General features: G+C 49.6%; 42 protein-coding genes, 4 tRNA genes, 1 rRNA gene and 1 riboswitch. Of the genes, 27 read left to right on the top strand and 20 right to left on the bottom strand.

Annotated elements, in window-relative coordinates:
- The 5 genes from I8J30_RS29645 to I8J30_RS29625 all read left to right on the top strand — a co-directional run.
- Positions 1-94, top strand: a 23S ribosomal RNA gene (locus tag I8J30_RS29645); the annotation flags it as partial.
- A gap of 159 nt (positions 95-253) precedes the next feature.
- A tRNA-Thr gene (locus tag I8J30_RS29640) sits at positions 254-329 on the top strand.
- 13 nt (positions 330-342) lie between these two features.
- Positions 343-418 (top strand) — tRNA-Lys (locus I8J30_RS29635).
- Positions 419-454: 36 nt separating this feature from the next.
- Positions 455-537 (top strand) — tRNA-Leu (locus I8J30_RS29630).
- A 9-nt stretch (positions 538-546) separates the two neighbouring features.
- Positions 547-621 (top strand) — tRNA-Gly (locus I8J30_RS29625).
- 125 nt (positions 622-746) lie between these two features.
- On the opposite strand, the gene I8J30_RS29620 is transcribed toward I8J30_RS29625, so the two are convergent.
- From I8J30_RS29620 to I8J30_RS29590, 7 genes are all read right to left on the bottom strand, one after another.
- Complete coding sequence (locus I8J30_RS29620) at positions 747-1,400, bottom strand: hypothetical protein (protein WP_210664049.1); 654 nt, start codon at positions 1,398-1,400, stop codon at positions 747-749.
- A complete protein-coding gene (gene pilM, locus I8J30_RS29615; protein ID WP_210664048.1) occupies positions 1,384-2,904 on the bottom strand; it encodes a type IV pilus biogenesis protein PilM in 1,521 nt (506 codons plus the stop codon). Before pilM ends, I8J30_RS29620 begins: the two co-directional genes overlap by 17 nt.
- A 13-nt stretch (positions 2,905-2,917) precedes the next feature.
- On the bottom strand, positions 2,918-3,673 hold the full coding sequence (locus I8J30_RS29610) for a prepilin peptidase (RefSeq protein ID WP_210664047.1): 756 nt from the start codon (positions 3,671-3,673) through the stop codon (positions 2,918-2,920).
- 77 nt (positions 3,674-3,750) lie between these two features.
- A complete protein-coding gene (locus I8J30_RS33820; protein WP_210664046.1) occupies positions 3,751-4,194 on the bottom strand; it encodes a type II secretion system protein in 444 nt (147 codons plus the stop codon).
- Between the two features lie 36 nt (positions 4,195-4,230).
- Positions 4,231-5,439: a type II secretion system F family protein gene (locus tag I8J30_RS29600; protein ID WP_210664045.1), complete on the bottom strand. Its 1,209-nt coding sequence runs from the start codon at positions 5,437-5,439 to the stop codon at positions 4,231-4,233.
- Entirely contained in the window at positions 5,439-6,488 is a 1,050-nt protein-coding gene (locus tag I8J30_RS29595) for a type IV pilus twitching motility protein PilT (protein WP_210664044.1), read from the bottom strand. Before I8J30_RS29595 ends, I8J30_RS29600 begins: the two co-directional genes overlap by 1 nt.
- A gap of 14 nt (positions 6,489-6,502) precedes the next feature.
- A complete protein-coding gene (locus I8J30_RS29590; RefSeq protein ID WP_210664043.1) occupies positions 6,503-8,170 on the bottom strand; it encodes a GspE/PulE family protein in 1,668 nt (555 codons plus the stop codon).
- Between the two features lie 334 nt (positions 8,171-8,504).
- Between I8J30_RS29590 and I8J30_RS29585 the strand changes: the two genes are divergently transcribed.
- Positions 8,505-14,015 carry a DUF5057 domain-containing protein gene (locus I8J30_RS29585; protein WP_210664042.1) on the top strand — a complete coding sequence of 1,837 codons (5,511 nt, stop codon included), beginning with the start codon at positions 8,505-8,507 and terminating at the stop codon, positions 14,013-14,015.
- A 129-nt stretch (positions 14,016-14,144) separates the two neighbouring features.
- Here I8J30_RS29585 and I8J30_RS29580 read toward each other — a convergent pair whose 3' ends face one another.
- The 5 genes from I8J30_RS29580 to I8J30_RS29560 all read right to left on the bottom strand — a co-directional run bounded on the left by I8J30_RS29580 (position 14,145) and on the right by I8J30_RS29560 (position 18,767).
- Entirely contained in the window at positions 14,145-16,022 is a 1,878-nt protein-coding gene (locus I8J30_RS29580) for a hypothetical protein (protein WP_210664041.1), read from the bottom strand.
- Positions 16,023-16,039: 17 nt separating this feature from the next.
- Positions 16,040-16,636 carry a PulJ/GspJ family protein gene (locus I8J30_RS29575; protein WP_210664040.1) on the bottom strand — a complete coding sequence of 199 codons (597 nt, stop codon included), beginning with the start codon at positions 16,634-16,636 and terminating at the stop codon, positions 16,040-16,042.
- The gene (locus I8J30_RS29570) at positions 16,620-17,222 is read right to left on the bottom strand and encodes a type IV pilus modification PilV family protein (RefSeq protein ID WP_210664039.1); all 603 of its coding nucleotides are present in this window, start codon (positions 17,220-17,222) and stop codon (positions 16,620-16,622) included. The genes I8J30_RS29575 and I8J30_RS29570 overlap by 17 nt, the downstream gene beginning before the upstream one ends.
- Before the next feature lie 180 nt (positions 17,223-17,402).
- The gene (gene thpR / locus I8J30_RS29565; RefSeq protein ID WP_210664038.1) at positions 17,403-18,002 is read right to left on the bottom strand and encodes an RNA 2',3'-cyclic phosphodiesterase; all 600 of its coding nucleotides are present in this window, start codon (positions 18,000-18,002) and stop codon (positions 17,403-17,405) included.
- 9 nt (positions 18,003-18,011) lie between these two features.
- The gene (locus I8J30_RS29560) at positions 18,012-18,767 is read right to left on the bottom strand and encodes a spermidine synthase (protein WP_210664037.1); all 756 of its coding nucleotides are present in this window, start codon (positions 18,765-18,767) and stop codon (positions 18,012-18,014) included.
- A 258-nt stretch (positions 18,768-19,025) separates the two neighbouring features.
- Positions 19,026-19,195, top strand: a riboswitch (cyclic di-AMP (ydaO/yuaA leader).
- 123 nt (positions 19,196-19,318) lie between these two features.
- On the opposite strand from I8J30_RS29560, the gene I8J30_RS29555 reads away from it, so the two are divergent.
- From I8J30_RS29555 to I8J30_RS29520, 8 genes are all read left to right on the top strand, one after another.
- Complete coding sequence (locus I8J30_RS29555) at positions 19,319-19,735, top strand: hypothetical protein (protein WP_210664036.1); 417 nt, start codon at positions 19,319-19,321, stop codon at positions 19,733-19,735.
- A 335-nt stretch (positions 19,736-20,070) separates the two neighbouring features.
- Positions 20,071-20,148, top strand: a complete 78-nt coding sequence (locus I8J30_RS34330; protein ID WP_090986693.1) for a potassium-transporting ATPase subunit F — start codon at positions 20,071-20,073, stop codon at positions 20,146-20,148.
- A 31-nt stretch (positions 20,149-20,179) separates the two neighbouring features.
- Entirely contained in the window at positions 20,180-21,856 is a 1,677-nt protein-coding gene (kdpA, locus tag I8J30_RS29545) for a potassium-transporting ATPase subunit KdpA (protein WP_210664050.1), read from the top strand.
- Positions 21,857-21,874: 18 nt separating this feature from the next.
- Positions 21,875-23,917 carry a potassium-transporting ATPase subunit KdpB gene (gene kdpB / locus I8J30_RS29540; RefSeq protein ID WP_210664035.1) on the top strand — a complete coding sequence of 681 codons (2,043 nt, stop codon included), beginning with the start codon at positions 21,875-21,877 and terminating at the stop codon, positions 23,915-23,917.
- 12 nt (positions 23,918-23,929) lie between these two features.
- Entirely contained in the window at positions 23,930-24,493 is a 564-nt protein-coding gene (kdpC, locus tag I8J30_RS29535) for a potassium-transporting ATPase subunit KdpC (protein WP_210664034.1), read from the top strand.
- A 76-nt stretch (positions 24,494-24,569) separates the two neighbouring features.
- On the top strand, positions 24,570-26,891 hold the full coding sequence (locus I8J30_RS29530; RefSeq protein WP_210664033.1) for a histidine kinase: 2,322 nt from the start codon (positions 24,570-24,572) through the stop codon (positions 26,889-26,891).
- Between the two features lie 39 nt (positions 26,892-26,930).
- A complete protein-coding gene (locus I8J30_RS29525) occupies positions 26,931-28,493 on the top strand; it encodes an ATP-binding protein (RefSeq protein ID WP_210664032.1) in 1,563 nt (520 codons plus the stop codon).
- Positions 28,490-29,188 (top strand): response regulator, encoded by a 699-nt coding sequence (locus I8J30_RS29520; RefSeq protein WP_210664031.1) that lies wholly within the window; start codon positions 28,490-28,492, stop codon positions 29,186-29,188. The genes I8J30_RS29525 and I8J30_RS29520 overlap by 4 nt, the downstream gene beginning before the upstream one ends.
- 402 nt (positions 29,189-29,590) lie before the next feature.
- Here the strand turns inward: I8J30_RS29520 and I8J30_RS29515 are convergent, their stop codons facing one another.
- The 3 genes from I8J30_RS29515 to I8J30_RS29505 all read right to left on the bottom strand — a co-directional run bounded on the left by I8J30_RS29515 (position 29,591) and on the right by I8J30_RS29505 (position 33,094).
- Complete coding sequence (locus tag I8J30_RS29515) at positions 29,591-31,192, bottom strand: DUF3502 domain-containing protein (RefSeq protein ID WP_210664030.1); 1,602 nt, start codon at positions 31,190-31,192, stop codon at positions 29,591-29,593.
- A 64-nt stretch (positions 31,193-31,256) separates the two neighbouring features.
- Positions 31,257-32,141 carry a carbohydrate ABC transporter permease gene (locus I8J30_RS29510; RefSeq protein WP_210664029.1) on the bottom strand — a complete coding sequence of 295 codons (885 nt, stop codon included), beginning with the start codon at positions 32,139-32,141 and terminating at the stop codon, positions 31,257-31,259.
- A gap of 26 nt (positions 32,142-32,167) precedes the next feature.
- A complete protein-coding gene (locus I8J30_RS29505) occupies positions 32,168-33,094 on the bottom strand; it encodes an ABC transporter permease subunit (protein ID WP_210664028.1) in 927 nt (308 codons plus the stop codon).
- 244 nt (positions 33,095-33,338) lie between these two features.
- On the opposite strand from I8J30_RS29505, the gene I8J30_RS29500 reads away from it, so the two are divergent.
- The 3 genes from I8J30_RS29500 (at position 33,339) to I8J30_RS29490 (ending at position 36,287) form a co-directional block, all read left to right on the top strand.
- Complete coding sequence (locus I8J30_RS29500) at positions 33,339-35,630, top strand: AraC family transcriptional regulator (RefSeq protein ID WP_210664027.1); 2,292 nt, start codon at positions 33,339-33,341, stop codon at positions 35,628-35,630.
- A gap of 65 nt (positions 35,631-35,695) precedes the next feature.
- Positions 35,696-36,118 (top strand): HEAT repeat domain-containing protein, encoded by a 423-nt coding sequence (locus I8J30_RS29495; RefSeq protein WP_420831263.1) that lies wholly within the window; start codon positions 35,696-35,698, stop codon positions 36,116-36,118.
- Positions 36,119-36,128: 10 nt separating this feature from the next.
- Entirely contained in the window at positions 36,129-36,287 is a 159-nt protein-coding gene (locus tag I8J30_RS29490; protein ID WP_091225646.1) for a DUF3934 family protein, read from the top strand.
- A gap of 1,266 nt (positions 36,288-37,553) precedes the next feature.
- Here the strand turns inward: I8J30_RS29490 and I8J30_RS29485 are convergent.
- Positions 37,554-38,465 carry an AraC family transcriptional regulator gene (locus tag I8J30_RS29485; RefSeq protein WP_210664025.1) on the bottom strand — a complete coding sequence of 304 codons (912 nt, stop codon included), beginning with the start codon at positions 38,463-38,465 and terminating at the stop codon, positions 37,554-37,556.
- A gap of 183 nt (positions 38,466-38,648) precedes the next feature.
- Here I8J30_RS29485 and I8J30_RS29480 point away from each other — a divergent pair, with 183 nt between their 5' ends.
- A complete protein-coding gene (locus I8J30_RS29480; protein WP_210664024.1) occupies positions 38,649-39,497 on the top strand; it encodes a sugar phosphate isomerase/epimerase family protein in 849 nt (282 codons plus the stop codon).
- A 14-nt stretch (positions 39,498-39,511) separates the two neighbouring features.
- Positions 39,512-40,522, top strand: a complete 1,011-nt coding sequence (locus I8J30_RS29475; protein WP_210664023.1) for a Gfo/Idh/MocA family protein — start codon at positions 39,512-39,514, stop codon at positions 40,520-40,522.
- Positions 40,523-40,612: 90 nt separating this feature from the next.
- Here I8J30_RS29475 and I8J30_RS29470 read toward each other — a convergent pair whose 3' ends face one another.
- Positions 40,613-41,059: a GNAT family N-acetyltransferase gene (locus tag I8J30_RS29470; RefSeq protein WP_091225641.1), complete on the bottom strand. Its 447-nt coding sequence runs from the start codon at positions 41,057-41,059 to the stop codon at positions 40,613-40,615.
- 519 nt (positions 41,060-41,578) lie between these two features.
- Here I8J30_RS29470 and I8J30_RS29465 point away from each other — a divergent pair.
- The 3 genes from I8J30_RS29465 (at position 41,579) to I8J30_RS29455 (ending at position 49,202) form a co-directional block, all read left to right on the top strand.
- Complete coding sequence (locus I8J30_RS29465; RefSeq protein ID WP_210664022.1) at positions 41,579-47,536, top strand: alpha-amylase family glycosyl hydrolase; 5,958 nt, start codon at positions 41,579-41,581, stop codon at positions 47,534-47,536.
- Positions 47,537-47,770: 234 nt separating this feature from the next.
- Complete coding sequence (locus tag I8J30_RS29460) at positions 47,771-48,982, top strand: glycosyltransferase family 4 protein (RefSeq protein WP_210664021.1); 1,212 nt, start codon at positions 47,771-47,773, stop codon at positions 48,980-48,982.
- Positions 48,983-49,007: 25 nt separating this feature from the next.
- The gene (locus I8J30_RS29455; protein WP_210664020.1) at positions 49,008-49,202 is read left to right on the top strand and encodes a hypothetical protein; all 195 of its coding nucleotides are present in this window, start codon (positions 49,008-49,010) and stop codon (positions 49,200-49,202) included.
- A 68-nt stretch (positions 49,203-49,270) separates the two neighbouring features.
- Here I8J30_RS29455 and I8J30_RS29450 read toward each other — a convergent pair whose 3' ends face one another.
- A complete protein-coding gene (locus I8J30_RS29450) occupies positions 49,271-49,900 on the bottom strand; it encodes a DUF1796 family putative cysteine peptidase (protein WP_210664019.1) in 630 nt (209 codons plus the stop codon).
- A 183-nt stretch (positions 49,901-50,083) separates the two neighbouring features.
- Between I8J30_RS29450 and I8J30_RS29445 the strand changes: the two genes are divergently transcribed.
- From I8J30_RS29445 to I8J30_RS29435, 3 genes are read left to right on the top strand one after another with little or no spacing between them, the layout of a single operon-like run.
- Positions 50,084-50,419 (top strand): hypothetical protein, encoded by a 336-nt coding sequence (locus tag I8J30_RS29445; RefSeq protein ID WP_210664018.1) that lies wholly within the window; start codon positions 50,084-50,086, stop codon positions 50,417-50,419.
- A gap of 51 nt (positions 50,420-50,470) precedes the next feature.
- Complete coding sequence (locus I8J30_RS29440; RefSeq protein WP_210664017.1) at positions 50,471-51,544, top strand: glycosyltransferase family 4 protein; 1,074 nt, start codon at positions 50,471-50,473, stop codon at positions 51,542-51,544.
- A 21-nt stretch (positions 51,545-51,565) separates the two neighbouring features.
- Positions 51,566-51,955: a hypothetical protein gene (locus tag I8J30_RS29435; protein WP_210664016.1), complete on the top strand. Its 390-nt coding sequence runs from the start codon at positions 51,566-51,568 to the stop codon at positions 51,953-51,955.
- A gap of 91 nt (positions 51,956-52,046) precedes the next feature.
- Here the strand turns inward: I8J30_RS29435 and I8J30_RS29430 are convergent, their stop codons facing one another.
- Entirely contained in the window at positions 52,047-52,961 is a 915-nt protein-coding gene (locus I8J30_RS29430) for an NAD-dependent epimerase/dehydratase family protein (protein ID WP_210664015.1), read from the bottom strand.
- A 193-nt stretch (positions 52,962-53,154) separates the two neighbouring features.
- Here I8J30_RS29430 and I8J30_RS29425 point away from each other — a divergent pair, with 193 nt between their 5' ends.
- Together I8J30_RS29425 and I8J30_RS29420 are read left to right on the top strand one after the other, a co-directional pair.
- On the top strand, positions 53,155-53,481 hold the full coding sequence (locus I8J30_RS29425) for a nucleoside triphosphate pyrophosphohydrolase (protein WP_210664014.1): 327 nt from the start codon (positions 53,155-53,157) through the stop codon (positions 53,479-53,481).
- A 39-nt stretch (positions 53,482-53,520) separates the two neighbouring features.
- Entirely contained in the window at positions 53,521-54,303 is a 783-nt protein-coding gene (locus I8J30_RS29420; RefSeq protein WP_210664013.1) for a phytanoyl-CoA dioxygenase family protein, read from the top strand.
- 61 nt (positions 54,304-54,364) lie between these two features.
- On the opposite strand, the gene I8J30_RS29415 is transcribed toward I8J30_RS29420, so the two are convergent.
- A partial coding sequence (locus I8J30_RS29415; RefSeq protein ID WP_210664012.1) for a hypothetical protein occupies positions 54,365-54,646 on the bottom strand: 282 nt, incomplete at its 5' end.

The following is a 54,646-nucleotide window of genomic DNA, read 5'->3' as shown; positions in this document are numbered from 1 at the left end:
AGACCCCTGAAAGACGATCAGGTTGATAGGTTCGAGGTGGAAGTGCAGCAATGCATGCAGCTGACGAATACTAATCGGTCGAGGGCTTATCCTACGAACATTCGCTCGGATGTTCAACTTCGGACAAGATCAGCTAAAACAAGACCTTCGCAAAGGTTCGTATCCAGTTTTCAAGTTGCAAACCAGCTAATTGAATAACCCACTTGTGGGTTTTATTTCATTGAGTTTGGTTAAACTTGAAAATAATACACATGCCGGTGTAGCTCAGTTGGTAGAGCAACTGACTTGTAATCAGTAGGTCGTGGGTTCGACTCCTATCGCCGGCACCATTTTTTTAAAATTGAGCCATTAGCTCAGTTGGTAGAGCACCTGACTTTTAATCAGGGTGTCGTAGGTTCGAGTCCTACATGGCTCACCATTTTCGTTTAACGACAATGGGGGCACATTACATTATGCGCGTATGGCGGAATTGGCAGACGCACCAGACTTAGGATCTGGCGGGCGACCGTGGGGGTTCAAGTCCCTCTACGCGCACCATATTTACCTGCGGAAGTGGCTCAGCGGTAGAGCATCGCCTTGCCAAGGCGAGGGTCGCGGGTTCGATTCCCGTCTTCCGCTCCATCACACAATCAAATACTTGATATAGAATGACGGTTTCCAGTTCATCTGGGGATCGTCTTTTTTGTGTTGAATAGGCAAAGAAAAGCCGCCCTTGTTGTGATGGATTCACGTAAGGGCGGCTTGTTTTATTTCTCTTCGAAAGGGAGAAGAACATCTTTTGCAAGTGACTTGTAGGATGGATCGAAGTAGGCTGTGAACGCCAGATTGGCTGAGATAGGCTTGGCGTCACCGGATAAACTGCTCGATTTCGCTACGTCAAAAGAATCAACCGTAATTAACCTTGGCAGCTTTTGCAGTTCTTCGATATAACGCAAAATGTCTGCGTATTTACCTTTTATAACTAGGCCTACTTTGAGTTGTTTCACATTAGGACCAAATGAAGTGCTGCTGTTTGTAGTAGAATCAGTATTTTCGCTTGCACTTGTGTCCGCATTCTCTTGATCATCAACACGGTCAGGAGTAAAGGTAGCGGTTAGAGCCTCGCCACCGGTGCTTGATTCAATTTGTTGTAAATCAAGCAACAACTGCTCTGTATTATCCCATAGCGGAAGTGCTTGCTGTACATTTTCCTTGGAATATTCGTTGCTCTCTTCTTTTTTCTCTGCGAGTTTTTTACTCAGCAGATTGTACTCATTGTTTAGACGTTCAATCTCAGCCTGTTGATCGGTAATTTGGTCCGCTGATGGTTTTAGCAAGTAGCTATAAATTGCAAACAAGGCCAGAAACAGTACTGCCACTAAGAGCACGGATAAGGACCGGTTTTTAGTTAGTTGTTCCATTGTTCTCATCCTCCTTCGACCGCTTCATCTTGACGCTAAATGAAGCCGTATATGGATTGGAGACGGAGATCCCACCGCTATCGGTCGATGTGGCCATAGTCTCACCTTTGGACATCGTTTGCAAGCCTGCATCTTCAGCAAAAGATAAGCGGTGTAAATCGAACAGGTAGCGGGACATATCTTTCATCGAATTGAAGCTGGCGGTTAGAGAAATCTGTCCTTGTTCCGTGTAGCCAAGTGTACGGATTTCAGCACTTAGCGGGAGCTTATGTTCAAGCTCATTAACGATCGCAACTACGTCTTTTTGTTTCTTCTTGATTGCTTCTATTTCCGAGAGTGGATTTGACTGGCCATGAGCAGCTCCTGTAAGCAGTTCATTTTGAGCGAGTGCAATTTGATCATTTAAGGTTTGTACCTGATCCTTGTTATCTGATATTTCAGTACGGTTAGTCATGAAGGAATAACCGATCAGTGTCATAATGAGCAGCCAAGCACCTAAAGCGCTAGTGATAACAACAGGGAGTAGTTTGGCTTCACGATTAACTCTGGGAAGCAGATCGATGTTGAAGCTAAGGTCCTTAGGGAGAGCGAGACCGGCAGGAATCAAATAATTAGCCTGCTCATCATCTAGACTTCCGTCTTCAAAGGAAGGGAAATCTGCTTCGTGAATGGCGATTTCCGCCTGTGTTTCACGCAATATGGAAATAAGGACTTGCTGTGCGGATACGGATCCAGCTACGATAGCTTTACTAATGCGCGAGGCGCCTTCATGAAGCCCGAATTGATAGAAATTCAGGATCCGCGAGATCTCCGTACTTAGCTCGGATAACTGGGATTCGTTCAAGTGACCGGGTTGATGATCGCCACTTTCCAAAAGGTTGATCGCCCTCATGAAGATCGGGCTGCCTTCATGGAACATAAAGATCTCGAGCATAGAATCACCGATGTTCAGAACCATCGTTTCACTTGTTTTTTCGGTTTGTTGTGCAAATAATGATTTTGCTAGGGCAGCCGCAGGGAAAGTAATGGCTTTAACGCGTAAGCCGGAATCCTCCATTAATTCCATAGCAGTGCGAATCCACTTAAGTGGAGCTGCAAATATTAAAACCTGTGTGCTAGTCTCATCCTTGCCAATCTGCAGAAAATCGTAGATCGGCTCTTCGAATGGCAGATGGAGCGTTGTCTCAACTTCCAGCTCAATTAAAGCCCGAAGCTCTTTATCATTGGTGGTTGGGATGCGCATTTTACGAACAATAATTTGTGAAGTTGGCACGGCAAGCGAAACGGTTGCACCGGTAAGCTTCTCTTGTTGAATCCATTTCTTAAAAATACCGCGGATTTCTTCTAGTTTGACGAACTGATCATCAACAATGGCACCATCAGGAAGCGGAAGAAATCCGGTCCGATCCAGATCCCATGCTTTTTTCTTGCGAAGCGTAGTGAAACGGATGGCGGTTTGTTCAATAGTCAGACCGATTTGTTTAGAGCCAATGGTTATCAACAAGATCACATCCCGCTTAGGTTATTATAGCTAGATATCCTTTTATCAGATCGTCTCCGAAGCAATATGCGGCAAGCGTACCTATTGCAAGGAAAGGACCAAAAGGAATCGGTTGTTTTCGTTTGACTAGATGAAGTAGCTGCAAGGTGCCGCCTACGATCGAACCGGTCAGACAAGCAAGAAGCATTGCAACTAGAATGTGGGGTAGACCAATAGCCAATCCACATACAAAGAACAGCTTGGCATCTCCTAGCCCCATTTGGCCACGTGAGATAAGATTAATCAGCAGTAGCATACCACCGCCGAGTAAGGCACCTACCGCGTAATGCCATAACGGTTGGTCGTGATGTAGTAGTCGAGAAAGTAGGAGCATTGGGAGAAAAGTCAGAAGTACGTTATTCGGAATTAACATGTATTTGAGATCGGAAACGGTGATGATAACGGATAAACTAACAAGCAGCAGCCCCGTGAAGAGCTCAGTGCCTAGGCCTGAATACAGAAACATACTCATGAACAGTAGTCCGGTGATGAATTCACCAAGTGGATATAAAGGAGAGACAGATGTACCGCAATGACGACAGCGGCCTCGTGCAAATAGATAACTAAATAGGGGGATTAAATCACGTTTCCTTAATTTTGTTTGGCAGCTTGTACAGTGAGAGGACGGATGAATGAGAGATTGTTTTAGAGGTACACGCAAGCCCACGACGTTAAAAAACGAGCCACATACGAGGCCAAGGATGAATAAATAGATTGCTAGGGCAGTCGTCATATTGAATGGCTACTTTCTATCTAAAATGAAGAGAAAGGAACCGGAACGGATCCGGTTCCATTGCGATCTAAAAGGTGTTATTTAAGATCATCAGTATCATATTTTTTATCATCTGTGGTTTTTGTTTTATCTGTACTGATCAATACTTCTGTGAGATTACCACTAGTATTAAAAGTAACTGTCCCATCTGTAATTGCAGTCTTTGTACTTGGAAGAATAATATCGGTAGAAAGATAGCCTTTGGAGATTAGACCTGGAGTAGTTGCATCGCCAACGATTGGAATTGCACCAGCAGTTTTAAAATCACCATTTAACTCAGATGTTACATAAATTCGTGAAGCATCGTAAATTTGACGAGCAGTTGCAATATCCGAATCAGTCTTCGACTTGCTTATAATGCTGGAAATAAGTGGAATTGCAATCGCGGCAATGACCCCTAAGATGACGATAACAGCTAGTAACTCAATTAATGTAAAACCTTTCTCATTCTCTCTCGCACGCTTCAATACTTTCGATACCATTTTTAATTCCTCCCTGAATTGTTTTTACTTGCCTACTTAGCCCATTTGACTATATAGACTGAACATAGGCAGCATGATGGCTGCCACGATGACTCCGACCATACCGGCGAGAAATACGAGCAAGATAGGCTCGATTAATGACTTCATCCGGTCGACTGTGTTCTCGACATCCATTTCATAGAAGTCCGCTACTTTGGAGAGCATCAGGTCAAGAGAGCCTGTCTCTTCCCCAATTGCAATCATCTGAGTAACCAGTGGTGGGAACACCCACGACTTCTTAAGTGGATCCGAAAGCGGTGTACCTTGTCTTAGAGAATCCCCTGCGCTTCGAATGACTTTACCTACGACCCGATTGGCTACAACCTCTTCGACGATGGTAAGAGCTTGAAGCATGGGAACCGAACTGGCATAGAGGGAAGACATGGTGCGCGACATTTGGGCAATTACGCCCTTCTGCGAAAGCTTGCCGAAGATCGGCAGCTTAAGCTTCATGTAATCTATTGCATAGGCTCCGCTTGTGGTGCGTTTGGCTGTGATGAAGCCGACAACGAAAATTACAACAACAAGCAGCCATAGATACCACTGATTTTCAATACTCTTGCTTGCTGCCATAACCATTACAGTGATGGCTGGGAGCTTGGCATCCATGGAATCAAACATGCTTACGAACTGAGGTACAACTGCCTTGAGCAGATAAATGACGGCTGAGATGGCGAGAAAACCTACGACCATCGGGTAAGTTAAGGCGGATTTGATCTTTTCCTTGGTCATATGCTGCTTCTCGAAGAATACAGCTAATCGCTCGAGCGTACCTTCCAGATCGCCTGATTCTTCCCCTGCGCGGATCATGTTGGTGAACATGGAAGGGAAGATTCGCTTATGCTCCTGCACGGCTTGCGAGAAGGCATTACCGCGAAGCAAGCCTGAATGCACATCGACGAGTGCCTTCTTAAGCGGCTTGCTCTCTGTTTGCTGGGCTAGAATGCCCGTGGCATCGAGTATGGTGACGCCTGCGCGAATAAGCGTTGCGAATTGGCGGCAGTAGATGATGAAATGCTGCATTTTGACCGGGTTACCGATGTAGATGTCCATCGATAGAATCGTGTTTCGGTGTTCATTCACCGAAAGAACGACTAGCCCGCGTTTACGCAGCTCTTCAACCGCCGTCGATTTGTCCATTGCGGACATTTTGCCTCTTAGCTGCTTGCCGCCGCCTGTTTTGACATGATAGGCAAATTGAGCCATTAGTAAGCACCTTCAGTCAAGTACACTTTGGCTGCAGCCGGGTCGACACGTCCTGACTGTAGAAGCTCCTTAATCGAAGCGTCTAGCGTATGCATGCCTAGCGCGCGTCCTGTTTGCATGACGCTCTTGATTTGATGGATTTTCTCGGTGCGAATAAGGTTCGCGACAGCAGGGGTGTTGATCATAATTTCCGTAGCACAGGATCTGCCTTGTCCGCCTGGGCGAGGCAGAAGCCTCTGCGAGATAACCCCTAGAAGAACAGCTGCAAGCTGCGTACGGATTTGTCCTTGCTGGTGAGAAGGGAAAGCATCGATGATCCGATCGATCGTTTGCGGAGCATCTGTTGTATGTAAGGTCGCAAACACTAAATGTCCGGTCTCGGCTGCCGTGACGGCTGCCGAAATCGTCTCCAGGTCGCGCATCTCGCCAACCAAAATGACGTCAGGGTCTTGCCTAAGCGCTGCCCGAAGTCCGTTGCTAAAGCTCTTCGTATCATTGCCGACCTCGCGTTGATCGACCACCGATGCGGAATGCGTATGGAGGAATTCGATCGGATCCTCCAAGGTGACGATATGCTTCTTCTGCGTTCGGTTGATGTAATCGATCATCGCCGCTAACGTCGAGGACTTACCGCTGCCTGTCGGACCTGTAACGAGGACAAGTCCTTGATGCTTATTAGCTAGCGTCTCGATGATTGCAGGAAGCTGCAGCTGTTCAAGTGAAGGGATTCGCGTAGGAATCGTCCGGATTGCAATGCTCACTTTGCCACGCTGGCGGTACGCATTGATTCGATATCGAGAGTAACCCTCCAGCTCGTAAGAGAAGTCTACCTCTCCGGCTTGCTCAAAGTGTGCCAGCTGCTCGCTGTTAAGCAGGGACGTAGCCATTGCTCTGGAGCGCTCAATCGTAACTGCTTCCTCACCCAGCCGTTGAAGTGTGCCATGAACCCGCATAACAGGAGGCGAGCCAACGGAAATATGAAGATCGGATGCTTTGCTCTCATGTGCTTGCTGCAGCAAGCTTGTGATCTGTTCCAATACTTGTGTCATAGTGGCCCTCCTATCTAATGGGATACTGTCTCTTGCAGCACTTCCTGCAGGGAAGTAATGCCTTTGACGGCTTTCTCCAAGCCATCGTCCATCAGCTGGATTAACCCGTTCTTCTCAGCAGCCACTCGCAAGTCTTGAATGGAGCTCTCCTGGCTAATCTGCTGCCGAATGGCGTCATTAATGCCGAGCACTTCATGGATTGCGACCCTGCCGCGATAACCGGTTTGGTTGCATGTGCCGCAGCCTGTGCCTTTGTACAGCTTGTCCGCATGAAGTCCGTGATTGTGCAGGAAGATGCTTTCTTGCTCGGATGGCGTATAGGCAGTCGAACAATCCGGACAAACGCGCCTAACGAGCCGCTGGGCAACTACGCCTACTAAAGAAGAGGCAATTAAGTAAGGTGCAATCCCCATATCCCTGAACCTCGTAATGGAGCTGACGGAATCATTCGTATGAAGCGTCGATAATACCAAGTGTCCGGTTAGCGAGGCCCGAATGGCAATCTCTGCCGTCTCCGAGTCGCGAATCTCACCGACCATGATAATATTAGGATCCTGACGGAGAATCGAACGCAGCCCTGTTGCAAAAGTAAGTCCGATCTGTGGATTTACGTGGACTTGGTTGATTCCCTCAAGCTGGTACTCGACCGGATCCTCTACGGTAATGATGTTAGAGTCTTCTTTATTGAGATGCTGAAGGGCGGAGTAGAGCGTCGTTGTTTTACCGCTGCCCGTCGGTCCGGTAATGAGAATGATACCGTAGGGAACTTCAATCATTTCTCTGAAGGTTCTATGGTTATGCTTGCTGAAGCCTAGCTGATCGAGTGCCTTAACACCGACGCTTAGATCGAGAATCCGTAGCACGATCTTCTCTCCATGAATGGTTGGCAGCGAGGAAACCCGGATATCGATCGTCCTGTAGTCTACTTGCATCTTCAACCGGCCATCCTGCGGAAGCCGGCGTTCAGCGATGTTCAGCTTGGCCATGATCTTAAGCCGCGCCGTGATAAAGCCCTGCATTTGCTTAGGAATAACTCTCTCAGTCCGGAGTACACCGTCCAGACGATAACGAATGTTAACGTTCGTTTCGCCCGGATCGACGTGAATGTCGGAGACCTGAAGCTGTACAGCTTGCTGAATCATCTGGTTCACCAGACGAACAACGGGAGAATCCTCGTCCGTAATCTCGGTTTCGCGGATTTCATCGGCCGTAGGCAGCTCGCCCATAAGCTGAGACATGGAATCTTGCAAACCATAGTGACGAGCGATAGCTCTTTGCAGTTCATCTCTCCCGGAGATAGCCGGTTCGATACGAAAGCCGGTGGACATGCGGAGCTCTTCGATCGCAAAATAGTCCAGCGGATCAGCCATTGCGACGAGCAGTTTGCCGCCTTCTTTATGAATCGGAATGGCTTGATAGCGGCGAGCCAAACTCTCGGGAATGATCTGTGTAATAGACGGCTCGATTTGATATTTGAACAAGCTGACATGTGGTATGCCCAGTTGATATTCCAATACCTCGAATAGTTGTTGCTCCGTTATGTATCCTTGTGTGATGAGCAAATCGCCGAGCTTCTGTTTAGTCTTGCCTTGTTCTCGCAGCGCTTGCTGCAGCTGTTCTTCAGAGATGACATTGCTCTCGATGAGAAGGTCGCCCAGCCGTTTCTTCTTCACGGTACTCATCTCTACACACACCCTCATTCAGTTATTCCGGCCTATTTTCCAATGGAAAAAATTTAGGTCTATAAGACTAGAATTGTTAGAGTAATATATTTCCAGTAATGACAAAAGATAAGCAAGATATTCCATTTTCCGCGTCTGTTAAGCCTATTATACACACACAGTGTTCTATTAGACAATATTGGATTTTTCTTTACAAAATCATCTATTTAATTGCTGTAAACTTATGTATAATAGAGACACATAACTAGTAGTTCTTTTGAACTGTATCGAATTGTAGCAATTAGAATTGAAAGGATAGGGAGGGGAAGCTTTGAAATCCAGGATGAGTACTAGAATGAACGCAAGATTGAGAGCGAGAATGAAGGCAAAAACCATCGTTGTCAGACTGCTCTTTCTAAGCATGATTGCCGCGCTGATCATTATTCCGGGGCTGTATTTGAAGGATGCGTATGCGAATGGCACAGTCTATTATGCGATTAAGGCTGATACAAACTTTATCACTGTCGGCGGCAGCGGAGTGCTGTACGCCAACACGACCAGCATTGGGACAGCAGCAGAACAGTTCGAGTTGATTGAGAACAGCGGGGATACATATTCGATTAAATCCAAGTCGACCGGCAGATATGTGACTGCATCATCAACCTCGGTAGCTCTATCGGCAACGGCCTCATCAATTGGCTCCAGCGAGAAGTTCCAGTTGGCAGACGGTTACCTGGTCGCAACGATCTCCGACAAGTCAAGGTATGTGAAAGTAGATTCGAGTGATATGAAGCTTTATGCTTCTGAAAAGAACATGAGCAACGGAACTAAGCTCCGCTTTACCCAAAATGTGACCAAGCTGCTTGAAATTACGGATGGTGGCGGAACGTCAGATTTGCAGCCAAAACTCGGATCACTTCCGAACATCTCTATTGATACCATCAGTATGAAACGCTTTGTCGCTCTGCGCGGAGATCTCGATGGCAAGTATGATGGAATCTATATCGGCAAGGGGTACTTCAACCCAACCAAAGTAATCAAGACGAGTTCCAGCAATCGAGCCGCTGCGCATGAAACGGTTAGCTTGGAGAACGATATCACACTCCTCAAGGCAGGGGAGATAGTCGATGACTTTATTACCAAAGGGCAGCCCGTCTTCATCTACAGCGATACGACGAGCGGATTGCTGAATCAAGGCTATAAAAACTCATCCGGAAATTTTGTTTCGCTCCGAGGAAATCTGTATAATACCTTCGCTCCATACTCGTCTGCCGGGAGAGATAACGTTGTCTTTCTGAATGCCACAGGCTTGTCTAATCTAGCAAGTAATCTATCCAACTCCAATTCAAATTACAGCAAGCTTCTAAATCAGCGGCCAAAGCTTGTGCTCAGCGGTCAACCAACCTCCTATCTTCTTGACTCATCTGCGCTCTACCGTGCGGGGGATACGTTGTCCTTTCATTTCAATGTCCCGAATTATGCAAATTTTGGAGACGGAAGATTAACGGCTAATTTGTATCTTGGCCTTGATCAAGCCGTAGCCTTCGGCAATGATCAAATCGTTGCGTCATCCATCGTGACGAATAACAACGACGACAGCGAGTTAACTTACGTCCTTCCAAAGGGTTATTCCGGCCTCTATTATTGGAAGCTTGAAATCGTAGATCAAACAACGAAGTTGAAGAGCTATGAAACGGGTGTATTCAAATATCGCGATCAATTGACTAAGGTACGCGTACTGCAAGTGATGCCGAATGATTCTGACACGAGCAGCTTGAAGCAAAGCGGGAATTTAGACCAAACGTTTTTGAGTAAAAAAGATGAATACGAGATCTCTATTACGACGATGAAATTCAATGATTTCAACTCGACAGGCAAAGCTGATCTCAACGGAAATTATGACATGCTGATTTTTGGTTTAGCGGACTCTTATAATTCCAATGCCAGCATTACCGTGGATACGGCGAATGTCGTCAATAATTTTATTAAAACCGGCCAAAGCGTTATGTTTACGCATGATACCGTATTCTCCAGCAGCGAGAATGATCGGAATACGTGGATCAATCAATTCCAGCAAACGACCGGGCAGATCGAGCCTTGGACGAATTTGGGTCTGAGTGCGCCGAACACGTCAACTGTCGTGAAGAAGGTTAATGACGGGCTGCTCACTCAATTCCCTTTCATTTTGAGCGATACTCCTAAAGTGGCAACAACGCATAACCAGTACTTTACACTGGATTTGGAAGATGAAACTGTCGTTCCTTGGTACAATATTATCGGTTCTAACCGTGACGAGAATGATAGCTGGAATCACTACTATACCTATTCCAAAGGTAATGTGACGTACTCCGGAACGGGGCATACCAATAGCGGTTTCCCAACCTGGGAGCAGCAATTGTTCGTCAATACGATGTATCGTGCATACATGGGATCTAACCATGCACCAATGCTGACGGTGTATAACCCGCTTGATTATTCGTCTGCGACGGACAACTTCATTCCGAGCTATCAAAATATTAATCTCAGTTTTAAACCGGAGGATTATGATTTTACGGATCGCAATCTAACCGTTTCGGTCAAGTACTCCTATGATGACGGTACCGGGTTGAAGACGATCACGCAGCCGATTACAACGGCTGTCTCAGGAACAACCATTAACTCGGTAATCACGAATCCATTCACAGCCGGAGACGGAGATCTCTCCATCGAAATTACGGTAACGGATAAGACAGGCGCAAAGATTACGAAGACCATTCCGGTGAAGGTGAAGAAGGTTTCGTCGAATCTGACTGTGAAACGTACCATTTCCGGTTTGAGCTCAGGTTCGGAACTTACGCTAGATAAAGGTACATCAACAACCATGACGTATACGGCAACGCCTAAAGACATTACGAAATCCGGTTCAGTTGATGCTTCTACACTGAAGATTCAAGGGATCACCTTTGCCGAAACACTCCCACCCGGGCTGGAGATTGTCGGGACTCTTCCTTCGGGGATTACGGCGACGGGGAATGTAAGTACGGGGTATAAGCTTAACGGAACATTCGATACGCTTACTTATACGCTAAGTGGATCAACCTATACGGCTCCGCAGATCGAATTCAGCATAACGGTGAAACCGACCGTTACGGGGACGTTGCCGCTCAACAATTCGAGCCTTACATTTAAGGACGTAGGCCAGACAGCAACGACGACGCTTCCGTTTGACACGTATTCGTTGAACTCCATTGTTCGGCTGACTGGCTTAAGCATCGGCGTGCAGGATGTTACGCTCGTGAACAAGAAGGACAGTACGGGTGCTACGGTGTATGACACTGCGACGATTATTCCGACGTTCGCGCCTGCCGATGCAACGCCTAAGTTCACTTGGACCTCGTCGAATACGAATGTGGCTACAATCATCACGACGATTGCAGGCAACGGGTATGTTACCGGTGTTGCGCCAGGCGTAACAACCGTGAGAGTAACCGACTCTATTACCGGACAAACAGCTACTGCACAAGTAACTGTTCTGGAATCGGGACTTAACATCATCGGTGGCTCTACAGTAACAGCGGGCATGACGATGGACTTGTCAGGGGCTCTTGTCAAACCATCTCGCGAAACGGTGAGCCATATCGAGTGGTCGATATTTAATCCGGCAGACGGATCATTGAGTACCGTCAACGGCTGGCAAACGAAGCTTACCGGTCTTAAAGCGGGCACCATTAAAATTTCCCTTCATGTGACGACTACGTATAACTCGACGATAGACGGGTCTACGGTGACGACCTCATATGATGCAGCCAAGGATATTACCATTACGAATCCGGTCTTAACCTTGACAGGGAGCAGCAATCTTACTGTCGGAGACTCGATCCCGCTTACCGCTGCTTTGCAGAAGTCGCTCTCAGATAACACACCGATTACGGATAGCCGAGTGATCCAGAGTGTGAACTGGAGTTTGAAAGAGGCGGATAAGCAGAAAATTGCTTCGCTTCCTGCATCTACAGGAAAGCTGCTCGTGAATGAGCTGAAAGGGCTTGCTCCGGGCACTGCCACTGTCGTTGTTACAGTGAAGCTGTTAGACAATACGGTAATCACGAAGGAATTATCGATTACGATTGAGAATCCGGTGCTTACATTGACAACAGGGACATCATCAATTGGAATCGGCGATATCGCTCAACTTACTGCAAAGCTGCAGAAGTCGGCTACAAACACAACAGCCGTTACAGATGATAGTGTCACCATTACGTGGGGATTGAGCAGCACAAGCGATTCAGGTCTTGTGAGCTTGGGAACCGCAGCAAGCAATCAGTTCACGAATCAGCTCCAAGGGCTTGCTCCGGGCACCGTAACTGTCGACGCTTCCGTAAAACTTGCTGATGGCACGGTAATTAAGGACACGCTGCCAGTGACGGTAGTAAGCCCAGATCCATCCTTGGTTGGAACGCGTACTACTATCAGTATAGGCGATACGATATCGCTGACCGCGGCATTGAAGAAATCGGTAAGCAGCAACACAGAGATTGCTGCAAGTATGATCAAGGATGTTAAATGGGGACTGGAAGGTTCAAATGCGGAAGAATTAGTGGACCTGCCAATTCCAACCGGTAAGCAGATGAACAATTCACTCAAAGCTAAAGCTCCGGGTAATGTAACGGTCTTTGTGAAATTCCAGCTCATGAATGACACGTGGGTTTCGGCGAGGCGATCGATTACGATCGAGGAACCTTATCTGAACTTGTCAGGTCCAGTAAACATTAGCCTTGGTGACAACGTGGAACTGAAAGCTACACTGCAGAAGTCTCAATCGAATAGTGCACCGATCGCGGATGATAGCGTGATTCAAGGTGATCTTGAATGGGATCGTTCGAATACGAAATTAGAGCTGCTTTCCAATTCATCGGGCAAGCAATACACGAAAAATCTACATGCGCTTGTTCCGGGAACCACAACAGTGACGGTCTCCTTGAAACTGCAAAACGGAACGTCATATTCGAAACAAGTGGAGATTACCATTAATAAACCGGTTGTAACCTTAAGCGGGCCGCTTAAAGTCGGCGTAGGCGATGTCATCGAATTAACAGCCGGATTGAAGAAGTCGGAAACGAATTCATCGCCGATTACCGATACTAGCCTAATTAATGGTGTGACATGGAGTCTGAAGGAAGCGGGAGCGGATGACATCGTTACACTTCCGGCATCCACGGGAAAAAACTTCACTAATGATCTTAGCGCAATGGATAATGGGAATGTGACCGTTATCGTGTCTGTGAAGCTTCTTGATAATTCAGTAGTGAAGGAAGAGCTCCCGTTAACCATTCAGAATCGCGCATTAAAGCTCGATGGCAGCCTGATCGTTAAAGCTGCTTCAGCATTTAATTACCCGGTTACATGGGAAGGAGCTGCCGGCACGCCAAGCTTCTCGTATGAACCGGAATGGACCTTGCTGAATAGTCCTTCTAAAGGGACTAGCCTTACAGGCAGCCACAACTCGGCAAAATTAACGACAGGCTGGCAGGATGGCGGCACGGTTACCATTCAAGTGAAGGTGAAGTCGCCGGCCGGTAAAGTATTCACAGAAGAGTTGACGGTTGATATTGTACTCATCAAATTACCTGCTACCGTGCCACACCTGAAAGTGAATCAACAGATGAATCTGGCATCCAGCCAATCTTTGAGTATCATACCAGCTAAGCATAGAGCTACTATAGTGCCTAGACTTGTATGGACATCCGCGAATAGCAATATAGTGGCGGTCACGGCTAATGGTGTCATTGAGGGTATCAATTACGGTTCAACTACGATCACCGTGTATGATCCCGTGCTGCAAATTACGCTTACTGTGAAAGTTACGGTCGACAAGAGCGACAAGTATTAATTCGTAAGTAAGGGGCTGTCTCAACATCATCGAATGATGACGCGAGGCAGCCCCTTCTCATTGATCAAACCAAAAAAGATGGCGCAGAGTCTAAGCTCTGCGCCATCTTTTTCAATTTATCATGGAACTTTAATTTTGAACGGGAAGCAGCTTCTTCTGACCGATATTGACCCTGATTTTATTGACGCGAGGCAGACCGGCGAGCTGATTGATAAAGACGTCTTTATTGTAATCGATGACGAAACGGGCTTGTTTCTGATCAAGTCTTCCTTCATCTTGAGGGTCAAAAGATAAGGTAGTCCCGGTTTCTGTCGAGGTGGTATCACCAAGCACGGCGTTAATGGTGATGCCTTCCTTGGCAAAGAATCCGCCGTGAATCCAGAAGAGCGAGCCTACGCCATAGAGCTCGGCTGTTTGGTCGGTGTAGAAGAAGCCATCCAGCGTATGAATGCTCGATTGTTTATAGCCATCGCCTAGCGGTTGGAAGGCGGTGACCCGATAGATGTCAATAGGGCCATTGGCGATCATGACCAGCTCTCTCTTCTTGTCATTCACGACCATCCCGCGAATCTGAGCATCCATGATTTCATTGAGCTCATCATGCTGTAAGGAGAAAATGGTGGAATCCATTTCAAGATCGCCGATTAACGTTACTTTGCCCTTAACGAGAATGTTGGCTCGAATGGGGATAACGCTATTGGGGCCATCATTCTGGATGGTCAAATTACCATTTACGATAAGCCAATCGTGCGAACCTTTCGAAGTGTATCGGATTTGATTGAGATCATCACCGATTGTTAAGTCTCCTTCTACGATTACAGCACCTGATAGGTTGCTGAACTGCGCATTCAGAGCGCTCATGGCGCGATCATAATCTAATTTTGCTTCATTATAGGAATCTAGCTCTTCACTTGTAGCGCCACTGTCAGGCAATGAAGGGGCTGTAGGAATGGTAATCGGGTTGATGGATTGTAATTCACTTAAGAACCCCTTCAGTTGGGCCATCAGTCCGTCCCCGGAATCCAGAGGCGTGTAGGCGCTCCATAAGGCTTCTCTCAAAGTTGGATCAGCACCTGTGCCCAGTGCATCATAAGCTTTATCGACGAAAGATTGCGCCACGTCGATAGAAAGAAACTTCTTCTTTTCCGTTAGCTCCACTTTGGAGTCCAGGTCATGGAATTGAGGATCTCCCAGATTCTCAAGTGGCTGGTAGGTTCCCTGTGGATCGATGCGATATTTAATTTTGCTTTGCGATTGGATTTGAATTTTACCATTCCCCAGGTCATCACCGTCCGGTACATAGATGCCGTCCAATGCCGAGCGATCTTCAACGGGGTCGACGTAAAGAAACTGTGTATTGGCGTTAAGCGGGTTGTTCAAGTAGGTATAGTTCGCGACATTTTGGATTAGCAGCTCATCGCCGGCATAGATGTTGCCTTTGAAGGACGGTGCACCGTTGATGACAACATCACCCTCGGAGCCAAATGCATATTTCAGAAAATCCGGGAAGGTATCCAGCGTCATATCCTGTACCAGATCCCGCTTGACGCCATTCACTTCCGCTTCGGCCGTTACACGAATGGTGGTTAAGAAGTCTTCCTCTCTGGATGGACTGGCAGCGCTTTGATTTTGACAATATAACCGTTGTTTTAAAGGGTTGACCGTACCGAGAATGCAGATGTTCTTGATACGATATTCCGGCTTCTTGGCTTCATCGAGCTCGGAGATTCCGTTCTCATAGCCGGTGAAGTTTTCTACGAATTCCTCTACATTCTGTGTTAATAGGGAAGGACTGATTGATTGATTATCGAAGCGCGCCATAATATGCGCCATCGCTTCACTTAGCGCCTTATCCGCAAGATGCACGGTTTGCAAATTATCCTCCGACTTCTGCGTCCGTGCTGCTCCGCCGATCGTAGCGCCAAGCACAGCTACGCCGACGAGAGTAAAGAGCAGCATCATAAACACAACAAGTAAAAAGGCAGAGCCTTTTTCTTCACGTAACATCGGTCAGCTGCCTCCTCTTAAAATCCGAATCTGCTTTCTAATTTGAGATCGAAATTTCTGTCTCCATATTCCTGACGCAGCTTAAGGTTGATTTCAATCATCCCGCTGCTGCAGCCCGTTTGGCCATTTACGCATTTTAATGTTATGGATGATGACTCATTATCTGTTGGAGTGCTTTTGGGCACAATCTCCGAATCGATGACCACTTCACGATTACCGATAAACAGCGCGCTCTTATTCGAGGTGTTAGGTTTAATGCTGATGACTTCACGCAGAGGGTCTTCGCCCGTCTCTATAGGATCTTCAGAAGAAATCTCGGGAAGCGTCAGCGTAATCGACTGACTGAGGCTTGCATCGGATTGCGAAATCCGGTTCGGTCCAACCCGGTACAATTCGGTTATGATGGAGGACATAATCAGATCGCCTTCGTCTCGAAGGGAGTTCTCGACGCGAACCTTGTTGTATGTATTCATGCCAAACGTAATGGAAGAGTAAATGACACCCAGAACGACGGACAGTAATGTCAGCGAGGCAATCAGCTCCACTAGCGTGTAGCCTCCTTCTGCATCCTTACCGGTCAGTCGCCTTCTCAAGCTGTTAACGAATCGATTCATCGGTTATGTATCCCTCCACTTCCGAACGCTCCCGTTTGCTCGGACCGTTATCGCTACTGTGAGGCTCTGCCTCTTCAACTTCAACTTTGATAGGAAGCAGATATTTATCGATTCTTCCGCCATCGGGAGATGCTGTTCTTGTATCGAGCGAGTCGTAGAGGTTCTCTTGGAAGCTGATCGTGACATGATAGAGGATATCGTTGATTTTGGGATTCAAAATATAGACGAGCGTCTGCGGATCACCTACGAGATCCTTATAATTCGTACAAGTGCCGCTGCCTGCGGCACAGCCGCTTGAACTAATGACATTACGCTCCTCGCCGATACCGAGGGGCTGATCACTCTTAAAAAAGGTTTGCATGGCATCAAAATCCGCTTGTTTCTGCATATAAAACAGTGTATTTCGCGCCAGATTAACCATTACGGTCTTATTCTGGTTGCCCTTGGCATAGGAGAGCGCATGGACAAAAAATCCTGTCATCGCGAGTCCGGCGACGGAAAGGATGATGAGGCAGGTCAAGATTTCAACTAATGTAAAGCCACTCTCTCCAGATGGCTGCTGCTGCTCGGTTACTTTCATAAGCATCACAGTTCCCTTCGTATTCGCACATTTGCAGTATCTATTCGACACAGAACGTCGCAATTCCTCCTAGTTCTAAAGTCTCATCTCAATAAAAATAAACCGTTCCCGCTTAAGCGTAAACTTAAGAGAAACGGCGTTTTATTAATAGGACTAATTACTTAGACGTCGAGCGGGCGCGGCCAATCAGTGAACGAGTGGAGCTACCGAAATAGCCTCGTACATGGGGCGCCGCTGCAGATGACTTTGGTAGAGTGTAATAGCTTTCGCAGTCCACTGGAGCGGGCTGCCGGAAGGAGTAGTCGGAACCTTGAAGCCGCTAAGCCGTGAAAGCTCGAATGATTCCACGCCGGCGTAGTTCCGAGCAAGCGTGAGATGGGGGTTGTAAGAGCGGCTCTCCGGCATAAGTCCCAGGGGCTTCAGCTTCCGAGCTACATTTTGTTGCAGCTTATGCAATTGCTCGACATCGCCTTCGACGCCGGCCCATAGGACGGAGGGGCGAATCGGGCGCCCGAAGACGCCGAGTGAGGCAACCCTCAGCTCGAAGGCGGGAACAGAAGCAGCTTCGCGAAGTGCTGTTGATATGGCAGGGACAAGCGCGCTCGGCGTATCGCCTAGAAATTGCAGCGTAATGTGATAGTCATCCATATGTGCCCATTTGCGAAAAGGAAGCTCTGACTTGATGTCTTCACACAGAATAGATAAAGACTGCTTGATGGTATCCGGAACGGAGACGGCCGCGAACAAGCGGACCATCTCTGACGAAGCAGTGGCTGGCGTATGCATAGATTCCTATCAACCTCTCCAGTGCTGGCGATCTTCGATGATATAGCCTTGCCCCAATTCGAGCTCCATAAACCCGGCCATGCGGCGCATCTGATAGGGAAGCGACTCGTTGCTGCCCGCAAGTATGTAATTGCGCCGATCGGACGGACCTTCAGCCGGCAAAGCAAAAGCTTGCACAGATTGGAACACTTCCTGCAGCGTCGTATAGATGGCGTTGATATGAGTATCATTTTCACGTTTACCCATCAGATTGATGAGAACCGCTCCGTTCTCATCCAGCTTGGAAACCACAAGCTCAAAGAAGCTTCTCGAAGTCAAATGCCGCGGCGTGTCTTTATCGGAGAAGGCATCAAGCACGATAAAATCATACGTATGCGCATCCTCGCATGAAAGCAGCTCGCGACCATCGCCAACCACCACATTATCGTCGCTATAGCCAAAATATTGCCTGCTTAACGACACGACCTGCCCGTCCAGCTCCGCAACCTTAAACCGCTTCCCCGTGCAATGCCGCGCAATCGTTCCGATACCATGTCCGATGATAAACACACGCTGAAACGATGGATTACTGCTGTTCATGAGGTGAATCATAGCCTGGGGATATTCAAACAAGATCCGCTCGGGTTGATCTAAATCCAAAGCCCCTTGCATGGCATTGTTCGAGAACTGGAGGACACGGAATCGACCGCGCTCTCCGCCATACTCACTCGTATCGTAAACGATAATTTCATGCTGTCCGCTGCTTTCCCGGTGCAAAATCTGCACAATGATTCAAGCTCCTTCGCCTCAGTAAACCTACTAAAGTCTTTATGAAATCCAGCGTATCGCATCTCTGGGCAGGATTCAATGCCGAACGAAACTTTGGAAGCAATCCTAAGATAATCCATCCAAAATGAATGAGCCACCTCATTGTAAGCGCAACAATCGGCGCAATCCGCTCGAATTGGCATAAATAGCACGTTATTCCGCGTTTGCAGGAATGATCGGATGGGAATAAGATTTGTCTCAACAACTGAAGAAACCTTTGACCAAACGCTGAATCCTCGAAAGGGGAGCGGGGGAACCAACCTGAAGCCGTCTCATGACAGAGCGGCTTCTCGGGGTGAATCCACAAACAGGCGCTGCTTGTTCTGGTAGGGCACTCTCAAGCCCGAATCCGACAGCTAACCTCGTAAGCGTGTGAGAGAGAACCCCCTTCAATCGAGCTTGCAACAGCTTGTTTCTTTACGCTGTGATGAGGCCCGGAGTAGAGTTTCTCTGCTCCCGGGCCTCTTTGTGTTGTCTACCTTTTACTAACAATCAGGAGAGTGGGTATTGTGAAAGATTGCAAGATTAAAGCGATTGAGCTGTTTCGATTTGATGGAGAGCTCACCGATGAAAGGCTGCCCGGACATAGTGAAGACTGTATTTGCGGTTTGCTTGCCATTACCACGAATGACGGCGGAAGTGGATGCATTGAATTCCACATGCATGGCTGTAACCTGAGGGGAGACATTGTGCAGTGGACGGCCATCTACCGGCGAATTAAGGGCCTGACACTCGAGGAGAGTTTGGATTATATCCGCCAGATGCAAGAAGCATGGGGGACGGATCGCACGCATTTGATGGAATCGGCATTAACGAGCCTGGCCGAGCAGCTGGATTACTCAGCGAAAGGCATAACCAACCCAAATTGCGCATTATGGAATCGCGCGTATTTATTCGACCGCTCGCAGGCCTATGTCTCATTCTAAACGTCGATAACGGCAATTTTTATACTTTTTTTACACCCTAGCACCATTATCTTTACCCCCTTTTTACAGCAACCCGTATTAAGATTTCACTATACCGATGAGGGGGATTGCGATCAGGCAGTTTGCAGAGCATCGTAATAAGCTTCAATGGAGCTGAAAGCCGAGTATAGATTAAACCCTAATGGGGAAAATATTCTCAATTCACTGGTGCAGTTACAGGGAGGTAGTAAAGAGAAATGATGAATGATTTTGCAATGGTAGTATTGTTTGTTGCTGCATTTGCTATATTTTGGGGATTTCTTAAGTTTTGTGAGAAAGCCTAGGGAGGTAACGCTATGATTATCGTCGGTATTATTGCAGCTATTCTAATCTTGTACCTTGGATTTGTTTTAGTAAAACCTGAAAAATTCTAAATGGTAAGGGCGGAGGATTCATAACATGAGTATGGGATTCATACAGGTTGCCATAACGCTTATCATCATCGGCTTATTGGTTAAGCCGGTAGGCAGTTATTTAGTTAAAGTCTTTCAACGAGAAAAAACGGGGCTCGATCGGGTATTCGGTCCTTTCGAACGCATGCTGTACCGGTTGATGGGCGTACGCGAAGATGAAGCGATGGGATGGAAACAGTATATAGCGGCCGTCCTGCTTACCAACTTCGTCATGATGATTCTATTGTATCTGGTCCTGCGGTTTCAAAGTTTCCTGCCGCTCAATCCGGATGGGATAATCGGCAATATGCCGGCAGCGCAGGCTTTTAATACAGCCGTATCGTTTATTACGAATACAAACTGGCAGTCGTACTCAGGTGAGAATGGACTTTCTTACTTGTCTCAATTGCTTGCGATTACCTTTCCGATGTTCACGTCGGCGGCAACCGGCTTTGCAATAGCGATTGCGTTCATTCGCGGACTCGTTGGCCGTCAGGATAATCTCGGTAACTTCTATGTGGATATCGTACGCGGCATTACGCGTGTATTCCTGCCGCTCAGCTTCTTGGTCGCATTATTTCTTGTATTTCAAGGCATTCCGCAGACGTTCCAAGGTGCTGTGGATGTAACCACACTTGAAGGGGCTCAGCAGACGATAACTAGAGGGCTCGTTGCATCGCTTGAATCGATCAAACATATCGGTACGAACGGCGGAGGATGGTTCGGAACGAACGCGGCACATCCGTTCGAGAATCCTACACCGCTTGCTAACATGGTTCACATTATTTGCATGATGCTGCTTCCAACCGCGCTTGTGTATGCTTTCGGTTTGATGATTAAGAACAAGAAGCAGGGCTGGGCCGTATTTGCGGCTATGGGACTTATCTTCTTGGTTATGCTCACAGTCGTATTTGTATCGGAATATAAAGGCGTTCCCGCTCTTGATGCGGCAGGCCTTCACGGAAATATGGAGGGCAAGGAGGTAAGGTTTGGCGAATCGCAGTCCGCATTGTTTACGGCGGTGACGACAGCAGCGACGACGGGATCTGTAAACAACATGCACGAATCGTTAACACCGATGGGCGGTTTAGTTGCGTTGTCCGAAATGATGCTGAATAACGTATTCGGCGGTAAAGGCGTCGGGCTCCTCAATGGGTTATTGTATCTCATCTTATCGGTATTCATTTGCGGTCTGATGGTTGGGCGCACGCCGGAATTCCTCGGTAAGAAAATCGAAGGAAAAGAAGTAAAGCTTGCTGCAATTGCGCTGCTCATTCATCCTTTAATCATTCTGGCACCGACCGCGCTTGCACTTGCAACGCCTGTTGCTACCGCGTCCATAGCGAACGCAGGTACGCACGGATTATCCGAAGTGCTTTATGCCTTTACATCCGGCGGGGCAAACAATGGTTCCGCATTTGGCGGTTTGAGCGCGAATACCGACTTCTACAATATAGGTATCGGTCTAGTGATGTTGTTTGGCCGCTATATTTCAATCATTGCGATGCTTGCGATTGCCGGATCTCTTGCGGTTAAACGAATTGTACCGGTAACTACCGGGACGCTGCGCACGAATACACCATTGTTCACGGGAATTCTCATCATGATCATTCTCGTGATCGGAGCGCTTACGTTCTTCCCTGCGCTTGCACTGGGGCCAATTGCTGAACATCTGGCCATGCCGCAATAAACTTAAGGAGAGATTACAATGGCTGCTGCACGCAGAAAAATGATAACGAAGGAAATTGCATCGCAGGCGATACTGGATGCCTTTAAGAAACTGAATCCGGCGGTCATGATCAAGAACCCGGTAATGTTTATCGTTGAAGTAGGTACGGTTATTACGTTGCTGCTATCCATACAGCCTGATCTATTTGGGGCCGAGAGTGCGGGTCGAGGCTTTAATTTGGCAGTGTTTTTCGTCTTGCTTTTCACCGTGTTGTTTGGCAATTTCGCTGAAGCGCTCGCGGAAGGTCGAGGCAAGGCGCAGGCGGATACCCTTCGGAAAACGAAATCGGAAACGATGGCGAAGCTTGTGCAACGCGACGGATCCTTTAAACAGGTTCCCTCTACACAGCTGAAGAAAGGCGACATTGTCCGTGTGGAAGCCGGCGAGCTTATTCCGACAGACGGCGAAATTATTGAGGGTCTGGCATCCATCGATGAATCGGCGATCACAGGTGAATCTGCACCTGTGATCAAGGAAGCCGGCGGCGATTTCTCCTCGGTTACAGGCGGAACGCGAGTGGCTTCAGACTATATTATTGTGAAGGTGATGACAGATCCGGGTGAGTCTTTCCTTGATCGAATGATTTCACTCGTAGAAGGCGCCAAACGGCAAAAAACACCGAATGAGCTGGCGTTAACGACGCTGCTTGCTGTACTAACGATCATTTTCCTTATTGTTATCATCACAATGGTCCCGATGGCGGATTATCTGAACGTCAATTTAGATATCGCCACACTCATCGCCTTGCTCGTTTGTCTAATACCGACAACCATCGGCGCGTTGTTATCGGCTATTGGGATTGCCGGCATGGACCGGGTTACGCAATATAATGTACTTGCGATGTCCGGTAAAGCGGTAGAGGCTGCGGGCGATATCGATACACTGATTCTGGATAAAACGGGCACGATCACGTACGGTAATCGGATGGCCGCGGAGTTCATACCTGTAAAAGGCGTCACCGCCAAGGAAATGACATTCGCTGCTTTGCAGGCTTCCGTGAAGGATGAAACGCCTGAAGGCCGTTCGATCGTGGAGCTTGCCGGCAAACTCGGCGAATCTTGGTCAGAGAACGAATATGGAAGTGCTGAAGTTGTTGAGTTTACGGCCGAAACAAGAATGTCAGGACTCGATATGGCAGGAGGCGTTCAGATCCGCAAAGGTGCGGTCGATGCCATTAAGAAATTTGTTTCCGCCAATGGCGGCAGCATTCCGAGCGATTTAGAAGAAGCATCGAACCGGATTGCCAGAGCGGGAGGAACCCCGCTCGCCGCGGCCGTAGGTAATCGTATTTACGGTGTCATTTACTTGAAGGATACCGTGAAGCCCGGACTGAAGGAACGTTTTGCCGAAATGCGGTCAATGGGAATCAAAACCATCATGTGTACGGGCGACAATCCGCTAACTGCGGCTACGATTGCCCTGGAAGCGGGAGTCGATGATTTCATCGCCGAAGCGAAGCCGGAGGACAAAATTGCCGCGATCAAGAAGGAACAGCAAGAAGGCAAGCTCGTTGCGATGACGGGTGACGGTACGAATGATGCTCCGGCGCTGGCTCAAGCCGACGTTGGTCTGGCTATGAATTCGGGAACGATGGCTGCGAAGGAAGCGGCCAATATGATCGATTTGGATTCCGATCCGACGAAGCTGTTGTCGGTGGTCTCGATCGGCAAACAGTTGCTCATTACCCGTGGCGCCCTTACGACATTCTCGATTGCCAATGATATCGCCAAATATTTCGCGATTATCCCGGCTATGTTCATATTGGCGATGCCTCAGCTGCAATCGCTGAACATCATGCATCTGGCTTCGCCGAAATCGGCGATCTTGTCCGCGTTGATTTTTAACGCCGTCATTATCCCGCTGCTCATCCCGATTGCGATGAGAGGCGTGAAATACCGTGCCATGACAGCAGACGCGCTGCTTACTCGCAACGTTCTGATCTACGGCCTTGGCGGGGTTATCGTTCCTTTCATCGGCATAAAAATCATAGACCTGGTGCTTCATGGTCTTCAACTCGTTTAAGGAGATAATCATATGAAGATGACACTGACCGCGATACGATTGTCCGTAGTGCTGATGCTGCTTTGCGGACTCATTTATCCCTTAGTAACAACCGGCGTAGCGGGGGCATTATTCCCGAAACAAGCCGGAGGCAGCCTAATTGAGGTAAACGGCAAGTTTGTGGGTTCGGAGCTGATCGCGCAGGACTTTCAATCGCCGGAATTGTTTCATCCTAGAGCTTCAAATGCGAAATTTGATCCGACTGCCACAGCCGGCTCCAATATGGCAGTCGGCTATCCGGAATACGTGAAAGCGATGAAGGAGCAAATCGACGCGCTTCGGAAGGATAATCCGAATTTGACGGACATTCCTGCCGATCTGGTAACCATCTCGGGCTCCGGCTTTGATCCGGATTTGTCTCCGGAAGCAGCCAAGGCGCAAGTGCCGAGAATTAGCAAAGAGACGGGGATTTCGGAGCAGGAGCTTAATGAACTCGTGGATGCCAAAACGACAAGTCGCCAGCTTGGCATTTTCGGGGAACCGCGCGTGAATGTAACGGAAATCAATATGGAGCTATTGAAGCAAGTGAAGCAATAATCAAGCGGCCGCCTCCATTTCTATGGGGGTGGCTTTCTCGGTTTTATTCATCTTTCGCATAGAGGGGAAATCGCCAGTGGAAAGCTTTAAACGCAAAACGCCGGAAGATATTTTGCACTCCATCTCGAAGCTCCACCGCGGTACGCTGAAGATCTACATCGGTCCTGTCAGCGGCTCGGGAAAAACCTATCATATGCTGCGCGAAGGACAGACCTTGAAGCAGCAAGGCATCGATGTGGTCATCTGCGCAGTGTCAACGCTGCAGCGACCCGAGACGGTAGAGCAGCTAGGTGATCTAGAGCGGGTTCCTAGCATTCATTGGTATAAAGACGGCGCTGAGTTCAAAGATTTGAACCTCGATGCGCTGCTGGAGCGAAATCCGGAAGTCGTTCTCGTAGACGGCCTTGCGCACCGAAATCGTCCGGATGCCCGTTTTCCTACCCGGCTGGAGGATATCAAATTTCTGCTCTCGCATGCGATAAGCGTAATTACGACGGTTAACGTATACGAGCTTGAAGGCTACACTGAAATCGCCCATAAGCTTACGGGGATTGAAGCGGCGTGTACGGTTCCCGCGGATACGCTTGAATTGGCCGATGAAGTGAGGTTGATTGACGTCACCCCGGAAACGGTATTGAATCGAATGGCCGAAGGACATCTGAAAGGGAATAGGGATGCAACGGTGTTTAAACGAGGCAATTTAGGCGTGCTTCGCGAACTTGCGCTTCGGCTGGTTGCGGAGGATGTGAATGAATCCTTGAAATCGCATCGCGAAGAAATGGGGCTGATCGGACCATCCGGCGCAGCGGAGCGCATCCTTGTCACGACGCAGTACCACTGGAACGGATCGATCTATGTCAGGCGAGGACAGCAAATAGCCAAGCGGCTGAACGGCGACTTGGTCGTGATTACGTTTCGCAAATTAAAGAAGCCTTTATCGAAAGAAGAGGCAACCTTTCGGAGAAGTACGATTAAGCTTGTAGAGAAAGTGGACGGTAAGTTTGAAGAGCTGCCATTCCCAAAGCGGAGGCGCATTCCGAGGACGCTGGTGCATTATGCGACCCAGCATAATGTGACGCGCATCGTCATGGGGCATTCGAAGCAAACGCGGTGGCAGGAATTTTGGCAAGGGTCCATTATTAGCGAACTTCTCAAAATCACGAAAAATATCGACCTGTTTCTAGTCGCCGATTCGACGGCTAACGAGGGGGAGCGGATTCTCCCGGCGCAAATGACAGCTGCCACGGAGCAGCAGAAATATAAACGACTCAGCGAGCAGGAAGTATCGGAGAAGATCGACCAGATCAGACGCGGCAAATTTAAAGTGTATATCGGCGCTGCTCCCGGAGTGGGCAAAACGTATATGATGCTGCGAGAAGGGAACGACCATCTGAAGAAAGGCATTGATGTCCAGGTTGGACTGCTGGAAACCCATAACCGGGCAGAAACGATCCAGCAGATCGGCAGCTTGAATGTCATTGACCGAAAGCGTATGGTATATCAAGGAGTTACCCTTGAGGAGATGGATACCGATGCGATTATCCGAAGATGTCCCGAGGTTGTACTGGTCGATGAGCTAGCCCATACGAATGTGCCCGGAAGCAAGTATAAGAAGCGATATGAAGATGTGCTGGAAATATTGGATGCCGGCATTTCGGTCATTTCAACCGTCAATGTGCAGCATCTGGAGAGTTTGAATGATGCTGTCGAACAAATTACCGGGGTTCGTGTCCGGGAAACGGTACCCGATAGCATTCTTCATTTGGCCGATGAGGTGCAGCTCATTGATGTTGCGCCGGAAGCGCTCCAGCATCGGATGCGGGAAGGCAAAGTCTATGCCATGACGAAAGTCGATCAAGCGCTAAATAACTTCTTCAAAACAGGGAACCTGATTGCTTTGCGAGAGCTGGCCCTTCGCGAAATCGCCGACGATGTCGATGAACGATTGGAGTCGTTCGAGCGGAAGAGTTCGCTGCGCGGTCCGTGGAGAAGGAAAGAAGTGATCTTTATCTGCGTCAACAGTACGCCGCATGCCGAACGTTTGATACGGCGCGGCTTCCGAACGGCGTATCGGCTTAAAGCCGCTTGGTATGTCAATTATGTCCAGGTAGGAGGCAGCTGTTCGGAAGAACTGAAGAAACGGCTGGCTGCATTGGAGAAATTGACGGAACGATTAGGCGGGAAGTTTATGATCCATGAAGAGCATCAGAACCGACAAATCGCCGTTGTCTTGGCTTCCAAAGCGGATGAGGTTGAAGCGACGCAGCTGGTCATTGGTCAACCGAAGCTATCCTTCTGGGAAGCGCTTTGGAAGGGTTCCGTCGTCAATCAGCTCATTCGGCTTACCAGGCATATGGATGTATTGATTGTGGCTGACTTTGATGCTCAAACCCAATAACGAATGGCATATAGTCGTGATCTACAGGATGTGATGAGAATGAATTTAGCCTTGGAAATCAGAGCTTTTTCGATGAAGCCTTACGTTTGGGTTACCTTATGCGTCACCTTGTTAACCATCGTTCTCCATGCTCTTGAACTGGCCTTCGATATGGTTAACATTGCACTTATCTATTTATTTCCCGTATTGTTGAGCGCGGTATATTGGGGACTTGCCCCTTCGTTTTATGCTGCGGCTTTAGGCGTGCTTGCCTTTGATTTTTTCTTTGTCCCGCCTTTTCTCAGCTTTACGGTAGCGGATTTGCGTTATCTCATTTCCTTTGTCGTCTACCTTGCGGTTGCCGCACTGACGGCTAGCCTGGCCGCGAGGCTCAAACACCAGCTGAATCTGGCAAAGCAAAGAGAAGCCCACACGGCATCGCTCTATACACTAAGCCGGGAAATGACGGCTATTGCGGACATTCGATCGCTGCTCGAGAACGTTTGCCGCCAAGTTTCGGCCACCATCCATTCGCAGGTGGCGCTCTATTTGCCTGACAGCCGGGATGAGCTTACATTAGCCGCTTCTTCCGCAAGCGGGGACTGGGGCATGGGAGAATCGGAGACGGCTATCGCCAAATGGGTGTACGCACACGGGGAGATGGCAGGAAGGGGTTCAGGCACATTAAGAGAATTCCCCGGCTTGTATGTGCCGCTGCTCACGGAGGAGCGGGTATACGGCGTATTAGCCGTGAATCTCGTGAGCGATGAAAGGCCGGCTACTCTATCGATGGAAAATAAAAGGCTGCTGGAAGCCTTCGCCGGACTCGCAGCGAGTGCAATTGCAAGGGTGAAGTTAGGCGAAGAGGCGAAGCTTGCCCATTTGACCGCTGAATCCGAGCGCCTTCGAACGGCGCTGCTGGACTCCGTTTCCCATGAATTGCGAACACCGCTCGCAACGATCATTGGGTCAGCAACGGGGCTCATCGAAGGTGACCAGATGTTTTCTTCCGAGGACCGGCGCGAATTGCTTGCAACCATTAGAGACGGCGCTTTGCGCATGAATCGGCTCGTTACGAACCTGCTTGGCATGGTCCAATTGGAAAGCGGCATGCTCCGGCTGCGTAAAAACTGGTGCGACGTCGGAGACATTATCGGAGTTGTCTTGTCCCAAGTGAAGGACTTTCGGCGCAATCGCGAAATACGGGTGAACCTGCCGGAGCGAATTCCGATTGTGCTTGGCGATGAAGTGCTGCTTGAGCAAGTGCTGGTTAACGTGGTCAGCAATGCCATTAAGTATTCACCGGATGAGAGCGCCATCGTGATTTCCGTGAGGCAGGATGAAACGCATGTTAGGATTAGCATAGCCGATTCCGGGTTGGGTATTCCTGCCGCTGAGCTTGATCAGATATTCGATAAATTTTACCGTGGCAGCACGACCAAGCATGTGCCCGGAACGGGGCTTGGACTAGCGATCTGCAAAGGCATCATAGAAGCGCATGGGGGAATGATTGCTGCAGAGCCTAACCTTCCTAAAGGTACCGTTATCCAAATTGCGCTGCCGCTTGGAGACCAGAGCTTTCTCGAACAAATGACTCCGGAAGGGGATAACGAACGGATATGACGACAACAACCGGAGCACGTATCTTGATCATTGATGACGAGCCGCAAATTCGCAAGCTGCTTCAAGTCTCCTTACAAGCGCATCACTTTGATATTCATACGGCAGCAACGGGAGAAGACGGCGTTTATCAAGCGAGCATTATCCATCCCGACCTTATTGTGCTCGATCTTGGCTTGCCGGATATTTCCGGCATGGAGGTGCTGCGCCGAGTCCGCGAGTGGTCGCGTATACCGGTGATCGTATTGACGGCCAAGGATCGAGAAGACGATAAGATTGCGGCGCTCGACAGCGGGGCGGACGATTACGTCACCAAGCCGTTTGGCATGGGAGAGCTTCTTGCGAGAATACGCGTTGCGCTCCGCCATGCTGCCAAATCTGCCGATGAACCGGTTCTACAGTTCGGTCGGCTTATGATTGATTTGGCGCAACGGGTCGTTGAACTGGACGGCAATCGAGTGAAGCTGACGCCGACGGAATATGATCTCTTGAAAGTATTAGCCTCGAGTGCGGGCAAAGTCATCACGCAGCGCCAGTTGCTTCAGCAGGTCTGGGGCGGTCATCACCACGAGACGGACAGCCATTATTTGCGCATCTATATTGGCCATTTACGCAAGAAGCTGGAAGAGGATCCGACGAGGCCGGTATTCATTGAGACGGAGCCGGGTATTGGATATCGGTTCTTGCTGCAGGATTGAGAAGCAGAGGGTGTCTCGGAAGTGCGCCGGTCTACGAGATGGAAGAGTGGCTCCCAGAGCAACACTCTGGATGAGGGAAGAATTCGAAGAGTTCTTCTGGAGATCTACATGGATCAGAATTCGGAGCAATGAAAGAAAGAAGCTCTTCTTGAGAGCTACATGTGTTGAATTTTGGTGAATTGAGAGAATGTAGCTCACCTGGAGATCTACATGGTCTGTCCCATATATAGATAGTCTTCGGTCTCTATTTTTTATTTTCAAATCGTGAGAGGCTCTCCCTTGGTCATTGTAATGACTTAAGGAAGAGCCTCTTTGCTGCTTCTTATTCCTCTAACATGCAAAAAAGGACTCTCTCCAAGGCGCCGCAGCACACTTTGAGAGAGTCCCTACAAGGGTATTGAATTACTTGGCTGCTTTCCAAGCGTCGATTTGCTTCTGCATTTCCGCAATGATTTTGTCCGCGCCGGCATCTTTCATTTTCGCCACGAACTCGTTGTACTTCTCTTCAGACGTAACGCCCAACGTAATGGCACGCGAGTACTCGTCATTTACGGCAGAGGCTTTCGCGATCTCGCCTTTTACCGGCTCGGCATCGAACGTGAAGCCCAGCAGCAAGGAAGGCTCAGCTTCCGCGTTTACTTTCTTCGTTTGCTCCCACACATCTACAGGCATGCCTTTCTCTACATTAGCCAAGAAGTTGGACGCGAACATCCAAGGCACCTGCGGGTTGTAGTCGGCTTGACTAGGACCCGGAATCATCAGGCCGTCAGCATCGAAATCGTATTGCTCGCCTTTAATACCGAAGTTCAAGAGGTTATACAGATCTTTGTCCGTGTTGAGCAATTCAAGCAGCATCATGGCTCTTTCCGGATTTTTCGAATTGCGGTTGATTGCTTGCATCGTTGCCGTGATTCCGCCTGTCGTCAAATGCGCCGTACCGGCAGGAACTTCAAGGTATGGCTCTCCGCCAAGCGCGGAGTCAAGGTTAGCACCGCCCGGTTTAAAGGCGCCGCCGATGTTCAGTACCCATTTGCCAGCTTTGCCGTCTGTCCAGTCATCCGTTTTCTTGGAAATCCGCTCTTTCGAGTGTAGAATGCCTTTGGCACTCCAATCTCTCAGTGTAGCTGCGAATTTCTTATATCCATCGGATTCGAACTGATTGATAACTTTGAGGGTATCGTCGCCGAACATCACTACGCCGGGAACATTGAAGCCAACGATAGCTTCCATGTTGAAGAAGTCGGGATCAATCCCGATAACCGGGTATTTCTGAGGATTATCCTTCTGCACGGCTTCAATGAATGGCAAGAGCAAGTCTAGGCTGTTTTCGTTAATTTTGCCGCTGATCGCATTCATGTCCAGGCCGTATTTATCGATGAGTGCCTTTGGAACGGCAACGGCCGGCGTTCTTGCAGAGATTTGCTGATTGACGAAGCCGTAGATTTGTCCTTTGATTTTCGTTGCATCCCAGAAGGAAGCAGGCATCGAGGCTAACGTTTTCGGTGCGTACTTCGCCAGGAGGTCATCGAGTGGGAGAAATGCACCTTTGGCGACGTTTTGCGTATAGTTGTTGATCCAGCCGGCCGTGAACGTAATGTCATAAGGCTCGCCGGAGGCAATCACGACTTGCATTTTTTGATCATAGTCACCAAACGGAATCGCTTTGAAATCAACGGTCGCATTGATTTTCTCTTTTATCACTTTATTCACTTCTGCGAAAATCTTATCTTGTTGAGGCTGCGGGAAGTTTCCCGGGAAGTACCATGTCAGCTTAACTTCAGGCAGATCTGCCGTTGTATTCGTATCTGTAGCAGCAGTGTTGTCGGTGGCGGCAGCATTTGAAGATTCATTCGTAGCCGTATTGTCGGCCTTGCTTGTGTTCGTGTTCGCTCCGTTGTTCGTGGAGTTGTTGCCGCACGCGACAGCCAGCATGCTGAATACAAGAAGCATAATCGTACATAGAAGGCCAAACTTGGACAATCGGAATGCTCTTGCTCGTTGCATTGTGAATCCTCCCTTTTTGTATTGGCGTTGCTATCTTAAATTGGATCAGTGATCCATGTTTAAGCTATCCCTTCACAGCACCTACGGTAAGCCCTTTGACAAAATACTTCTGAAAGAACGGGAAGACAGCCAGCATCGGTCCTGCCGCCAAGATCGCCATCGCCATCCGCGCGGATTCCGAAGGGAGCTCGGCATTCTTCATGCTAGGCGGCATCATGTTGGTCGAACTGGTGAGGTAAGCAATGTTGTTCATCATGCGATAAAGCATATATTGAAGCGGAACAAGGTGTTCATTCTCGATGTAGAGCAAGCTGAGCCACCAATCGTTCCAGTAGAGAAGCATCGTGAATAAGGAGACCGTCGCTAAACCGGGTTTGGCAAGCGGAATGACGATCTGGAAGAAGATCCGGAACTCGCTCGCTCCATCGATCATGCAGGATTCGATAATGTTGAATGGGATCTTCTGCATGAAGGAACGAAGCAGCAGGATGAACCAAGGTACGGCCAAGTATGGAAGGATAAGCACCCAGATGGTATTTTTCAAATGGAGGTAATTGCTGATCAAGATGTAGGTTGGCACCAAGCCGCCGTTGAACAGCAGGGTGAAGAAGACATAGAAGCTGAGGCTGTTCTTGAATTTGAAGTCTTGTCGGGAGAGCGTATACGAGATGCCGGCCATGAACAAGACGGCGAGGAAGGTGCCGATGAAGCTGACCATAATGGATACTTTGAATGCGCCAAGAAGCTGGATGGGCCGATAGAGAACGTACGTATAAGCCTTCAAATCAAACATGCGCGGAATTAAGCTATATCCGTTCTTCAGGATGTCCACTTCATTACTTAAGGAGATGGACAAGATCGAGATGAGCGGCAGGATACAACATAGACTAAAGAGAATAAAGATCAAATGGATAAGAAGCTGGGAAATCTTCCATTTCTTCTGTGGCATAGGCTCATCTCATCTCCAGACGTCTTCTAAAATAATTTATTGTCATCATCGATTTTCTTCACGACATAGTTGCTCACCAGTACGACGAAAAAGCCCATGATGGATTGGAACAATCCGACTGCCGACGACATGCCGATATCGCCTGAAACTTTGAGCATCCGATACACATAGGTATCAATAACTTGGGTAACCGGGAACAGCTGTCCGACCTCTCTTGGGACGAAGAAGAACAAGCCGAAATCCGAGTAAAATATTTTGCCGATGGAAAGCAGCGTCATAATCGTGATGAGCGGCATGATGAGCGGTATCGTAATGTTGCGGATAATCTGGAGCTTGGAAGCGCCGTCGATCTCGGCGGCCTCGAAGTATTCCTGCGAAATGCCCAGAATGCCCGCATAGAAAATAATGCTGACATAGCCGAGCCCTTTCCAAATATTGATGAGGGTTAACAGGATGGGCCATACCCATGTTGTGGAGTAAAAGTCGAATGCCTCAAACCCCAGCTTCTCGGTTATCATAGTAAGAACGCCGTACGGACCGATGAAGGAGTAGGCCATGTAGGCTACGATGATCCAAGAGAAGAAATAAGGGAAGAAGAAAACCGTCTGGTAAGCCTTGACCCATCTGCGGCTTACGACTTCATTGAGAAGGATGGCGAATACGACGGATAAGAAGGTGCCTACCGCAATAAAGACGCTATTATATAGAAGCGTGTTTCGAACGACCATCCAAGCGTCGCTGGAGGTAAAGAAGAACTTGATGTTATCAATCCCGACCCAAGGACTCCGCAGAATACCATCGGTATAGTTGATATTTTTGAAGGCAATGAAGATCCCGCCCATCGGAAGATAAGAGAACACGAAGATCACGAGGAAGGCGGGCAATGCAAGCAGCGCCAGCTGCAGGTTCTTCTTTAGATGGCGCGATGAAGCTAAGAACGGAAGCTTGTTCATTGGTGCTGGACCTCCTTCAGGCAAGAATGTAAACGTTCTCAAGGACTGATTTGATCATAGTTGAACAGAGGGGGAGCTGACAATTTCTAAAATGCCATTTCAGTTCACTTTCGAACGAATGGAGCAGTTCTCAAAATCACTTTTTGTTCTGAAAACAGGCTTTTGAGGGGTCTAAGTCTGCAATTCAAATTGAATCATTTTCGCGTTATGTGATAGTCTTGGAAGTAGAGGAGTTGCATGCATAATGTTCAAGAAATTCGTTCTGAAGAACCCGTTTCAGCTCTTTCTGACGATTCTGCTTCCTTTCCTGGTCAGTACCGTTCTGCTGCTCTTCGTTCAATCCTCCTTATTAAGCCGGAATTTCGAGAACTTCGCATTGAAACAGGTCTATCGCGAGCAGCTCGCGGACCTTCAATATACGAGCCGAAATGTAAGCACGCTTGAACAAACGGCCAGATCGGTATCCACAACGGCGTTCTTCGATGACATCGTTACCGACCTGCTTTACACCGATATTGATTCAGATGACTCCATGAAGTATCAAATCAAACTGCAATCCTACAAAAATATTTATCCGTTTCTTCAATCGATCTACATCTACAACGGTGAGCAAATCTATGCCGTCCCCCGAGCGCAATTCATCTATGACCGCACAACCTTTGATGATCAAGGCATTTTCCCGATTCTCGATGACATTAAGAACCACCCTTCACACAGCATCGTGCTGCGCAAAATCCCGAATATCATGTCCGGCATCGCTACAGGCGCCGTCAAGGATATGTACGTGTATTCGTATTTGTTCTTCGACTCCCAAGTTGCAAGCGGTAAAGTCAATGAAGCGATCATTCTGAACATATCGGAGGAATGGCTTCGCCAAAGCATTCATTCGCAGAACGATGCCGGCGGCAGCCGAATCTTCGTGACCGACAGCACGGGCATGCTGCTATCGACAGATCATGCGCATCCCTTGTTGGCTAATTTGTCTGACAAGCCTTATATTCAGCGGATCAATGCTTCCAAGGTGCAGGCCGGTAATTTCCGCATGAACGTCGATGGCGTCGATTCGTTTGTTACCTATACAAGCACGGATGCCTTCGATTGGAATCTCGTCAGCATTACGCCATATCACGACATCGTCAAAGACGTGGAACGGATGAAACAGAAGACGTACCTGTTCGTCGTCTTGTTCATTGTCGGCAGCATTCTGCTTACCTTCTATTTCTCGCGAAGACTGGTTGTCCCCATGTCGCTCGTCATTCAGAAATATAACCAGCTGGAGATGGAGAAGCGGGGCGAGTCTTATGATCGGAAACAGCAGTTTCTGCGCAAAATCATGCATTCCAAAGGGCCATTGTCTGCGGACGAGCTAAGGCGGCAATTTCTCAAATACGATATTTCGCTGGATCCTTCCGCTGCCTTTCTCATCGTGCTGTTCAAAATCGATCACTTCTCTGACTTCTGTGCGACTTACAGCAGAGGAGACCGGAGTTTATTAAAGTTTGGCATCGTCAATATTGTTACTGAGCTGATGCAGCAGAAGGCTGCTCATGAATGCTTGGAGCTGGAAGAGGATCAAGTCATGCTCCTGCTGAATGTGGATTCGCTTGATGCACCTTCCGAGCAGCTGCTGCTTGTGGAGTGGATGCAGCAGATTCAGCAGCATACGAAGCAGTTTCTGCGCCTAGCCGTATCCGTGACGTTCAGCGAACCGTTCGAAACCCTCTCCCAGCTGAATTTTCATTATTTGAAGACGCTCGACCTGTCCTATTACCGGCTGATTTACGGTCATGAAAGTATGATTTTCAGCGAGCACATTACGGTCCGAACGGAAGATTTCAAATCGTCGCAGGAGAAAGACGATGAGTTGAAGGAGGCGCTTATCCAGGGACATTTTCAAGAGGCGAAGGATGCGCTGTCCGCCATGCTCAAGGACGCTACGGCGTACAGCTATTCGGCGCTGAGCTCGATGTTTATCCGGATTTTGCTGCTCATTCGTCATGCGATCGAAGTGCTGGAGACCAATCATGCGATGAAGGTGGATTTTCATTTTAACGCCTACCTCATGAAGCTGCAGAAAATGGAAACGATCGAGCAGATCATGGCGGACTTCTCCGCGCTGTTCGATCGTTTGGCACAGGAGCTCGAAGCGAAGAAAGATAATAAGTATTTGAAGCTGCTCGATATGGTGAATCAGATTGTGCACCGTGAGCTGGCGAATCCGGCGTTATCGCTGGACTATATTGCGGATGAGGTTGATCTGTCGCCGCCATATCTGGGTAAACTATTTAAGAAGCATAGGCTTGTGTCGGTATCGGATTTCATCAATAATGTCAGGCTCGCGTATGCCAGTCAGCTGGTTGCGACGTCTACGGATACGATAACGGATATTATGGAAAAGTCGGGATTCTCGAGTCGAAGCCATTTCTTCACTCAATTTAAGAAGGTCTATGGTTTAACGCCAAGTCAATATCGCATGAATGCGAAGCAATCCGGCTACTCCGACAAGCGAAACATTGACTTTCCTGAATCATTCTAGTAGCGTGTATAGAATAGTTAATCGAGGGAGCTTGATCGAAATTGGAACATACCGAAGAAGAAGTAATGGAACAACCCGTTAGTTACGAAGAATTGAAGAAGGCAGCTGGCCGTACGTCGAACTGGCGTGAACGCCTTCGTGCTGTTGAGGAGCTTGGGCAATTAGGCGAGGAGCAGGCTACTCTGCTGTTGAAGCGAATTGCGCAAAGCGATATGGTGCATCAAGTGCAAGCGGCCGCCCAGCGTGTGCTGAAGGAGCTTGGCGAAGAGGTGGAAGTGCCGACGCGCAAGACAGGCGAACTGGTAAAAGGCCTAAACAAAATTCTGGTGCGGATCAAGAAGAGCTTGCCGGATGGTCACACTTACGAAGAGTTCAAAGAGAAGCTGAAGAAGATGAGATCCGACGTTTACGATATTTATGAAGGCGATAAAGAAGCGGATTTCGATCAGTGGCTCGAGAGCACGTGGGCATCGCTTTCGAGAAGGTAGGCTAGTTGATATGACCAAGAGCAAAGGCGGCGGCACAGGCCGCGGCACGGGCAAGAAAGGCTGGAACCGCTGGCAGGCTGCCGAGAATCGGAAGAAGAGCGCTCCGAAGCCGTACAAGAGTAAAGGAACCAAGAATCCCGAAGGCACCGGCGGTGCCAACGGTTCATAGCATGGAATGAGGGCTGTCTCGGAGGCGCGTTTAAGCCACTTTGGGGCAGCTTTTTCAGTGCTTGGATTTGAGGTGGAGTGGAGGCGGAGGAGGCGTGATGGCATGGGGCGAGCAAGGCAGGTGGGCTGGCGAGGGCGATGGTTTCCGGGATGCTTCGAAATGCTTCCGAAATGCTTCCGAAATGCTTCCAGAATGCTACCGAAATGCTTCCGGAATGCTTCGCATTGCAAAATGCAGCATCGCCTGGCTGGGTTTTAAAACTCTAACGAATCCTAGAGGGCTTATTTCAACCCAATAGAGGGGATTGAAATTCTAACGAATCCTACAGGTCTTATTTGCTATCAAAATGTTCGTTTTCGCTCCAATTCTCTATAATAAGGCTCCTACGATTCGTTAGAATAAAATTAGGGGCAATTTCGCCTAAATAAGCCCCGTACGATTCGTTAGCGCCTCAGCAGCGTTGATCCCCGACCAAGCATTCGAACAGAATCAGCATCCGCCTCCGAACCAGTATCTAAAACCAACCCCCACACCAACAACAGCACCAGTACCAGTACCCAACTCAGCATTCGAACCCGATCCGGCATCGAAAACCAATCCTAGTACCAGCAGCAATCCCGACCGAACATCCGAACCCGACCCAGCCTCCAAAATCAGCCCCCACACCAGCAACAGCACCAGTACCCAATTCAGCATTCGAACCCGATCCGGTTTCCAAAACCAATCCCAGCACCCGCACCAGTAGTGCCCAACTCAGCATTCGAACCCGGTTCAGCATCCAAAACCAATCCCAGTACCAACTCGACTAAGTATCCGAACCCGACCCAGCATGCAATACCACCCACCGCACCAACAACCGATCGAGCATTCAAACCCGACTCAGCAACCAAAACTAACCCCATCAGATTTCGCTCCCGACCAGCGTCGGCATAAGAGCCACCCGCCCCGCACCCGCACCCGCAAACCAACCCCAACCCCGTCTGGATTTGTTAGTTTGGAGACTGAGAGTTCCATTACTGAACTCTCAGCCTTTTTTCAAGGCGGTTTTGGAGTTGAGAGTTCGTTTTTCGTACTCTCAGCTACTCATGTGGGTTCAGGTTGGTTGGTTTGGAGACTGAGAGTTCCATTACTGAACTCTCAGTCTTTTTTCAAGGCGGTTTTGACGGTGAGAGTTCGATATCGTACTCTCAGCTTCCAGTGAGGGGGAGGTTGATTACATTGTAAGGGTACAGGTGGTGGAAGCCGGCCCTTGCATACTTCCCTCCCCTACAGCACCCGAGAAAGCTTGCGGTACATGCTCGGCGACAGCCCTTCCTGTTTGCGGAATTGCCGGCTGAAGTAGTGGATGTCGGGGCAGCCCGTGCGTTCGCCGACTTCTTCGACGGAGAGGTCGGTTTCACGGAGGAGTCGGCGAGCTTCGCGATGTCGAATTGAACGCAAAAATTCGCCCGGCGGCTGTCCAGCGACCTGTTTGAATAGCTTTGCAGCGTGATCCTCATTCATGAGCAGCAAATCGGCTAGCCGTTTGTTGCTCCACGCCTCGGCTAGCGAGGACTCCATCTGCTTCATGAGCGACACGAGGCGCTGACCGTGAACCGTATCGGCCGCACGCTGATGGAGCGTGGAACGCGAGCGCTGCAGCTGCGACAAAATGTTGAGCATCAGCGCCTTGCAAGCCAGCTCGTATCCGGGAGGACGCGTAGTGAATTCCTCGACCAATTGCTCCATGAGCTGCACGCAGAGCAGGGAGGGGGTATAAATAATTTGCTCCGACAGTGGCGGGAAGGTCTCATTCGTTGCCTCTCGGCAAAACTTCTCCGCCAGAGGATGCGCCTCATTCACAACCATATCCTCGTCAGAGCCAACCTCCAGTTCATCGAAATAGTCGAAGTGGATGCCGAGAAATTGGGCGTTTGGCTGGGAGACGACCTCATTCTGATGGAACAGCCCCGCTGGCAGGTAGATTAGCTGTCCGGCTTTCCATTCGTAGCGCGTTTCCCCAATCGTCGTCGCGGCTTCGCCTTGGCTGACATATAGAATTTCATAGTCGTAGAGCCTTCGTCTTGGCAGCTTTCCGGGGGGAAGGCTCTGATATTTGGCATAATGGATGCTTGGCGACCACTCGCGAAAATGGGCGTAAGCAAGTTGACGACGATCTTCTGCATGCAGCTGCTCCATCTGAACGAACCTCACTCTTCATCAGCGGATATGATCTCGGAAAAGTTCAAATTATATCTGTTTCCGCTAAATATTTTTTGCGCAATTTCTACTATACTTTGATTATTGTTGGCAGTTTCATTATAAATGATCAGGTTCAAGCAATAAACAGGAAAAATACAAATCACTTAGGAGGCAAGCCTGATGAAAAAGGGAGTTAACATTTGGTCTTTTCCACAAGGGACGACGATTGCCGAATCGATACGCATTGCCAAAGACGCTGGATTCGAAGGAATCGAGCTGTCCTTGAACGAAACGGGCGAGCTTAGTCTGGAAGCTACGGAGCAAGAGGTTCGCGACATCAAGTCTCAATTAGAGCAGGCGGATCTTGAAATTTGCGGTCTTGCTACAGGTCTCTACTGGTCTTATTCCATGACAAGCGAATCGGCAGCTAACCGCACGAAAGCAATGGATATTACACGCAAGCAATTGGAGCTTGCTGCATCTTTTGGCGTCGATACCATCTTGGTTATTCCGGGAGCAGTAGGCGTTGATTTCATACCGGATAGCGAAGTAGTCGACTACGAGCGTGCTTACGATCGCGCGCTTGAATGTATCAGCACACTGTCTTCGGATGCTAAGGCGGCGGGCGTTTCTATCGGGATCGAGAACGTGTGGAACAAGTTCTTGCTTTCCCCGCTTGAGCTGCGGACCTTCATCGACACCGTTAATTCCGATTACGTCGGCTCCTACTTTGACGTAGGTAATGTTGTAGCCAACGGATATCCGGAGCAATGGGTGCGCATTCTGGGCAACCGAATCAAGAAAGTCCATTTCAAAGACTACCGCAGACAAGCGGGCGGATTGCACGGGTTTGTTGATCTGCTTGCCGGCGACGTGAATTATCCTGCAGTAGTGGAGGCGCTTCGCGCCATCGACTACAACAACTATGTCATTGCAGAGATGATTCCGGGCTACACCCATCATGGTGAGCAAATCATTTACAACACATCCCGCGCGATGGATGCCATCCTGGGACGAGGCAACAACTAAAAGGAGGAAGCAGCATGATTAAGGTAGGTCTGATCGGCTTTGGTTTTATGGGACGTATGCATTTTGACAACTATACGCGGCTTATGGCGGAAGGCGCGCCGGTTCAATTGAAGGCCATTTGCGATGTGCGCATCGAGGAATTGAAGGACGGCAAAGCAATCGGAAATATCGCGACCAATCAAGAGCTGTATAACCTTGATCCGTTCAATCTGTATACCGATATTGAAGAAATGATCGCGAGCGAAGATTTGGATATGATCGATATCACGCTGCCGACAGGGCTTCACGCCGATATTACGATCAGCATGCTGGAGAAAGGCTATCACGTTATGTGTGAGAAGCCGATTGCTCGCACCGCTGAGGATGCTTGGCGAATGGTAGCGACTGCGGAACGTACAGGCAAGAAGTTGATGATCGGTCAATGTCTGCGTTTCTGGCCAGCCTATGAATATGCGAAAGCATGCATCGAAGATGGACGTTATGGCAAGCCGCTTGGCGGCTCATTCTTCCGCGGCTCAGGCCTGCCGGCTGAATGGTTCCTTGATGGCAGCAAGAGCGGCGGCTGCCTGCTGGACATGCACATTCATGATACAGACATGGTTCACTGGCTGTTTGGCGTGCCGGATAAGGTATCCACAATGGCTCGCAATGTTATTCCGGGCAGCGCGTATGATATCGTATCGACGCATTATGTGTACGACAGCGGTCTTGTACTGAATGCACAAGCGGATTGGACGCTTCGCGGCGATTTTGGCTTCGAAATGAACTACCGCATTAATTTCGAAGGCGGGAACCTCATCTTCGCCGACAATAAAGTGAAGGTCAATCCAAATGAAGAACCGAGCTTCGTAGCTGAGCTGTCCGATGATATGGGCTACTACTTCGAAATCCGTTCCTTCATTGACTCGTTGGCCAATGATAAGCCGATTACGGTATGTACGCCGGAGAGCGCAGCGCGCACGCTGGATATCATTGAAGCAGAGCAGAAGTCGGCAGATGCCGGCGGTACGTTCATCTCCCTATAGCATGACGAAAGCCGCATCCCTCAACCGGGTGCGGCTTTTTTGTAACGCTATACGCTTCTCCGTCGTAAGGGCGGCAACAGCCGTTGCACCTTATCCGATCGAGTAATTGACCCACTCCCCCTGCACGCCGCCCATCTTGTCAAAGAAGCACTGCGCTCTGGTGTTATCCTTCGCCGTAATCCACGACATACGCGCGTAGCCGAGATCATGGGTGTAGCGCTGACAGGCTAGGAACAACTGCGATTCCACCTGCGTATCTCTGTAGGGCTCCATGACATAGAGGTCGTTCATAACGGTGATCCGTTCGGCTTTCATGGTGCTATATGTAAAATAGAGCGTGGCGAAGCCGACCATCTCTCCATCTTTAATGGCTACGAACTGAATCCCTTCTTGTTTCTCGAGCAGGGTTTGAATCAATTGACGGACAACACGATCCCCCGGCCATGCCTTCCGATAGAAGTTCACGATATAATTATGCATCAAGGCTGCTAGGCCGTTAACATCCTCGAACTCTACATTGCGTACTACGAGTGACATTGTTGATCCTCCTTTATAATCTTTATACGGATAATTATATGACAACGTGTATAAATATACAACAAGGTTTATGAAATTTTAACATGACCCGGGAGAATCAACTGTTCATTTCGCAAACGCAAAACTGCACCGGCGAAAATGATCTCATAATCAGCAATAATCACTAAAATTCCACAAAAAGCGCAAACGATTGCGCGAATCTTTGAGAGGAAAAACGGTATTTCGCGAAAATCGCCAATGATTTTCCTTAATGGATATCATTGACTGTAAAGCGTTTTCATAATAAGATAAAGGCAATGAACCACGCTAACTTATGGCAAATTTAAGGGCAATGCTTTCCGGACTTCAATAGTAAGAAGCGGAACAACCCGGCTATCTCTTCCTTCAGGGGATAGCTCTTTTTTATCGGCAGAAAGGGGGTTTTACGGGCATTTGTGCAAACGTTTGCGCGATTATTCGAACTTTGAACGACTCAGCTAGCACAGCATCGTCAGTCATTTTAACTTAGGAGGCTATTTAATGATAACCACGATAGGCAAACGCGGGAACCGTATTGGGGCACTTCTTCTATCCATTCTTTTGGTTGTACAGCTTGTTGGCATCTTTCCGCAGCAAGCAAATGCAAACGCTGTCAACGAAACGGAATCAGCGATTCAAGCGGATACCTTCTTAGAGCAGCCCGGCGGCGACCACAAGTGGGTTGTAGTCGGTTCTTTCCAAGGCTGGAGCAACGACTCGACCGCGACGCAGATGAAGCATCTCGTTGGTGAGTATTACGCGTACTCCACTGTGCTGGATGCAGGCCAGTACGCCTTTAAAGTCGTGCGCCAAGGCACGTGGGACGGTTATTCCAATAACGGTAATAACATCGAATTCACGTTGACTGAGCAGACGAAAGTCAATTTCTATCTCAACGACGAGCTGGGTCAAGTGCGTATCAGCCTGCCAAACGTAACCGGTGCACAGCAATATACACCCGCGCTCAATGCAGCGGAGTGGCCGCGGCTTGTCGGCAGCATTCAATCCGTATTCGGTGAATCCCAATGGGCACCGGATCAGGCGAAGCAGCTGTTCGTGGATTATCATTTCGACGGATCGGTTTATAAGCTTCAGCGCACGCTTCCGGCTGCACGCTATGAAATGAAAGTCGTGCAGGGGAATAACTGGGATGCCAGCAATTATGGAGCTGGCGGCGACAACTTCATCCTACAAACGCTGGATCCCGCAGATGTGACATTCACCACCGTACTCGCGGATCGCACGATTACTACGAACTATAAACCGGCAGACAGCCAATTCGACGGAATGATTCACCGCGATAAGCTGGTATTTGACTCCCGTTCGGTTACCTACAAGAAACCGTTTGGCGCGATCAAAGAAGGTAGCGAGGACGTAACACTCCGCATCGCTACTGAAGCAGGCGACGCACAAGTGGTGCGCGTCGAGCTGAGCAATCCGCAAGGACTGGCTTCCGCGTTCGATATGCGCAAAGCGACTTCTTTTGACGAGAAGGATTATTGGGAAGTAACGATTCCGGCTTCCGCGTTCCTGGGGATCGGCGTGTGGGGCTACAAATTCATTCTGATCGACGGACCTGCGAAAGTGGAGTACGGCGATGACGGATCACGCGGCGGCAGCGGCGCTTCTGCGGATGAAGGCGTACTGCCTTACGATTTGACGGTGTATGACAAAGATTTCACGACGCCGGATTGGATGAAGAATGCGGTTGTTTATCAAATCTTCCCGGATCGTTTCTTTGATGGCGATCCATCCAACAACCGCGCTAAGATCGTGGACGGCTACCGCGGCGGCGCAGCTCTTCCGGGCGAGACATTGACGGCAAAGAACGGCCATAAGCTGCAATATTTTGATGGCGGCGTAACGAATGATCCGGCACCGAATCAGGTTTGGGGTTCATGGGACGATGTGCCGGAGAATCCGGACCGGACGACACCTGAGCAGCAGCCGTATTTCCCCGATGCAGCTTCGGATGGGCTGTGGACGAATGAGTTCTACGGCGGCGATATTGCGGGCGCGTCACAGAAGCTGGATTATTTGAAGTCCATTGGCGTCAATGTCATCTACTTCAATCCGGTTGCATGGGCGGCTTCAAATCACAAATATGATGCGACGGATTACAAGCATTTGGATCCGATGTTCGGAGAGCCGGTCTACAACACACCGGGAAACCCGGCTTCGGGACTTGATTATGAAGCAACGCGCGTTGCTTCCGACCGTATATTCACGGCTTTCACGAAGAAAGCAAGCGAAATGGGCATCAAGCTGATCGTAGACGGCGTGTTCAACCATGTCGGCGATGACTCGATTTATTTTGACCGCTATGAGAAATATCCGGAGATCGGCGCTTACGAATTCTGGGCTAAAGTGTACGACAAAGTGAATAAGGACGGCGCAACGCTTGAAGCCGCCAAGCAGCAGACAATCAACGCGTTCACTGCACAGGTTAACCCTGCTACAGGGGGGCATTATGCGTATCCGAATGATTTTGACTTTACAACTTGGTTTACCGTTTCCAACGAGCAAGTAGACGGTCACTACAAATACGAAGGCTGGTGGGGTTACGATTCCTTACCGGTTGTGGATGCACCGCAAGCAGCAGCCGGCGATGCAGATGCCCTGCAAGGCAATCATGAGTGGAACGTGCAAGGGTATCGCGATCTCGTTATCGGTCATGACCTTAGCGGCAAAACAGACGAAGACGCAGAGGCCTTGATGCAAAATGCGAACTCGCAGCGCTGGGAGTGGATGGGTGCGAACGGCTGGCGCCTTGATGTTGCGCCGGACGTATCCTCGGGTACATGGCAGCAGTTCCGCAAAGCGGTGAAATCGACAGCCGGCCGCGTGGACAGCAATGGCAACACCATTCCGGATCCGATCATTCTGGGCGAAGAGTGGGGCGTTGCCACTCGCTTCCTGCTTGGCGATCAGTTCGACTCCGTGATGAACTACCGATTCCGCGGAGCTTTGCAAAGCTTCATCATCAGCGGCAATGCGGCACAGTTCAATGATGCATTGGAGTCCATACGCGAGGATTACCCGTCAGAAGCATGGCAAGTGATGCTGAATCTCGTGGATTCCCATGATACGATTCGTTCCATTACGAAGTATGACAAACCGGAATGGGAAGAAGAGCATTTGGCCATTGCGCCGGATGCTTCGGACAAAGCGCTCCAGATGCAAGCGCTAACGGCGATTTTCCAACTGGGCTACCCGGGTGCACCTACGATCAACTATGGCGATGAGGTAGGTTTGACCGGCACGAAGGATCCGGATTCCCGCCGTACCTTCCCATGGGAGCGCGTTTCCGGTTCCGATGGCGAGTATGCGGGAGTAGGGAAGTACGCAACTTTATTCGATACGTATCAGAAAGCAGCCAACATCCGTGAGGACAATGAAGTATTCCGCACAGGCGAGTTGAAGACGGCCTACAACCAGGGCGATATCATTGCTTATGCCCGCAAGACGGACAATCAAGCGGGACTTGTCGTGGTGAATCGCGGCACGACAGATGCAACCATCCAAGTCAATGTAGCGGGGTTCTTGCCTGAAGGAATTACGCTGGCAGATCGGCTTGGCAGCGAAATGGAAAGTACAGTCACAGGAGGTACCCTCGCAATTACCGTGAAAGCGATGAGCGGTTTGATGATGACCTCGACTACAGAGCTCGTTACTGTGCCGCAGGTGCAGCACGTTGCAGCGTCAGGCGGTAACGGCGCAGTTACACTGACATGGGATGCGGTTCAAGGTGCAGCGGGCTACAACGTGTACCGCGCGGCAATCGAAGGCGCTGAGCTGCAATTGGCCGGCGAAGCAGAAGGAAACACATGGTCCGATGTGAACGTGGAGAATGGGAAGAAGTACTATTATACGGTGACTGCCGTTACGGGCAGCGGGGAGAGCCTGCTGAGCGAGTATGCATCGGCTACGCCTTCTTTTGCAGTGAACGGGGTAACGATTACGCAGCCATCCAGCCCGGTTACGCTTGGCGCAGGTCACAAAACCACCGAAATCCAAGTTACGATCGACATTCCTGGACTTACCGATAACGCAGACTACGCTGGCAGCGAAGCGCCGAATCTGATTGCGCGCCTTGCCTATTACAAAGAAGGCTCAAGCAAAGCCGATGCGGTAGAAACAAAACTGCGCTATAAACAGGACACGCAAGATGGGAAGAAAGTATACTGGGCAGCGTTTGAGCCAATTGAAGCAGGTGCCTACGATTACTTCGCCAAAGTCTCCAGCGATAATGGGGATACGTTCACGGAGTCCGAGCAGCAACGTGTTGACGTACATGCAGACAGCAGCGACACGACGGCGCCGGAAGCCCCCGTGCTCGCGGATATTACGATAGAGTCGAACCGCGTTCAATTGAACTGGACTGCGGCAGCGTCTGAGGAAGCAGCCCATCATTATGAGGTGTATCGCAAGAAAGCGGACTCGGAGTTTATTCGTATTGCCGCGGTAGACAACACGGCTTCATCGTATGTGGACTTTACGGTCAGCAATGATACGGCTTATACGTACACAGTAGCAGCGGTGGACAGCGCTTATAATCGCGGTTATTCCGATGCGAAATCGGTTACGCCGAAGCTGGTCATGGTGGATGTGAAACTGCGCGTTCATCTGCCAAGCTACACGCCGGTTCAAGATGATATCTACTTGGCAGGCGATCTTAACGGGTGGAATGCCTCCGGCAATAAGCTGAATGTGCCAAGCGGTGCAACGACGCGCGATGTGGTGGAATACAGCTTCAAGATGATGGCGGGCAAATCGATTCAATACAAATATACACGCGGAGCATGGTCGACTGAGGCGTTTACTTCGCATACGCGCAAGGCCAATGATACCGAGGATGCCGGCAATTACGCTTACTCCTCGACAGATACGAACATGCAGCTGACGATCAAGAACCAAGGCGGCAACACGATGGTTGTGGACGATTACGTGCTGCGCTGGGTGGATATGCCGATGATCGTGACCATGCCGCGTATCTCTTACGGTGATGACATTGCCTATACGACGGATGAAGATGCGTTTACGCTAAAAGCAAACGTGCCTTATGGTGTGAACTTCACCATCAACGGTAAGCCGATTGATGCCGCTGATATGGATGCAGCGGGGAATGTGCTTATCGAGAACTTGCCGCTTGCAGTGGGCACTAATAACTTTACGCTTCATATTGAGCCGAGTGCGGAAACATTGGCGCTGCCGTGGTACACCGATGCAGGCCGTGCCGGTCAAGCGACGAAGACGCTTAAACTTACGATTACAAGAGAAGGCGATATTACGCCGCCTTCTTCCGGTGGATCGGGATCTGCAACAGTCAACGACGATAGCAAAAAAATGTCGCCATCGGAATTGAAAGCTGCAATCAGCAAAGCAACGGGCAGCAAAGTGATGATCGACACGGAAGGCAAGGGTCAATTGGTATTGCCGCTTAACACGGCAGAGCTTCTTGGTGACAAATCACTGGAAGTGAACCAAGGCGATGTTAAAATCGGTGTCCCGACTGATGTCTTGAAGGAACTGACTAAGCAAGGCGACAACGCGACCATCGGCGGCAGTCAAATTGCACTTCATGTGCAGCCGCTAAGCGAGCAAGCAAAACAAGCACTCCTGGCTAAAGCCGAGCAAGGAAGTACGACAGAGCTGACCGCGGCGTCGGACATTTACGATTTCCGCCTCGCGCTTGTAGATGCGGTCGGCAAGGAAACGGCTGTATTGAGTAAGTTTGCAGAACCGCTCACGCTTACCTTCAAGGTGAAGGATAGCGCCAATACGAAGCTGATCGGCGTCTACTATATCGCCGATAATGGTCAGCTTGAGTTTGTTGGCGGCAAGCTGAATGAAGACGGCACAATGACCGTCCGGATTTCCCACTTCTCGAGCTATGCTGTGCTGGAGTTCAAGAAGCACTTCGCTGATGTGTCCGCTGCTCACTGGGCATCGTCGATAATCGGTGAACTGACGGCGAAGCATATTATGAATGGCACGAGCGCGGATCGTTTCGAACCAAGCCGCAGCATTACGCGTGCCGAATTCGCAGCGTTGCTCGTTCGTGCACTGGAGCTCAATGCGACGAAGCCTGCCGCGTTCGCAGACGTAGCAGCCGGCGCTTGGTATGCGCCTGCAGTGGCGGCTGCAGCTGAAGCGGGCATCGTAAACGGCCGAGGTGCATCGGCGTTCGCGCCGAATGGCACGATTACGCGTGAAGAGATGGCCGTCATGCTCATGCGTGCTTATGAAGTGAAGCACGGCAAGCTGGCAGCCGATCACGCTGCCGAACTGAAGAACTTTTCCGATATGAGTGCCATCAGCAGCTGGGCTGCAGCATCGATCGGGGCGGCGAAGGAGCTGGGCTTCATTGAAGGCAAGACAGGCGGCAGCTTCGAGCCGCAAGGACATGCAACGCGCGCAGAAAGCGCGAAAGTGATTTACAAGCTGCTTGAGGCATAGTCTGGCCAATCTGGCCTGGTCGCTTCTATATGAAGAAACCTGCTTCCCGTTATGGGGGCAGGTTTTTTTACTATACAAATCTCGCAATCAACCGGTAAATAGTCCATTGACGGGGTCCAACCGTCGTGCCTCTTCAAATGTCTCATTCATACGATGGTACTACGACAACGTATGACCACTTCCGCGCCGGAGCAGCTGTCCCGGCAGCTGACGGATGCAGGGAGAGAGGACAGCATGAGGATATTGTTGGCTACCTTTTGGCAGGTTCCGCATGTTGGCGGCGTTTGGAAGTACATGACGCAGCTGAAACAGCGGCTCGAGCTGATGGGGCATCAAGTGGACCTGCTCGGCAACGGTCCCGATAAAGTTCATATGCCGGGATCGAACAAGGAGATTGCCAAAGAAACGCTTCGTCCTCTGATCGCTGCCAAGCTGAGCGCGTCTCGTGTTCCTCAGATCCACGTGGATCCTTATGTGATGCATTGCGAATTTGAGCGCTATTATTTGGAATTGGCGGCTGCTTATTTCGGGCTTGAATACTATGACATTATCCATACCCATGATATATTCGCGGCCAGGGCGCTTGGGCGGGTGAAATCCCCGAGGACGGCGCTTGTTGCGCATGTCCATGGTTCCGTAGCGGTGGAAGTGACAATGAATTATCGTTTAAATCCCCGGTTAGGCGTAGCGGAGAACTCGCCGGCTTGGAATTATTTTAACGGGATCGAGCATTACGGTTCGACATCGGGCGATGTAACGGTAACGGCGAATAACTGGCAGAAGCAGCTGTTAGTGAATTCGTTCGGAGTGCCGGAAGCGCGAATAAGGGTGTTCCCGTATGGCCTGGATATCGACGAATTCGAGCGGCAGGCAAGTAAAGGAACGACGATGCAGCGCCAACCGGGCAAGAAAATCATCATCTGTCCCGCCCGCCTGTCGTTCGTCAAAGGAATCGACATCCTCATCACTGCGCTGGGCATTCTGAAATGGACACGCCAGGACTGGGTGTGCTGGGTTGTCGGGGATGGAGAACAGCGGGCAGAGCTTGAGAAGCTAACGGCAGCTCTTCAACTCCAGCATAATGTCCTGTTTTTGGGGGTGCGGGATGACATCCCCGGACTGCTTCGGATATCCGATATTTTCGTTCATTCCTGCATCCAAGACAATCAGCCCTTCTCTTTGATGGAGGCGCAGGTGGCGGGGCTGCCTGCCTTGGTATCGACAGCAGGCGGATTGCCCGAGATGGTCGAGCATGACGTGACCGGTCTAATCTCCCCCGTGCGGGATTCGGTTAAGCTGGCGGAACAATTGGGGCTGCTGCTCGCAAATGACAGTCTCCGGGAACAGCTTGGACATAACGCGAAATTATGGGGCACCGCCCATTGGTCGATGGACAGGATGGTGGAACAGGTATTGGACGTCTATCAATCCGTTATGAAGAAGTAACAGTTGAGAAGTGAGGTGGGAACCTATGCCGAATGAGCGATTCATGGTGAAGGGCGATTTGTACAACCGTATATTTGCCGATCAAACGCCGGATCCCGGGGTCATCGTGGACTATGAGGTGTGGAACCGAATATTAGCCGGGCTTAGGCTGGCGAATGGCTATAAGCTGCCGGATTGGCATGTGCTGTCAACGATGGTGGACAACCAGCAGAAACCGTAACAAGAAAAAGGGCTATCCGATAAGGATGCCCTTTTCTCATCATAGAAGAAGTTTCACTCTACGCTACTCTACTCGTCACGGAGCGCGATACCCTGAAAAATCTCTTTCCACAGCAGGTCGTTCCCATGCCAGATTTCCTCATTAGGCAATTGAATGGCGCATACATGAGGCAAGGGCCAGTGCTGCTCGACGATACCGCTCACCGGGGCGTGATTCACAACCAGCAGACGATAGCTGCCTGCTACCATGGACGAGAGAACGTCGGTCAGTTCCTTCGTTTGCTCGATTGTCGCCTCCGTACGAATGAATAGAATGTCGTCGCTCAAAGCGGCCTTTTCCAGGAAGCGGGCGACCCTGCGGTCGTATTTGGCTTTTACCTCGGGGTAAGCGTTCAATTCCGGCGGAAAATTGTTGTGTGTGTAGAAGTCATGGTTCGAGAACACATTGTATTCGTTCTCTTTGACATAATACAGCTTCTCGCTGGCTTTGCTGATGACCTCCAGATGGCTGTAATCCATGAAGCGGGCGAAGCGGTTGCGAAGCAGTCTTGAGACGTCGGAGAGGTTCTGCGATTGCATCCAATCCAGCGGACCTGCGAATGGCCGAATCTCATTTAGCTCCATTTGGATTGCCGGCAAACAAAGATCGCCAAGGCTGTAGATGGCGTCGTAGCTCCCCTTCAAGTCTACGAGTTGCATCGTCCACACATCCTTCCTTTCGTAGATAGAGTCTATTTATTTAATGCTCGTGATAGGGAATCTGCTTGGACAAATGGACGAGTAACCCTCGTTTTTGGGTGGCTGTTCGGGGCGGTTTGGCCCTTACGTTTGCCTCAGCTTCTCATACGATAATAGAAGGAAGACGTGCGGAGGAGGGAATACATGGCTATATTTCGGCTGGATGCCGCTGCTTTTGCGAGAATTGATTGCCGGTTTATTGAATCCGTGTCATGGTCCATCGTCAATGACGGCGCAGAAGTATTCGATTGCCTCGTGCACGTCTATAACAACGGGATCTTATTTTATGAGACGCTGCAGGAGATGGAGTCACGAAGACAGATTGAGTTGCCCCCGCTCACGCCAAGTTACGCGCCGTTCAGTCTGCTGATTGTGACGAACTATTCGACGCATAAGCCGATGCGCATTAAAGCCGTCCTTCGTAGTCAAGGAACTGTAATCGCGACATTAACGGAAACGGACTTCGATCGGCTGGATTGAGGGGATGAAATCGTGGGATAGATGGATGGCCGGAGGAGGTGGAACAAGTCGGTGAATGTGCTGTTTGTCTACTACCTGCCAAGCGGAGGCATGGACACGCTGAACCGAATGAGGTGCAAGGCGCTTCGAGAATTCGGGGTGTACGGGCATTGCCTGTATTACAAGTGGGGGGCCGGTTTGCAAAATAGGGACGGCACTTCGGATGTGCACATTACGGATAGCGATATCGCAATTAAGCAGCTGATCGATGCATGCCGCTACGAAGCTATAGTCGTCACGACTGACCATAAGAGCCTCCTGCGTTTCCGGATGCTCGGCTATTATGGGAAGCTCATTTACGAGATTCAAGGTTATGGCCCCAAAGAGGATGCAAGGCAGGCGCTCACGGCGGCCTCGCCGATTATTGAGGCACATGCAACAGCGCTGCTTAATCCACGCACACCGCATATTGCCGCGATTTTCCGCGAAATGTTCCCGAATAAGCTTCAATTTCACTTCAATAATGGCTTTGACGCTGCCGCGTTCTCGTATCGGCCGCATCGCTTGCTCTTAACGGATGCATCTCCAATTATGGCTTGGCTCGGGAGGATGGAGGATAACAAAAATTGGCGCGAGTTTCTGCAGATCGGCTATCATCTATCGTTTACGTATCCGAACCTGCGATTGTGGATGTTTCATGATACCCAATTGGCTGATCCCGAGGAGTGGCAAGCATTCGAACGGCTTGTAGGCGAGCTTGGACTTTCGGGCCGCTTGACTCTGAGATCCAATGTTCCGCATAGCGAGATGCCGGACTGCTTCTCGATCATCGGAGATTCCGGCGGATTCTTATGCTCTACCTCCAAAGTAGAAGGAGCACCATACGCGGTTCTGGAGGCGATGAGCTGCAGATGTCCGGTGCTGACAACCGATTCGGACGGCGTATCCAATTCGATCACGCACAATAGAACGGGAAAATATTACACGCTAGGCGATATACCGGAGGCGCTGAGGGAAGCGCGAGAGCTTATGGAGAACACGGAGCTGCGCGAACGAATCCGCACGGAAGCAATGAGCTTCGTGCATGTGGAATTTTCTCTTCTGAAGTATGGTCAACATTTCTTGCAAATGCTGCAAACCATTTAAGCATAAGAAAGGGATGTTCGTATGAAATACACGGATAAAAGCAGTGCAGACGTCGGCAGCTTCGAGCCCATCCTCGTCGGTCCCGAACAGCTTGTCCTCACTTCTTTGCAGCTCGGTTCCATCTCGCCGGGCGACCGATTGGTGCTGCGGTTCGAGCTAGGGTGGGAGAACCCGGATATTGCGAACTGGGACTCGGGTGAGATGGAGATTCTGCTGCGAGAGGACGGTCCGGACGGCTTGGTTGTCTATTGGAATCTGGAGTCCTGCTTCATGAAAGGCAGAACGAAAGAACAGCTGACCTTTGTCGGAACAGTTCCGCAGCGGCGTTATTACTTGACCGTCCGATCAAATGATACGCGTGCGCGGATTACGGGACCGTACTCCCTTCAAGGATCCGTATATGCGCCGTAAAAGAAACCAGCCCCGTTCGCCGCTCTGATCGCCTTCAGAGCCGTGAATGGGGCTGTTGTTATTTTGCCGAAACTGCTTGAGGAGTTTCGTTTCACGATTCCGTCCAGTAGCGGTACGTTTCGCCGACTCCGCGCTCTATGCCGGTGACCGGCTCCCATTGCAGCGCGTGCCGTGTTCGCTCGCATGACAGGCAGCTATGCATAATATCGCCCGGTTTGGCCGGACGATAGAGCACCTCGATTTCGTTTGGGTGAAGCTCTTGAAGCAGCTCCGCTAAGTGACTTATGGCTGTCCGAAGACCGGTGCTTACATGCAGAGTTTCATTATTGCCGAGTGCAGCTGCAGCCATGTTGGCCGATACGACATCGTCTACATAGATGAAATCCCGTGTCTGAAGACCTTCTCCGTTAATCATCAGAGGCAGCCCCTTCACCGTTCTCTCGATAAAGTTCGCGATGACACCGCCTTCGCCTTTGGCCGTTTGACCGGGTCCATATACGTTGCCGTAGCGAAGAATCGTATACCCCAGTCCATAGAAACGGCTATAGAGGCGGATATAGCGTTCAGCTGTCAGCTTGGACATCGCGTAGAACGAAATCGGATCCGTGGGATCTTGTTCGGTGATGCGCTCTCTTTCTAAATTGCCGTATACCCCTGAGGTGGAGGCGAAAATCATTTTGCGAACGCCGGCCGTTATACAGGCTTCAAGCATATTAATTGTACCTCCGACATTAATCGAGGCATCTCTGCTTGGATGCGCGATAGAACGCTGAACATCCGCTTGCGCGGCGAGATGATAGACGACGTCGGGTTTGACGGACGCGATGATTCGTTTTGCTCTTCCGAATCGAACATCTTCTATATGAAGGACCGCTTTCGGATCTACCCGTTCCATTGAGCCTGACGAGAGGTTGTCAATGACATGAACGTCCGCTCCGCGTTCGATTAAACCTTTTACGAGATGCGAGCCGATAAAACCGGCCCCTCCTGTTACAACCACTTTCATGCGCCTGTTCCTCCCGCGATGGAATCCCGATGTTTTATCGTACGCATGGATCCGGAAATCCGCATGGGGCACAAGCCTTGCGGCGCTGCTGATTTTTATCCGGAATCCGGTTTATTCTATGTCCTCGTCACGGTATAATAGGCTCGAAGTGAGGATTATTCAGCATGATTGCTTAGCAAGAAGGAGCGGTTAAATGCCTATATACAATAAGCTTGTTCGCGACCGTATTCCGGAAATCATCGCAAACAACGGCAAGACTTGCACGGCCCGTATTCTGGATGAAGCTTCGTATCATGCGGCACTGCGCCTTAAATTATCGGAGGAGCTTCATGAGTATTTGGAGGCGGAGGATAACGAGAGCGCAATGGAAGAGTTGGCCGATATCCTGGAACTTCTTCATGCGCTATCCAATGTTCATGGCTTCGATGCCGAGCAGTTGGAAACGATAAGAGCGGAGAAATCCGCAAAGCGCGGCGGGTTTAACGAGCGAATTTATCTGGAGGCTGTACAAGAAGCTTAGTTCACGTAGTGATTCGAAAATCATGAGGAGGATCCAGCAATGTCCCAAGAACAATTAAAGCTTGCTAAAGAAAAGTTCGATCGTGATGGCTATGCCGTCTATCCGGATGTTCTCGATGCATCATTGATTCGGGAAGCCCAGCAGCATGTGGAGTGGCTGATGGAGAAGAACCCGGGGCTTCGCCCGGAGAACCTGGGTCACACGTTATTGGCGGATGATCCGTTCTGGCTGCGTCTGGTCGGGGATGATCGGCTGCTAGATATTGCAGAGCAGTACATTGGTCCGGATATCGCCTTGTTTGCTTCCCACTATATTAGTAAGCCGCCATTCGATGGGCGCCCTGTTCTCTGGCATCAAGATGGCAGCTACTGGCCCCTTGAGCCGATGAATGTAGTCACTTTGTGGCTCGCGGTCGATGACTCCCTGCCTGAGAACGGCTGTCTGCGAGTGATCCCGGGCACGCAAACGATGGAGCTTCAAGAAATGAAGGCCAACACGACAACGGCGAATGTTTTGGAATCCGAAGTGGATCCTGCGCTGGTTGAAGAGGAGAAGGCGGTTGATCTCATCTTGCGTGCAGGCGGCGTGTCCGTTCATCATCCCAGCATCATTCACGGTTCTGAAGCCAATCACTCGCCGCTGCGTCGCTGCGGCTTAACGATTCGCTATATCCCGACGAGCACGTTAATTAAAGTGCCGCAATGGCCTTCGGCTTTCTTGCTGCGAGGCAAAGCAGTTCCCGGCATCAATGATTACTTGCCGTTCCCTAAATTTGATGAAGCTCGTCACATGCCGTTTCAAGGCAGTGAAGAATGGAAATAATGCAAGACGGAAAGCCATGGATGACGCGCGCTTGTTCATGCAGGCGCGCGATTTTTATGGGTTATATGAAATGTAAAATAATACCTGTTGCAACCCCGTAGACAATCATGGTATATTCTAATTCCGCCGCTGAGAGATACAGGGACGCGGTGCTCGAGACAAAAACAAGTTGAAAAATAAAGCTTGCAATTATGTTTCGGAATGTGCTAATATCTAATTCTGGGTCAACAAACCAGAACATGAAATTTGTTCTTTGAAAACTGAACAATGAGCGACCAGTCAAATGGTCATAAATCGCGAAACGAACGTTTCGCAAAGCTAGTTTTTTGAATGAGCTACCAAG

The sequence above is a fragment of the Paenibacillus lignilyticus genome (assembly GCF_017942085.1).
Taxonomy (GTDB): domain Bacteria; phylum Bacillota; class Bacilli; order Paenibacillales; family Paenibacillaceae; genus Paenibacillus_Z; species Paenibacillus_Z lignilyticus.
The sequence above is the reverse complement of the archived record's forward strand: the minus strand, read 5'-3'. Positions and strand labels throughout refer to the sequence as shown.

Bases quoted from the DNA above. Each gene is read 5' to 3' on its own strand.
- I8J30_RS29620 (WP_210664049.1), bottom strand. From the start codon at position 1,400: ATGGAACAACTAACTAAAAACCGGTCCTTATCCGTGCTCTTAGTGGCA.
- I8J30_RS29610 (WP_210664047.1), bottom strand. From the start codon at position 3,673: ATGACGACTGCCCTAGCAATCTATTTATTCATCCTTGGCCTCGTATGT.
- I8J30_RS33820 (WP_210664046.1), bottom strand. From the start codon at position 4,194: ATGGTATCGAAAGTATTGAAGCGTGCGAGAGAGAATGAGAAAGGTTTT.
- I8J30_RS29600 (WP_210664045.1), bottom strand. From the start codon at position 5,439: ATGGCTCAATTTGCCTATCATGTCAAAACAGGCGGCGGCAAGCAGCTA.
- I8J30_RS29595 (WP_210664044.1), bottom strand. From the start codon at position 6,488: ATGACACAAGTATTGGAACAGATCACAAGCTTGCTGCAGCAAGCACAT.
- I8J30_RS29590 (WP_210664043.1), bottom strand. From the start codon at position 8,170: ATGAGTACCGTGAAGAAGAAACGGCTGGGCGACCTTCTCATCGAGAGC.
- I8J30_RS29585 (WP_210664042.1), top strand. From the start codon at position 8,505: ATGAACGCAAGATTGAGAGCGAGAATGAAGGCAAAAACCATCGTTGTC.
- I8J30_RS29580 (WP_210664041.1), bottom strand. From the start codon at position 16,022: ATGTTACGTGAAGAAAAAGGCTCTGCCTTTTTACTTGTTGTGTTTATG.
- I8J30_RS29575 (WP_210664040.1), bottom strand. From the start codon at position 16,636: ATGAATCGATTCGTTAACAGCTTGAGAAGGCGACTGACCGGTAAGGAT.
- I8J30_RS29570 (WP_210664039.1), bottom strand. From the start codon at position 17,222: ATGCTTATGAAAGTAACCGAGCAGCAGCAGCCATCTGGAGAGAGTGGC.
- thpR (WP_210664038.1), bottom strand. From the start codon at position 18,002: ATGCATACGCCAGCCACTGCTTCGTCAGAGATGGTCCGCTTGTTCGCG.
- I8J30_RS34330 (WP_090986693.1), top strand. From the start codon at position 20,071: ATGATTATCGTCGGTATTATTGCAGCTATTCTAATCTTGTACCTTGGA.
- kdpA (WP_210664050.1), top strand. From the start codon at position 20,180: ATGGGATTCATACAGGTTGCCATAACGCTTATCATCATCGGCTTATTG.
- kdpB (WP_210664035.1), top strand. From the start codon at position 21,875: ATGGCTGCTGCACGCAGAAAAATGATAACGAAGGAAATTGCATCGCAG.
- kdpC (WP_210664034.1), top strand. From the start codon at position 23,930: ATGAAGATGACACTGACCGCGATACGATTGTCCGTAGTGCTGATGCTG.
- I8J30_RS29525 (WP_210664032.1), top strand. From the start codon at position 26,931: ATGAATTTAGCCTTGGAAATCAGAGCTTTTTCGATGAAGCCTTACGTT.
- I8J30_RS29520 (WP_210664031.1), top strand. From the start codon at position 28,490: ATGACGACAACAACCGGAGCACGTATCTTGATCATTGATGACGAGCCG.
- I8J30_RS29515 (WP_210664030.1), bottom strand. From the start codon at position 31,192: ATGCAACGAGCAAGAGCATTCCGATTGTCCAAGTTTGGCCTTCTATGT.
- I8J30_RS29510 (WP_210664029.1), bottom strand. From the start codon at position 32,141: ATGCCACAGAAGAAATGGAAGATTTCCCAGCTTCTTATCCATTTGATC.
- I8J30_RS29505 (WP_210664028.1), bottom strand. From the start codon at position 33,094: ATGAACAAGCTTCCGTTCTTAGCTTCATCGCGCCATCTAAAGAAGAAC.
- I8J30_RS29500 (WP_210664027.1), top strand. From the start codon at position 33,339: ATGTTCAAGAAATTCGTTCTGAAGAACCCGTTTCAGCTCTTTCTGACG.
- I8J30_RS29495 (WP_420831263.1), top strand. From the start codon at position 35,696: ATGGAACAACCCGTTAGTTACGAAGAATTGAAGAAGGCAGCTGGCCGT.
- I8J30_RS29490 (WP_091225646.1), top strand. From the start codon at position 36,129: ATGACCAAGAGCAAAGGCGGCGGCACAGGCCGCGGCACGGGCAAGAAA.
- I8J30_RS29485 (WP_210664025.1), bottom strand. From the start codon at position 38,465: ATGGAGCAGCTGCATGCAGAAGATCGTCGTCAACTTGCTTACGCCCAT.
- I8J30_RS29480 (WP_210664024.1), top strand. From the start codon at position 38,649: ATGAAAAAGGGAGTTAACATTTGGTCTTTTCCACAAGGGACGACGATT.
- I8J30_RS29475 (WP_210664023.1), top strand. From the start codon at position 39,512: ATGATTAAGGTAGGTCTGATCGGCTTTGGTTTTATGGGACGTATGCAT.
- I8J30_RS29470 (WP_091225641.1), bottom strand. From the start codon at position 41,059: ATGTCACTCGTAGTACGCAATGTAGAGTTCGAGGATGTTAACGGCCTA.
- I8J30_RS29465 (WP_210664022.1), top strand. From the start codon at position 41,579: ATGATAACCACGATAGGCAAACGCGGGAACCGTATTGGGGCACTTCTT.
- I8J30_RS29460 (WP_210664021.1), top strand. From the start codon at position 47,771: ATGAGGATATTGTTGGCTACCTTTTGGCAGGTTCCGCATGTTGGCGGC.
- I8J30_RS29455 (WP_210664020.1), top strand. From the start codon at position 49,008: ATGCCGAATGAGCGATTCATGGTGAAGGGCGATTTGTACAACCGTATA.
- I8J30_RS29450 (WP_210664019.1), bottom strand. From the start codon at position 49,900: ATGCAACTCGTAGACTTGAAGGGGAGCTACGACGCCATCTACAGCCTT.
- I8J30_RS29445 (WP_210664018.1), top strand. From the start codon at position 50,084: ATGGCTATATTTCGGCTGGATGCCGCTGCTTTTGCGAGAATTGATTGC.
- I8J30_RS29435 (WP_210664016.1), top strand. From the start codon at position 51,566: ATGAAATACACGGATAAAAGCAGTGCAGACGTCGGCAGCTTCGAGCCC.
- I8J30_RS29430 (WP_210664015.1), bottom strand. From the start codon at position 52,961: ATGAAAGTGGTTGTAACAGGAGGGGCCGGTTTTATCGGCTCGCATCTC.
- I8J30_RS29425 (WP_210664014.1), top strand. From the start codon at position 53,155: ATGCCTATATACAATAAGCTTGTTCGCGACCGTATTCCGGAAATCATC.
- I8J30_RS29420 (WP_210664013.1), top strand. From the start codon at position 53,521: ATGTCCCAAGAACAATTAAAGCTTGCTAAAGAAAAGTTCGATCGTGAT.